The 57,671-nt window shown below is 33.7% G+C and carries 56 protein-coding genes (2 of these 56 cut by a window edge); 18 read left to right on the forward strand and 38 right to left on the reverse strand.

Translation table 11 applies throughout. From position 1 onward, the window contains the following. Positions 1 to 500, reverse strand: partial view of a DUF808 domain-containing protein gene (locus B0A67_RS13690; protein ID WP_072964005.1) — the 5' portion only. The gene continues 373 nt to the left of window position 1, outside the view; the window shows 500 of its 873 coding nt (coding positions 1-500); the start codon lies at positions 498 to 500; the stop codon falls past the left edge of the window. Positions 501 to 931: 431 nt separating this feature from the next. Next, a complete protein-coding gene (gene clpB / locus B0A67_RS13695) occupies positions 932 to 3,541 on the reverse strand; it encodes an ATP-dependent chaperone ClpB (RefSeq protein ID WP_072964003.1) in 2,610 nt (869 codons plus the stop codon). A gap of 208 nt (positions 3,542 to 3,749) precedes the next feature. Between clpB and ytxJ the strand changes: the two genes are divergently transcribed. Then, complete coding sequence (gene ytxJ, locus B0A67_RS13700) at positions 3,750 to 4,139, forward strand: bacillithiol system redox-active protein YtxJ (RefSeq protein WP_072964001.1); 390 nt, start codon at positions 3,750 to 3,752, stop codon at positions 4,137 to 4,139. An 89-nt stretch (positions 4,140 to 4,228) separates the two neighbouring features. On the opposite strand, the gene B0A67_RS13705 is transcribed toward ytxJ, so the two are convergent. Both B0A67_RS13705 and B0A67_RS13710 read right to left on the reverse strand, forming a co-directional pair. Continuing rightward, complete coding sequence (locus B0A67_RS13705) at positions 4,229 to 5,404, reverse strand: hypothetical protein (protein ID WP_072963999.1); 1,176 nt, start codon at positions 5,402 to 5,404, stop codon at positions 4,229 to 4,231. Beyond that, entirely contained in the window at positions 5,401 to 6,399 is a 999-nt protein-coding gene (locus B0A67_RS13710) for a DUF2157 domain-containing protein (protein WP_072963997.1), read from the reverse strand. The genes B0A67_RS13705 and B0A67_RS13710 overlap by 4 nt, the downstream gene beginning before the upstream one ends. 223 nt (positions 6,400 to 6,622) lie before the next feature. Here B0A67_RS13710 and B0A67_RS13715 point away from each other — a divergent pair, with 223 nt between their 5' ends. Then, on the forward strand, positions 6,623 to 7,684 hold the full coding sequence (locus B0A67_RS13715) for a pectate lyase family protein (protein WP_084074618.1): 1,062 nt from the start codon (positions 6,623 to 6,625) through the stop codon (positions 7,682 to 7,684). 76 nt (positions 7,685 to 7,760) lie between these two features. On the opposite strand, the gene argH is transcribed toward B0A67_RS13715, so the two are convergent. The 13 genes from argH to B0A67_RS13780 all read right to left on the reverse strand — a co-directional run bounded on the left by argH (position 7,761) and on the right by B0A67_RS13780 (position 22,717). After that, complete coding sequence (argH, locus tag B0A67_RS13720) at positions 7,761 to 9,041, reverse strand: argininosuccinate lyase (RefSeq protein WP_072963993.1); 1,281 nt, start codon at positions 9,039 to 9,041, stop codon at positions 7,761 to 7,763. Between the two features lie 258 nt (positions 9,042 to 9,299). Then, positions 9,300 to 10,370 carry a M20 family metallo-hydrolase gene (locus B0A67_RS13725; protein WP_072963991.1) on the reverse strand — a complete coding sequence of 357 codons (1,071 nt, stop codon included), beginning with the start codon at positions 10,368 to 10,370 and terminating at the stop codon, positions 9,300 to 9,302. Between the two features lie 206 nt (positions 10,371 to 10,576). Beyond that, the gene (gene argB, locus B0A67_RS13730; protein WP_072963989.1) at positions 10,577 to 11,353 is read right to left on the reverse strand and encodes an acetylglutamate kinase; all 777 of its coding nucleotides are present in this window, start codon (positions 11,351 to 11,353) and stop codon (positions 10,577 to 10,579) included. A 95-nt stretch (positions 11,354 to 11,448) separates the two neighbouring features. Next, the gene (locus B0A67_RS13735; protein ID WP_072963988.1) at positions 11,449 to 12,396 is read right to left on the reverse strand and encodes an N-acetylornithine carbamoyltransferase; all 948 of its coding nucleotides are present in this window, start codon (positions 12,394 to 12,396) and stop codon (positions 11,449 to 11,451) included. 82 nt (positions 12,397 to 12,478) lie between these two features. Then, positions 12,479 to 12,868 carry a GxxExxY protein gene (locus B0A67_RS13740; RefSeq protein ID WP_072963986.1) on the reverse strand — a complete coding sequence of 130 codons (390 nt, stop codon included), beginning with the start codon at positions 12,866 to 12,868 and terminating at the stop codon, positions 12,479 to 12,481. Between the two features lie 107 nt (positions 12,869 to 12,975). Further along, a complete protein-coding gene (proB, locus tag B0A67_RS13745) occupies positions 12,976 to 13,734 on the reverse strand; it encodes a glutamate 5-kinase (RefSeq protein WP_072964110.1) in 759 nt (252 codons plus the stop codon). Positions 13,735 to 13,891: 157 nt separating this feature from the next. Then, positions 13,892 to 15,085, reverse strand: coding sequence for a glutamate-5-semialdehyde dehydrogenase (locus B0A67_RS13750; RefSeq protein ID WP_072963984.1), 1,194 nt, complete (start codon positions 15,083 to 15,085; stop codon positions 13,892 to 13,894). 77 nt (positions 15,086 to 15,162) lie between these two features. Then, on the reverse strand, positions 15,163 to 16,302 hold the full coding sequence (locus B0A67_RS13755) for an aspartate aminotransferase family protein (RefSeq protein WP_072964108.1): 1,140 nt from the start codon (positions 16,300 to 16,302) through the stop codon (positions 15,163 to 15,165). A 160-nt stretch (positions 16,303 to 16,462) separates the two neighbouring features. Further along, positions 16,463 to 17,440, reverse strand: a complete 978-nt coding sequence (gene argC, locus B0A67_RS13760; RefSeq protein WP_072963982.1) for an N-acetyl-gamma-glutamyl-phosphate reductase — start codon at positions 17,438 to 17,440, stop codon at positions 16,463 to 16,465. Positions 17,441 to 17,547: 107 nt separating this feature from the next. After that, positions 17,548 to 17,967 carry a hypothetical protein gene (locus B0A67_RS13765; RefSeq protein ID WP_072963980.1) on the reverse strand — a complete coding sequence of 140 codons (420 nt, stop codon included), beginning with the start codon at positions 17,965 to 17,967 and terminating at the stop codon, positions 17,548 to 17,550. Positions 17,968 to 18,006: 39 nt separating this feature from the next. Then, positions 18,007 to 19,200 carry an argininosuccinate synthase gene (locus tag B0A67_RS13770; protein WP_072963978.1) on the reverse strand — a complete coding sequence of 398 codons (1,194 nt, stop codon included), beginning with the start codon at positions 19,198 to 19,200 and terminating at the stop codon, positions 18,007 to 18,009. 66 nt (positions 19,201 to 19,266) lie between these two features. Further along, a complete protein-coding gene (locus B0A67_RS13775; protein ID WP_072963976.1) occupies positions 19,267 to 19,908 on the reverse strand; it encodes a GNAT family N-acetyltransferase in 642 nt (213 codons plus the stop codon). Between the two features lie 538 nt (positions 19,909 to 20,446). Further along, positions 20,447 to 22,717, reverse strand: coding sequence for a M1 family metallopeptidase (locus tag B0A67_RS13780; RefSeq protein ID WP_072963974.1), 2,271 nt, complete (start codon positions 22,715 to 22,717; stop codon positions 20,447 to 20,449). Between the two features lie 185 nt (positions 22,718 to 22,902). On the opposite strand from B0A67_RS13780, the gene B0A67_RS13785 reads away from it, so the two are divergent. The 3 genes from B0A67_RS13785 (at position 22,903) to B0A67_RS13795 (ending at position 25,005) form a co-directional block, all read left to right on the forward strand. Next, complete coding sequence (locus B0A67_RS13785) at positions 22,903 to 23,754, forward strand: aldose 1-epimerase family protein (RefSeq protein ID WP_072963972.1); 852 nt, start codon at positions 22,903 to 22,905, stop codon at positions 23,752 to 23,754. A 10-nt stretch (positions 23,755 to 23,764) separates the two neighbouring features. After that, the gene (locus B0A67_RS13790; protein WP_072963970.1) at positions 23,765 to 24,316 is read left to right on the forward strand and encodes a GNAT family N-acetyltransferase; all 552 of its coding nucleotides are present in this window, start codon (positions 23,765 to 23,767) and stop codon (positions 24,314 to 24,316) included. Positions 24,317 to 24,450: 134 nt separating this feature from the next. Beyond that, positions 24,451 to 25,005 (forward strand): DUF3575 domain-containing protein, encoded by a 555-nt coding sequence (locus B0A67_RS13795; RefSeq protein ID WP_072963969.1) that lies wholly within the window; start codon positions 24,451 to 24,453, stop codon positions 25,003 to 25,005. Here B0A67_RS13795 and B0A67_RS13800 read toward each other — a convergent pair whose 3' ends face one another. Together B0A67_RS13800 and B0A67_RS13805 are read right to left on the reverse strand one after the other, a co-directional pair. Further along, complete coding sequence (locus B0A67_RS13800; RefSeq protein WP_072963967.1) at positions 25,006 to 25,233, reverse strand: VF530 family protein; 228 nt, start codon at positions 25,231 to 25,233, stop codon at positions 25,006 to 25,008. Positions 25,234 to 25,336: 103 nt separating this feature from the next. After that, complete coding sequence (locus B0A67_RS13805; RefSeq protein WP_072963965.1) at positions 25,337 to 25,963, reverse strand: outer membrane beta-barrel protein; 627 nt, start codon at positions 25,961 to 25,963, stop codon at positions 25,337 to 25,339. Positions 25,964 to 26,102: 139 nt separating this feature from the next. Here B0A67_RS13805 and smpB point away from each other — a divergent pair, with 139 nt between their 5' ends. The 3 genes from smpB (at position 26,103) to B0A67_RS13820 (ending at position 28,423) form a co-directional block, all read left to right on the forward strand. Continuing rightward, entirely contained in the window at positions 26,103 to 26,558 is a 456-nt protein-coding gene (smpB, locus tag B0A67_RS13810) for an SsrA-binding protein SmpB (RefSeq protein WP_072963963.1), read from the forward strand. Positions 26,559 to 26,634: 76 nt separating this feature from the next. Beyond that, positions 26,635 to 27,285, forward strand: coding sequence for a DUF4136 domain-containing protein (locus tag B0A67_RS13815; RefSeq protein WP_072963961.1), 651 nt, complete (start codon positions 26,635 to 26,637; stop codon positions 27,283 to 27,285). A gap of 88 nt (positions 27,286 to 27,373) precedes the next feature. Next, the gene (locus B0A67_RS13820; protein WP_072963959.1) at positions 27,374 to 28,423 is read left to right on the forward strand and encodes a Fic family protein; all 1,050 of its coding nucleotides are present in this window, start codon (positions 27,374 to 27,376) and stop codon (positions 28,421 to 28,423) included. A 23-nt stretch (positions 28,424 to 28,446) separates the two neighbouring features. On the opposite strand, the gene B0A67_RS13825 is transcribed toward B0A67_RS13820, so the two are convergent. Next, positions 28,447 to 29,088 carry a protein-L-isoaspartate(D-aspartate) O-methyltransferase gene (locus tag B0A67_RS13825; protein ID WP_041518722.1) on the reverse strand — a complete coding sequence of 214 codons (642 nt, stop codon included), beginning with the start codon at positions 29,086 to 29,088 and terminating at the stop codon, positions 28,447 to 28,449. 143 nt (positions 29,089 to 29,231) lie between these two features. On the opposite strand from B0A67_RS13825, the gene B0A67_RS13830 reads away from it, so the two are divergent. The 8 genes from B0A67_RS13830 to B0A67_RS13865 all read left to right on the forward strand — a co-directional run bounded on the left by B0A67_RS13830 (position 29,232) and on the right by B0A67_RS13865 (position 37,511). Then, positions 29,232 to 30,197 carry a Gfo/Idh/MocA family protein gene (locus tag B0A67_RS13830; protein WP_072963958.1) on the forward strand — a complete coding sequence of 322 codons (966 nt, stop codon included), beginning with the start codon at positions 29,232 to 29,234 and terminating at the stop codon, positions 30,195 to 30,197. 89 nt (positions 30,198 to 30,286) lie between these two features. Then, on the forward strand, positions 30,287 to 31,177 hold the full coding sequence (locus B0A67_RS13835) for a 3-hydroxyacyl-CoA dehydrogenase family protein (RefSeq protein WP_072963956.1): 891 nt from the start codon (positions 30,287 to 30,289) through the stop codon (positions 31,175 to 31,177). A 13-nt stretch (positions 31,178 to 31,190) separates the two neighbouring features. Further along, positions 31,191 to 31,850 carry a YggS family pyridoxal phosphate-dependent enzyme gene (locus B0A67_RS13840; RefSeq protein WP_072964106.1) on the forward strand — a complete coding sequence of 220 codons (660 nt, stop codon included), beginning with the start codon at positions 31,191 to 31,193 and terminating at the stop codon, positions 31,848 to 31,850. Between the two features lie 88 nt (positions 31,851 to 31,938). Beyond that, entirely contained in the window at positions 31,939 to 33,300 is a 1,362-nt protein-coding gene (locus B0A67_RS13845) for an exonuclease domain-containing protein (RefSeq protein WP_072963954.1), read from the forward strand. 30 nt (positions 33,301 to 33,330) lie between these two features. Continuing rightward, positions 33,331 to 34,170: an ion transporter gene (locus tag B0A67_RS13850; RefSeq protein WP_072963952.1), complete on the forward strand. Its 840-nt coding sequence runs from the start codon at positions 33,331 to 33,333 to the stop codon at positions 34,168 to 34,170. A 152-nt stretch (positions 34,171 to 34,322) separates the two neighbouring features. After that, the gene (gene miaA, locus B0A67_RS13855; protein ID WP_072963950.1) at positions 34,323 to 35,240 is read left to right on the forward strand and encodes a tRNA (adenosine(37)-N6)-dimethylallyltransferase MiaA; all 918 of its coding nucleotides are present in this window, start codon (positions 34,323 to 34,325) and stop codon (positions 35,238 to 35,240) included. 42 nt (positions 35,241 to 35,282) lie between these two features. Beyond that, complete coding sequence (locus B0A67_RS13860) at positions 35,283 to 36,674, forward strand: glycine-rich domain-containing protein (RefSeq protein ID WP_072963948.1); 1,392 nt, start codon at positions 35,283 to 35,285, stop codon at positions 36,672 to 36,674. Positions 36,675 to 36,764: 90 nt separating this feature from the next. Next, complete coding sequence (locus B0A67_RS13865) at positions 36,765 to 37,511, forward strand: acyl-[acyl-carrier-protein] thioesterase (protein WP_072963946.1); 747 nt, start codon at positions 36,765 to 36,767, stop codon at positions 37,509 to 37,511. Positions 37,512 to 37,642: 131 nt separating this feature from the next. Here B0A67_RS13865 and B0A67_RS13870 read toward each other — a convergent pair whose 3' ends face one another. The 16 genes from B0A67_RS13870 to B0A67_RS13945 form a co-directional block, all read right to left on the reverse strand. Then, positions 37,643 to 38,179: a hypothetical protein gene (locus B0A67_RS13870; protein WP_072963945.1), complete on the reverse strand. Its 537-nt coding sequence runs from the start codon at positions 38,177 to 38,179 to the stop codon at positions 37,643 to 37,645. Continuing rightward, positions 38,166 to 38,855: a peptide chain release factor H gene (gene prfH / locus B0A67_RS13875; protein WP_072963943.1), complete on the reverse strand. Its 690-nt coding sequence runs from the start codon at positions 38,853 to 38,855 to the stop codon at positions 38,166 to 38,168. The genes B0A67_RS13870 and prfH overlap by 14 nt, the downstream gene beginning before the upstream one ends. A 14-nt stretch (positions 38,856 to 38,869) precedes the next feature. Then, on the reverse strand, positions 38,870 to 40,261 hold the full coding sequence (locus B0A67_RS13880; RefSeq protein ID WP_072963941.1) for an RtcB family protein: 1,392 nt from the start codon (positions 40,259 to 40,261) through the stop codon (positions 38,870 to 38,872). Positions 40,262 to 40,264: 3 nt separating this feature from the next. After that, entirely contained in the window at positions 40,265 to 41,011 is a 747-nt protein-coding gene (locus B0A67_RS13885) for a hypothetical protein (RefSeq protein WP_072963939.1), read from the reverse strand. A gap of 661 nt (positions 41,012 to 41,672) precedes the next feature. After that, positions 41,673 to 42,389, reverse strand: coding sequence for a response regulator transcription factor (locus B0A67_RS13890; RefSeq protein ID WP_072963937.1), 717 nt, complete (start codon positions 42,387 to 42,389; stop codon positions 41,673 to 41,675). Between the two features lie 3 nt (positions 42,390 to 42,392). After that, positions 42,393 to 43,979, reverse strand: a complete 1,587-nt coding sequence (locus B0A67_RS13895) for a sensor histidine kinase (protein ID WP_072963935.1) — start codon at positions 43,977 to 43,979, stop codon at positions 42,393 to 42,395. Positions 43,980 to 44,038: 59 nt separating this feature from the next. Further along, positions 44,039 to 44,635 (reverse strand): dephospho-CoA kinase, encoded by a 597-nt coding sequence (gene coaE / locus B0A67_RS13900; RefSeq protein ID WP_072963934.1) that lies wholly within the window; start codon positions 44,633 to 44,635, stop codon positions 44,039 to 44,041. Position 44,636: 1 nt separating this feature from the next. After that, complete coding sequence (locus tag B0A67_RS13905; protein WP_072963932.1) at positions 44,637 to 45,635, reverse strand: glycosyltransferase; 999 nt, start codon at positions 45,633 to 45,635, stop codon at positions 44,637 to 44,639. Between the two features lie 126 nt (positions 45,636 to 45,761). Next, positions 45,762 to 46,952, reverse strand: a complete 1,191-nt coding sequence (gene fabV, locus B0A67_RS13910; protein WP_072963930.1) for an enoyl-ACP reductase FabV — start codon at positions 46,950 to 46,952, stop codon at positions 45,762 to 45,764. Between the two features lie 109 nt (positions 46,953 to 47,061). After that, positions 47,062 to 48,714, reverse strand: coding sequence for a DNA repair protein RecN (recN, locus tag B0A67_RS13915; protein ID WP_072963929.1), 1,653 nt, complete (start codon positions 48,712 to 48,714; stop codon positions 47,062 to 47,064). Between the two features lie 52 nt (positions 48,715 to 48,766). Then, positions 48,767 to 49,651 (reverse strand): type IX secretion system protein PorD, encoded by an 885-nt coding sequence (gene porD / locus B0A67_RS13920; RefSeq protein ID WP_072963927.1) that lies wholly within the window; start codon positions 49,649 to 49,651, stop codon positions 48,767 to 48,769. Positions 49,652 to 49,722: 71 nt separating this feature from the next. Continuing rightward, positions 49,723 to 50,937: a bifunctional phosphopantothenoylcysteine decarboxylase/phosphopantothenate--cysteine ligase CoaBC gene (gene coaBC, locus B0A67_RS13925; protein WP_072963925.1), complete on the reverse strand. Its 1,215-nt coding sequence runs from the start codon at positions 50,935 to 50,937 to the stop codon at positions 49,723 to 49,725. Positions 50,938 to 50,946: 9 nt separating this feature from the next. Continuing rightward, on the reverse strand, positions 50,947 to 51,264 hold the full coding sequence (locus B0A67_RS13930) for a DNA-directed RNA polymerase subunit omega (RefSeq protein ID WP_008463064.1): 318 nt from the start codon (positions 51,262 to 51,264) through the stop codon (positions 50,947 to 50,949). A gap of 9 nt (positions 51,265 to 51,273) precedes the next feature. After that, positions 51,274 to 52,068: an outer membrane protein assembly factor BamD gene (locus B0A67_RS13935; protein WP_072963923.1), complete on the reverse strand. Its 795-nt coding sequence runs from the start codon at positions 52,066 to 52,068 to the stop codon at positions 51,274 to 51,276. 136 nt (positions 52,069 to 52,204) lie between these two features. After that, positions 52,205 to 53,086: a 4-hydroxy-tetrahydrodipicolinate synthase gene (gene dapA, locus B0A67_RS13940; RefSeq protein WP_072963921.1), complete on the reverse strand. Its 882-nt coding sequence runs from the start codon at positions 53,084 to 53,086 to the stop codon at positions 52,205 to 52,207. A 16-nt stretch (positions 53,087 to 53,102) separates the two neighbouring features. After that, positions 53,103 to 53,615 (reverse strand): DUF6913 domain-containing protein, encoded by a 513-nt coding sequence (locus B0A67_RS13945; protein WP_072963919.1) that lies wholly within the window; start codon positions 53,613 to 53,615, stop codon positions 53,103 to 53,105. 47 nt (positions 53,616 to 53,662) lie between these two features. Between B0A67_RS13945 and B0A67_RS13950 the strand changes: the two genes are divergently transcribed. Further along, entirely contained in the window at positions 53,663 to 54,442 is a 780-nt protein-coding gene (locus tag B0A67_RS13950; RefSeq protein ID WP_072963918.1) for a 5'-nucleotidase C-terminal domain-containing protein, read from the forward strand. Positions 54,443 to 54,573: 131 nt separating this feature from the next. Next, on the forward strand, positions 54,574 to 55,485 hold the full coding sequence (locus tag B0A67_RS13955) for a bifunctional metallophosphatase/5'-nucleotidase (protein WP_072963916.1): 912 nt from the start codon (positions 54,574 to 54,576) through the stop codon (positions 55,483 to 55,485). Here the strand turns inward: B0A67_RS13955 and B0A67_RS13960 are convergent. Beyond that, positions 55,471 to 56,166, reverse strand: coding sequence for a lysoplasmalogenase family protein (locus tag B0A67_RS13960; RefSeq protein WP_072963914.1), 696 nt, complete (start codon positions 56,164 to 56,166; stop codon positions 55,471 to 55,473). The two genes, B0A67_RS13955 and B0A67_RS13960, sit on opposite strands and share 15 nt — an antisense overlap. Beyond that, positions 56,153 to 57,671 carry the 3' portion of an NAD-dependent DNA ligase LigA gene (gene ligA / locus B0A67_RS13965; protein ID WP_072963911.1) on the reverse strand. 488 nt of this gene lie beyond the right edge of the window, so only the last 1,519 of its 2,007 coding nucleotides appear in the window; its start codon lies off the right edge, out of view — the gene reads right to left on this strand; its stop codon occupies positions 56,153 to 56,155. The genes B0A67_RS13960 and ligA overlap by 14 nt, the downstream gene beginning before the upstream one ends.

The following is a 57,671-nucleotide window of genomic DNA, read 5'->3' on the forward strand; positions in this document are numbered from 1 at the left end:
TGCAAAAGTGGCTGTTCGATCACAGTTCCTAATGCAATAATTACGATCTCAACAGACAAAATAAAGTCGGTTAGGATAGCTGATTTCACTTTTCCCTTTTCGGCTTCAAGAATTTCTGCTTCTGTAAAAGTTTGTGAAGTTATTCCCTCTGACTCTTCGTGTTTGTGTGGAAATATAAATTCGTATATTTTTTCAGCTCCTTCGTAAGCTAGAAACAATCCGCCAAGTACTAAAATGACAATGATCGCAACTGGAAAAAAAGCACTTAGCAAAAAAGCTATTGGCAGAATGATCACTTTATTAAGAAGCGAACCTTTACTGATTGCCCACAATACCGGAAGTTCTCTTGATGAAGCAAATCCTGAAGCTTTTTCAGCATTTACAGCCAAATCATCGCCCAGAATCCCGGCTGTTTTTTTTGCTGCAATTTTACTCATTACTGCAACATCATCCATAATTGCTGCTATATCATCTAATAGTACGAAAAAACCTGATGCCATTATACTTTATTTGGTTTTAAAAACTACGTAATTAGCTGGCTTTGAGTATCCGACTTATTTTACGAGTTTAATTATTTATCTGCGCTAATCTAAGACTTTTTTGTTTACTTTTTTATCTAAAAATTAGCTGCATTGTCCCAAAAGCACCCAGATAATTATAAAAACGAAGATGGTTCCAAAACAACCTCCACCCAATTTTTTAGCTCCGTAACCTGCCAGTAATCCTCTAAAAATATTATTCATAGCTTTTCTTTTTAAACTGTTAATCAATTATTTAATATAAATTTACGAAAGTAAAGTTCCTATTTTAATCTTTGACTGTATTTATATTACTTTAAAAAAAAGTTTCATTATTTACGGGTTCATTATAGCTATAAACAAAAAAAACACCAGCGTTTCCACTGGTGTTTTCTTAAATACTAAAACCAAAATTATTCTTTAACAGGATTGTGGGTCTGGTTTCTGAAAACCAATTGCCCATCAAAGGCATCTAACAAAATGATACTGTCTGTAGTGATCTTTCCTGCCAAAATTTCTTTCGACAATTGATTCAGTACTTCTCTTTGTACCACACGTTTTACAGGTCTTGCCCCAAATTGAGGATCATAACCTTTGTCTGATAAATATTTGATCGCTTCTGGTGTTGCATCCATGGCAATGCCTTGTAGGGCCAGCATTTTTGTAACACTCTTAAGCTGTAAACTAACAATTTTAGAGATATTCTCAACTGTTAATGGCGTAAACATTACGATTTCGTCGATACGGTTTATAAATTCCGGACGAACTGTTTGTTTCAGCAATCCTAAAACTTCTGCTTTTGCAGCTTCTGTTGCCGCTTCGATACCTCCTTTTAAGTTCTCGAATTTCTCCTGAATAATCTGACTTCCCATATTGGATGTCATGATGATAATTGTATTTTTAAAATCAGCCAGACGACCTTTATTGTCCGTCAGACGACCTTCATCTAACACTTGCAATAAAATATTGAAAGTATCCGGATGCGCTTTTTCGATCTCGTCTAACAAGATTACAGAATACGGTTTTCTACGTACGGCTTCCGTCAGCTGACCTCCTTCATCATAACCTACATATCCTGGAGGCGCACCTACCAGACGACTCACACTGTGACGTTCCTGGTACTCACTCATGTCAATACGGGTCATCGCATTTTCATCATCAAAAAGATATTCAGCCAATGCTTTTGCCAGCTCGGTTTTACCAACTCCGGTTGTTCCTAAAAATAAGAATGTTCCAACTGGTTTTTTCATGTCCTGCAAACCTGCACGGCTTCTTCGAACGGCATCACTCACCGCTTCAATTGCTTCTTCCTGTCCTACCACACGTCTGTGCAATTCATCTTCCAGATGCAATAGTTTTTCTCTTTCTGTTTGCAGCATTTTCATTACCGGAATACCTGTCCATTTTGCAACAACTTCGGCAATATCTTCTCTGGTAACTTCTTCTTTAATCAAAGAATGCCCGGATTGGTATTCGTGTATTTGTTTTTGCAAAACTTCAAGACGTTCCTGCGCTTCTTTTATTTTTCCATAACGAATTTCGGCAACTTTTCCGTAATCACCATCACGTTCTGCACGATCAGCTTCATTCTTAAAGTTTTCAAGCTCTAATTTTACGGCCTGGATTCCGTCTACTACATCTTTTTCAGATTTCCATTTGGCGTAGATTTCATTTCGCTCTTCTTTCAGATTCGCGAGCTCCATTCCTAAAACTTTGAGCTTACTTTCTTCTTTCTCACGTTTTATGGCTTCAATCTCAATTTCTAACTGCATTATCTTTCTGTCCAAAACATCTAATTCTTCAGGTTTTGAATTGATTTCCATACGCAATTTGGAAGCAGCTTCATCCATTAAGTCAATCGCTTTATCCGGTAGAAAACGATTGGTAATATAACGTTGCGAAAGCTCGACAGCTGCAATGATTGCTTCGTCTTTTATCTGCACTTTATGATGTGTCTCATACTTTTCCTTGATTCCGCGTAAAATTGAAATTGCACTTTCAGTATCCGGCTCATCAATTATAATTTTTTGGAAACGGCGTTCAAGCGCTTTATCTTTTTCAAAATACTTTTGGTATTCATCCAGCGTTGTAGCTCCAATCGCTCTTAATTCTCCACGGGCCAATGCCGGTTTCAGGATATTGGCAGCATCCATGGCGCCTTCACCTCCACCTGCACCAACAAGTGTGTGAATCTCATCTATAAATAAAACGATATCACCTTCAGCAGCTGTAACCTCTTTTACAACCGATTTTAATCGTTCTTCGAATTCTCCTTTAAACTTTGCCCCCGCAATCAATGCCCCCATATCAAGCGAAAACACAATTTTATCCTTTAGGTTTTCCGGCACGTCGCCATTCACGATTCTTCGCGCCAAACCTTCGGCAATTGCAGTTTTACCTACTCCGGGTTCACCAATTAACATTGGGTTATTCTTAGTTCGTCGTGTTAAGATTTGCAAAACACGTCTAATTTCTTCATCTCGTCCGATAACAGGATCTAATTTTCCTGTACGTGCTAATTCGTTTAGGTTTTTAGCGTATTTATTTAATGAATTATAATTTTCTTCTGCAGAAGCCGATGTTACCCGTTCTCCTTTTCGAAGTTCTTCAATTGTAGCTTTAAGACCTTTTCCTGTAACTCCCTGATCTTTCAGAATCTGAGAAACTTTGCTTTTTGAATCGAAAATTGCCAAAATTAAATGTTCGATAGAAACATATTCATCGTTCATTTTTTCTGCAATAATCTCCGCTTCATTCAATGCTTTATTAGCGTCTCTGGAAAGAAGAATATCTCCTCCGGAAACTTTTGGAAAGCTTTGAATTGTACTGTCTAATATTTGTAAAAACAACGGAACATTCACATTTAGCTTTTTCAAAATAAAAGGAGCAACATTTTCATCTACTTCAAAAATAGCTTTAAAAATATGTTCGTTTTCTATTTGCTGCTGTCCGTTGCGTTGCGCCAGTTGCTGCGATAGCTGAATGGCTTCCTGCGACTTGGTTGTAAATTTATTTATGTTCATATGTATACGATTTATGGTTGATTATCAGTTATACTATTTGATACCATTAAAATTACGATTTATCAGGTTAAATTTTTAACTTTAAATGATATAACTTTGCTTCAGAACATTCAAATTATATTCCATACTAAAAAAACAGACAAAATGACATTAAAAGTTGCTATTTAACTCCTTTTTAACGTCAAAAAGTCATTAAACACGTCAAAATATGAGTTTTTTAAATTCAATCTTCGGAAATTCAGAGAATACAGACTCTTCAAAAAGCAATGTAAACTGGACCGAATTAACAGATGTAGCACAATTAATGGAAATTGCAGCTATCTCGAACGAAAAACCGGTTATCATTTTCAAACACAGTACAAGATGCAGCATTAGCCGAATGGCTTTGAAACAATTTGAACGTGAATTTGATTTAAATGATACTGTTGATGCTTATTTTCTGGATTTGATCGCCCATAGAGATATTTCAAACGAAATTGCAAGTACATTTAATGTATATCACGAATCTCCACAACTGATCTTAATCAGAAATGGAAAGGCCGTTTATGATGTTTCTCATAGTGATATTGATGCTGGCGCCTTAAAAGAGAAAATCTAGCGGTCTGGCACATAGATTTATGTAAAATGTGAGATGCAAACTAAATAAGTTTTCCTCTCACATTTTTATTTTTTACTATTAACAATTTGCTAAAAAGTTCCTTCTGAACCTCCGCCACTAAATCCTCCGCCGCCATAATTCATTGGAGAATCCGGCACTTTGGCTTCTGGTTTCATACCAAATGCTGAGGCCACAATTAAAGCTTCGGCATTTAAAATAGCATTCGAATTATTAATTCGGTCCGGTTTAAAGGTCAATCCCGTTTCATTATCTTTTAGTTTTCTAATCGAAAAGTAAGCTATTGCAAATAACACTAATCCGCCCAGGGTCAGTGCTACTTCTATTGGCAAAACCGAATGATAGTATCGGACGGTATAAATTGAAAAACCAATAGCCAAAAAACTAGCCCAAAGCATGATTCTGTCCTTTGTTTTTAGTGCCTGAACTAAATACAAAACGGGTACTATGAACGTAAAAGCATAAAAGAAATAAGCAAACGGGATGTCATTTCCAGGAAGTATTTCGCTTCCTAATAATTCAACTGAAAGCTCTCTTACTACCAAATAATTACAGGAAAGATAAAATAATACCAAACAGTAGCTATTGGCAAATAAAAGACCTTTATAGTAATAATTTTCTTTTAGATTATTTATTATTCTTTTCGTAAAAAAGTAAAATAGCGCCGACAATAACATGGCAGCAAATGGTATCAGCATTTCTCCGATGGAACCAAACTCAAACATTCCGTAAAACACAACTGCAGAAGCTGCTATACAAAAAACCAATAAAGACAGCAAATGCAAATACCTTCTGTACATTAAGAAAGAAGCCATCGCCACAAAAACTGCAATATTCAGTTCATAACCTTCTGTTGTTATAGCGATAGCAAATCCTGTGTTTAATAATGCTCCTAAAATAAAAGCATCATCTAAACCATGTTCGTAATATTTTTGATGTCCGAGAAATTCTGCACCGGCAAAACCAATAATTGCAAAAAGATAGCAGCAAATACTAAAAAAAGTACTTTCAGAATTAGAACCTGTCAATCCTATTAATGCAATTACACCACATATCGACAAATACAAAAATGCTCCCAGCAGAAAGAATCCTAATCGTACTAAAATATTACTTTGCCTTTTAAAGGCCGGCAATTCTTTTTTAATGAGTACTTTTTGCTCCTTACTGATAAATCCTGCTGCTTCTAAAGCATTAGCTTCTTCAACTAAAGCCAAATTGTTTAATAAATTTTTATCGTATACTATCATGCTGCAATTTCTTTATTGAAGGTTTTAATCAATTTTATAAACAGTACTATTGAACCTATAAAATATACAGGAAGAATTAAAATAAATAATTCCCATATAGAGGAGAAATCAAGAGTATCACAAAGCCTGAACAAGAATATATTCAGACCAATATAAGCGTATACAATCATAAAAACATACAATGAAATTGCTTTAGTTTCGTAACTTACTTTATAAAAATAAAAAGTAGAAGCAGTCAGAATAAAGGCGAAAACGACCCAGATACCGTAATAATTATTGATTAGATTACTTATTGCTGCAATACTTATTATATGCAGAGCAAATGTGAGATAGATAATCTTAAAATGTGTTTTTAACTGAATTCGTGAACTGTAAATCGTCCACAAGATCAACAAAACCCCTAGCATAACTGCTGAATAACTTAGACTTCGATCGTAATAAAAACTAACGTTATGCAACAAATCCTGTGGTGTCACCGAAAGTCCGATATAGGCTGCTAAACCAGTAATTGCGATCGTTAGTACGCTTTTATTATCGAAATAATAAGCGCAAAAGAAACTGACGACGGTTGGAATTAGAGTAGCCAATCCGTAATGGGTTCCAAAAGCTTCATATTGAAATTGCAAATATCCTATAAAAACACATGTTAGAATATTAGCCGCCAGCACCAGATATTCTAAAACGGGATGTTCAAATGTAGTTTCCTGTTTTTGAAATCCTTTTGATTTTTTAAAACAGAAATAAAAACTAACCACAATCACAATTAATAACAACGAAAGGATCGCAATATGACCAATACTGTCAATATTATTATAAATTAAAACTCCAATTCCGGAAGTAAATAATAAAACAGACAAATAAAGAAATAACTTCAACTCTGCATTTAGCGAGAAAATATTCAAATTGCGATAAGAGGTTATTTCCTCATATTGATTGCCGGTTATCAGATTTCTTTCCAGCAGTGCTTTAGTAGCCTGATCATCAAATTTATTCATATTTATATCTATAAACGTACCAATCAAAAATAGTCTTTTTTTGTTGTAATAGAACCTTAACAGTAAAAATAAACTTACTAAACTATTTTTTGATTTTTCTTTAATCAGCTGTCATTATAATATTTTTGAAAAAAAATTGTTTATAAACATTATTAAACTAAATTCGTGTAATCGATTACATTTAAACTATCTCAACAAAAAACCACAAAATTGACTAATCAAAATGAAAAAAAACATCTTTTTGCTCTTTCTGGTACTGAGCATATCTAATCTTTTTGCACAAAATTATTATATGCCATCTCCTGAAGGTTTTGGAGCAGCAACTACCGGAGGCGGAAATGCATCTCCTGTTACGGTAACATCTTACAACGATTTAGCAGCAAAAATAAAGTCACCTGCGCCTGAAGTGATTTTAGTATCAGGAACAATCATAATACCAAGCGGTCAGCCAATCCAGCAAGTAGTTTCGAATAAATCTATAATTGGACTGCCCGGAGCAAAATTGATCAATGAAAATCAATCGAATCCCGGAGCCGGAATTTTGTATTTAAAGTCCGGTTCTGATAATGTTATCATCAGAAATCTTGTTTTTGTTGGCCCTGGTTCTTACGACATTGATGGTCAGGATAATTTGACGGCAGACTGTACCAATCTTTGGGTTGATCATTGCGAATTTCAGGATGGTCAGGATGGAAATTTCGATAATAAAGGAAAAACAGATAATGTAACCATATCATGGTGCAAATTTACTTATCTAAAAGCACCCAAATCAGGTGGATCAGGCGGAGCTGACGATCATAGTTTTAGCAATTTAATTGGTTCCGGCAAAAATGATTTTCCTGCTGATGGACATTATAGTATCACTTTTAAAAATTGTTATTGGGCAAATGGCTGCAAACAAAGAATGCCGCGCGCCAGAAATGCAGAAATACATATCCTGAATTGCTATTATAATACATCAGAATCAGGTTCTTTGGCTATTGGTTTGGGCGGAGGAGCAAAAAATGCAACTTGTTATGTTGAAGGAACTGATTTTGCAAAAGTAGATAAGGTTTTTAAAGAATACATCAGTACAGACGGCGGAACAGTTGGAATCGTGTTTGATCATTGCCGTAAAGGTCCAATGGATTTTGGTACGCCTGTAAAAAAACCGGATTATAACTACACCACTATTCCGCTTGGAAAAGTCGAAGAATATGTAGCGAATACATCTTGTGGCGCAGGAGCAACACTTCAGGTTAGTGCTACCGGAATTATATCCAGTAGCTGCAGCAACAAAAGCTAATTAACTCTTTTCTTTGCATAAAAAAACCGATTTGTATTTTGTACAAATCGGTTTTGTTTTTTTGATGTAAACCCTTTTAAAAAGCAGCTTGCATTTTGTCTTTTATCGCATTTAAACACAAGTTATTGATACTTCCCTCGTGTGTATGTTTTGTTTCTTTTGGAGATTGATAAGTACCTGCTTCCAATTGTTCTGCAACAGCTTTATAAGCATCTCTAAAAGGCATTCCGGCAACCACCATTTCGTTTAAGGTATCTACCGTAAAAAGGTAATCGTATTTTTTATCTTTTAAAATATTGTCTTTTACTGTAATGTCTTTTACTGAGAAAATCGCAATATCCAAACACGCTTTTAAGTTTTGAAGCGCAGGAAACAAACCTTCTTTTAAGAGCTGTAAATCTCTGTGATAACCACTTGGAAGATTATTCGTGATTAAAGTAATTTCGTAAGGAAGTGCCTGAATCTTATTGCATTTTCCTCTGATTAATTCGAATACATCAGGATTTTTCTTGTGCGGCATAATGCTTGATCCAGTAGTAAGATGCGCAGGCAAACTGATGAAATCAAAGTTTTGACTCATATACAGACAAACGTCCATAGCAAATTTTGAAACGGTTGCTGCAACACTGCTCATTGCAAATGCTACTGTTTTTTCTGCTTTTCCACGGCTCATTTGGGCCGCAACAGCGTTGAATTTTAAGGTTTCGAAACCTAGTTCCTCTGTGGTAAAAGTTCTGTTGATCGGGAACGAGCTTCCGTAACCTGCGGCAGAACCTAACGGGTTTTGATCTACAATTTTTAAAGCGGCGTTTAACATCGTTATATCATCAATTAAGCTTTCTGCATAAGCAGAAAACCACATCCCGAATGACGATGGCATTGCAATTTGCAAATGTGTATAACCCGGCAATAAAACATTCTGGTGTTTCTCTGCCGACTCCATCAACAAGTTAAAAAGCGTTTTTACCTGCTCTTTTAATGCTTTTAATTCGTCTTTTAAATACAAATGAACATCTACTAAAACCTGATCGTTACGGGAACGCGCTGTATGGATTTTCTTTCCGGCATCGCCAAGTTTTACAGTCAATAAGTATTCTATTTTTGAATGTACATCTTCAAAACTGTCTTCGATTTCGAAATTACCTTTTGCAACGTCAGCAATAATTTCGTTTAAAGCATCAACTAAAGAAGTGGTTTCTTCCTGAGTTAATAAACCAATCTGCCCAAGCATTTTAGCATGTGCAATTGAGCCTAAAGCATCATATTTTGCGAGAACCAAATCAAGTTCACGATCGTTTCCTACTGTAAAATGTTCGATTTGTTTGTCTGTTGGTATTCCTTTTTCCCAAAGTTTCATAACTTAGATTGTTAGACTGCTTAGATTGTTAGACTGTTAGACTGCTTAGATTTTTAGACTCCTTAGATTCTAGATTGCTTTTTTGTCTTTTATTTTCTAATTTATTCTAAATGTTGTCGTTTATACTCTTGGTTTTTCTAGCCCCGATAGTAGTGGAAATCCTTTTCTTTTTTTTCTTTAAAAAAAGAAAAGATTGCAACGGATAGCGGGAAATAGCTCCTAATCCTTCGACTTTGCTCAGGATGACAAGGATTATAATTATAATTTAAAAAAATCGGTTAGTATTTTGACATACAAATCGATTCCTTCTTCGATTTCGTTGGTGAAAATAAATTCGTCTGCTGAATGCGAACGCAATGTCTCTCCAGGCCCTAGTTTTAATGACTGGCAGCTTAAAACCGATTGATCTGAAAGTGTTGGCGAGCCATAAGTTGTTCTTCCTAAAGCGATTCCGGCTTGTACTAAACCGTGAGCAACCGGAATAGATGATGCATTTAGATGCATGGATCTTGGTGTTACTTCGGCATTTACACTGGCTTTTACTACTTCAAGTATTTCGGTATTTGAATAACAATCGTTTACACGAATATCTACTACCAAATCACATTCTGATGGCACTACATTATGTTGTTTTCCAGCATTAATCTGTGTTACAGTCATTTTTACGGGACCTAAAACATCTGATATTTTATCGAATTTATAGTTTTTAAACCATTCCATTACCGGAATTGATTTATAAAGAGAATTATCCTCGTTCTGGTGTGCGGCATGGCTTGCAGTTCCTTTTACTTTTACGTCAAGAACCAATAAACCTTTCTCAGCCACGGCCAATTGCATTAGAGTGGGTTCGCCAACAATTGCACAATCTAACTCCGGTAAATGCTTTAAAACACTGTTCAAGCCATTTTTACCGCTGCTTTCTTCTTCTGCCGAAGCTACAATTACAAGATTATGTGATAAATTTTGATTCTCATAAAAATGAACAAATGTCGCCAATAACGAAACCAGGCATCCTCCGGCATCATTGCTTCCTAAACCGAATAGTTTGCCGTCTTTTTCGATAGCTTGAAACGGATCGTTAGTATAAGCCTGATTGGGTTTTACGGTATCGTGATGTGAATTCAGTAAAAGTGTTGGTTTGTTTTCGTCGAAATATTTATTGAAAGCCCACACATTATTATTTTCTCTTTTGAAAGGAATTTCATTCTGATTGAACCAATTTTCTATCAAAAGGGCTGTTTGATCTTCTTCGCTTGAAAATGAAGGGGTTTCAATCAGTCTTTTCAACAGGGCTATGGCTTCTTTGGTAAGCGTTTGTATATTTTTCATTTCTTTTTAGGTACTGAGGTGCTAAGATTCTGAGGTTCTAAGTTTTTTCAAGCTTTGTAAAATTGCCATGTTAATCTTAGCCAGAAATTTTATTTGCGCAAATTTCTTAAATTAATATTTAAAAGCACTGTGCAATTCTATTTTTTTGCCACAGATTAAAGGATTTTCACTGATTTTTTTAATCCTTTAAGCTGTGGCATTATCTTTTATAATGTAATCGTCGTATGTAAAACATCTGGAGTTTGAAGCATTTTGTGATGCCCGATTTTGATTTTCTGAACACCTCTTGATAAACTGTTGAAACAATTATCCAATTTGGGAATCATTCCGGAATGGATTACTTTTTCTGCTTTCAGTTTGTTGTAAAGTTCTTCATTGATTGCTGTAATTACAGAAGAATCATCTTCTGAATCTTGCAAAACACCTTGTTTTTCAAAACAATATGTTAGCGTAACATCAAAAACTTCAGACAATGCAATTGATAATTCACTTGCAATGGTATCAGCATTTGTGTTTAATAATTGTCCGTTTTTGTCGTGTGTGATGGCGCAGAAAACGGGAACTATTCCGGCTTCAAGTAAAGTTGCCAATAACTTTGTATTAACCTGCTTCACATCGCCTACAAAACCATAATCAATTGTAGGATGATTTCTTTTTGTCGACTGAATCAAATTTCCGTCAGCACCTGAAAATCCCATTGCATTATTGTTTTTGGCTTGTAATTGTGCCACAACATCTTTATTGATTTGTCCTGCATAAATCATTACGACAACATCAAGCATTGGAGCGTCAGTGATTCTACGGCCGTCGATCATTTGCGGAACCAAACCAATACTTTGAGCCATTTTTGTAGCCGATTTTCCACCTCCGTGAACCAATACTTTATAGCCTTCAATTTTAGAAAAATCGGTTAAGAATTGTTCTAACTCGGTTGGGTTGTCGATGATGTTTCCACCTATTTTTATTACTGAAACTTTTTTCATGAGGTTCAAAGGTTCAAAGGAACAAAGGGACAAAGTTTAGATTCAGTTTGTAATAACCTCTGAACCTTTGCAACTTTGAGCCTAAGCAACTTTATTTATAACTTTTTCAAAATCTTTTGTAAAACTAATTGCGCTGAATACGTTCTGTTATTCGCTTGCTGAATTACAATTGAGTTCTCGCTATCAATAACCTCATCAGATACAATTACGTTACGACGAACTGGTAAGCAGTGCATGAACTTCCCGTTGTTAGTCAATGCCATTTTTTCGGCTGTTACCGTCCAGTTTGGATCTATGTTAGTTACTTTTCCGTAATCGTTGAAATTACTCCAGTTTTTTACGTAAACAAAATCAGCATTTTCGAAAGCTTTGTTTTGATCGTATTCTATTTTGCAGTCTTTTGTTATTTCAGGGCTCAATTCATATCCTTCAGGATGTGTGATTACAAAATCCATGTCTTTTTGCATTTGCATCATTTCTACAAATGAATTGGCAACAGCTTGTGGCAACGCTTTTGGGTGTGGTGCCCACGAAAGTACTACTTTTGGTTTGTGTTTCGTTTTGTACTCTTCCATCGTAATGGCATCTGCTAAAGATTGCATTGGATGACGAACGGCACTTTCCATATTTACGATTGGCACAGTTGCATGTTTCAAAAATCCCGAAATTACTGTTTCAGCATAATCTTTTTCTTTGTCTACCAAACCTGCAAAAGCACGAATAGCAATAATATCAAAGTATTGAGACACTACTTCTGCAGCTTCTTTAATGTGCTCTGAAGCTCCGGAATTCATAACGGCTCCGTCTTCAAACTCTAATGTCCAGCCTTCATTGGTAAAATTCATTACCATCACATTCATTCCTAAGTTTAGAGCTGCCTTTTGAGTACTCAAACGCGTTCTTAAACTTGGGTTAAAGAATAACATTCCTAAGGTTTTATTTTTCCCTAAGTCTTGATTTTTAAGTGGGTTCTTTTTGATTTTTAACGCACTTTTTACCCATTTTGATAATGAGTCGATATCTTGTATTGAAATATAATTCATGTTTTTTTGTTTTTATTCTTGCTTAGTTTAGACGCTGATTAAACTGATTCGCTTCGCGAAAACGCGGATTTACACGGATTTTTTATATTCTTATTTTTCTGCAATTCTCCAATATTTTCCGTTTAAATTCTGGTTTTGTTCCAAAATTAAAAAGCAAACCTACTTCACAATTTGTTCCTTTTAAATAATTTAAAATTTGATTTTCAAAGGCTGGAACTATACAATCTGCTGCCTTTAATTCTAATATAATTAAATCTTCCACAATCAGGTCGGCATAATATTGACCAACCTCAATTCCTTTATAATAAACTTCTATCTTTTTTTGAGCTTCAACTTTAAAACCTTTATTCTTTAACTCTAAATACATTGAATTCTGATAAACTCTTTCTAGGAAACCATGTCCTAATTCATTATAAACTTCAAAAAAAGTTTTAATAATAACATCGGATAACCCTTGATGCAATAATTTCATTTTTTTTTATTTTTGAACGAAATATACTACTTAAAAAGTAAATTCAAATATAAAATCCGTTTTTATCTGCGTTTTTGCGAAGCGAATCCGTCTCATCCGCGTCATAATCACACTATTTTTGTAAATGAAATTTCGTTCTGCAAAGCCTTTAGAATAAAATTATCGTTTAATCCGTTTACAATCCAGGTCTCAATATTGGCGGCTTTTGCAATTCCGGCGGCTTCAATTTTAGACTGCATTCCACCTGTTCCGTGTGAGGATTTTGAATCTCCGATTTCTTTTTCCAAAGTCTTTAAATCATTGACTAATTTTATCGTTTCCGGAATTTCATCATGAATGGAATCTTTGGTGTAAATTCCGTTTGTATTGGTAGCAATAATCAGAATGTCGACATTTAAAAGAACCGCCGTTAAGGCCGCTAATTTATCATTGTCTCCAAAGCGAATCTCATCTGTGGCAACGGTATCATTTTCATTAATAATCGGAATGTAATTATTCTCGACCAAAACGTTTATCGTATTGACAATATTTACTTTCGACTGGTCTTTTTCAAAATCAGAGTACGATAATAAACACTGCGAAGTCAATAATCCCAAATCGCTAAAATTCTCATGAAAAATCCGCATTAAATGAGGTTGCCCAATTGATGCCAAAGCTTGTTTTAACGCAATTTCTTTTCCCTTGCTTTCGAGTTTTACAAATTGTTTGGCAGCTGCAATAGCGCCTGAACTCACAATTACGAATTCGTAATCTTTGTTGAGAGCCGCGATTTGCATACCAATATCTTCAATCTTTCCCCGCGAAATATGATTGGTTTCTTTGGTTAATGTATTACTTCCTATTTTTAATAAAATCCTTTTTTTCATTGTTACTGTTTTTGCCACGAAGACGCTAAGGCGCTAAGTTTTTTTTAACCGCAAAGGGTGCAAAGTTTTTTTTATATTGTAAACGTTTATAAACGCTAAGTTCGCAAAGCTTTGTCTACAGTTAAATTCTAATTATGTAATTGACAAATTATCTCAATTACCTAATTTGTCCTTCTCCGTAAACATACCATTTATTCGTGACAAGATGCTGTAAACCTATTGGACCGCGTTGATGTAATTTATCTGTACTTATGGCTAATTCTCCTCCCAGACCAAATTGCCCTCCATCAGTAAAACGTGTTGAGGCATTTTGATAGACTGCAGCGGTATCAACGGCATCCATAAATTCCTGCGCTGCTTTATCGTCTCTGGTAATAATTACCGCAGAATGTCCTCCGCAGTATTTATTGATTTTCCCGATCGCATTTTCTTCAGAATCTATGGTTCCAATTACGATTTTGTAATCCAGAAACTCTTCGTACCAGATATCTTCGTTTTGAAGTGTCTCTGTATCTTCAAAGTTTCTCAAAGATTCATCAACGATTACTTCTACATTAAATTCTTTTAATTCTTCGATTAAAATTGCAGCGAAACCTTCAAAATTTGGCAGCTTAGAATCTATTAAAACTTTATCAACGGCATTACAAGCTGAGATTTTAGATGTCTTGGCGTTCAAAATTACTTTTAAAGCCAAATCAGTATCTGCATCTTTATGAACGTAAACAAAATTATTTCCACGTCCGCTTACGATAACAGGACAAGTGGCGTGTTGTTTGACAAACCCGATTAACTTTTCGCCTCCTCTTGGAACAATTAAATCTACTTTTTGAGTTGGTTTTTCTAAAAAAGCCTGAGTTTCTGTACGATTGAAATTCAAATACTCCACCCAATTCTTAGAAACTCCATTTTCTTCTAAAGCCTGATGCCATAAATCAACAATTTTCAAATTAGATCTTAAAGATTCCTTTCCTCCTTTTAATAAAATCTTATTTCCGGACTTAAAAGCAATTCCTCCTGCTTCAATTGTAACATCAGGACGGGATTCATAAATAATTAAGATTGTTCCAAAAGCTGCCGTTTTATTAATGACTTTTATCCCATTATCATGAGTAAAATGAAAACGCTCTACTCCAACAGGATCTTCCTGAGAAGCCAATTGGTTTAACGATAAAATCATCTCGTCGACTTTTTTATCATCTACTTTTAAGCGCTCTTCCATTGCTAAATCTGAGCCATCATAAGCGAGTAAATCCTCTTGATTGCTCAGAATTATTTGACTCCGCTCCTGCCCGACCAGTTTTGCCATGGAGCGCAAAACCAGATTGCGTTTTTCAATTGATAATGGGTTCATTTTTTTGGTTTAATTGGTTAATCGTTAATTCGTTTAATCAGTTAAATGATTAAACGAATTAATAGTATATGGTAAACTTAATTTTTAAGTTCTTCTAAACTTTCTTTTAAAGCTTTGACAAAAGTATCTATATCTGATTTTTTAACGGTTAATGGCGGCAAAATTCTTAACAGATTCTTGTTGTTGGCGCTTCCTGTAAAAATGTGTTTTTCAATAATTAGTTTTTTTCTTAAAGCAGCAACATCAAAATCAAATTCAACACCAAGCATTAATCCTTTTCCTTTTACTTGTTTGATTCCCGGAACTTCTTTAATTTTTTCTAAGAAATATTCATAAACTTCATTCACATTCTTTTGTAAATCAAGTTTTTCAATTATATCTAAAACGGCAATTCCTGCTGCACAAGACAAATGGCTTCCGCCAAAAGTAGTTCCTAATAATCCGAAACTTGCTTCAAATTTTGGTGAAATCAAAATGGCTCCAACTGGAAAACCATTCCCCATTCCTTTTGCAACTGAAATAATATCAGCGTTGATTCCGTGATGTTGAAAAGCAAAAAACTTTCCGCTTCTTCCGTATCCAGATTGTACTTCGTCTAAAATCAAAACAACATCATGTTTTTTACATGCTTTTTCTAAAGCCTGGAAAAATTCTGTCGTTCCCTGATCTAAACCTCCAACCCCCTGAATTCCTTCGATAATTACAGCTGTAACATCTCCTTTAGCCAATTCAGCTTCAACCAGTTCGATTTGGTTTAAAGGTAAAAAAGTAACAACTTGCTGTGCATTAATTGGCGCTACGATTTTTTTATTATCTGTAACGGCAACAGCAGCAGAAGTTCTTCCGTGGAAAGAATTATCAAAAGCTACAACTCTTGATTTTCCGTTATGGAAAGAAGCCAATTTTAAAGCATTTTCATTCGCTTCAGCTCCGGAACTGCATAAAAACAATTCGTAATCTTCTAATCCTGAAAGTTTACCTAATTTCTGAGCCAACTCTACCTGCAAAGGATTCTGAATAGCATTCGAATAAAATCCTAAATGGTCTAACTGATTTTTTAATTTGGCTACATAATCAGGTTGCGTATGGCCAATTGAAATCACACCATGTCCGCTATATAAGTCTAAATATTCTACTCCATTATTGTCTGTAATTGTGCAATCTACTGCTTTTACAGGAGTGATATCGTAAAGTGGGTATACGTTAAATAAATTCATGTCTATTTTGTTTTTTTGTTTCATGTTTCATGTTTCAAGTTTCGCACAGAACGTGAAAACTTGCACTAAAACTTGAAACTATTGTTAAGCTTCCTGTTTCTTGTTTCAAGTTGCGTACAGAACGTAAAACCTGAAACTTTAAACCTGAAACAAATTTTTTCTAAAATCCGCTTGGTTTCAAATGTAAACCGGTAGTTTCTTCTAATCCGAACATTAAATTCATGTTTTGAATCGCTTGTCCTGAAGCACCTTTGGTTAAGTTATCAATGATTGATGTGATTAAAACCCGGTTTCCTTTTTTCAATAAACTGATGATACATTTGTTGGTTTGAACGACTTGTTTCATATTGATATTTGTCGTTGTAACCGTCACAAAAGGCTCGTTTTTATAGAAATCCTGAAATTTAACAACTAAATCTTCTAAACTTTCGTCAGAATCAGTATATAAAGTCGCGAAAATTCCTCTTGTAAAATCTCCTCTATTCGGAACAAAGATCAATTCATCTGAATAATCTGCCTGTAATTGATTCACACTTTGGTTGATTTCTCCCAAATGCTGATGTTCAAAAGCTTTGTAATGCGACATATTATTGTTTCTCCAACTAAAATGAGAAGTTTCAGCAAGACTTACGCCAGCACCTGTGCTTCCGGTTGTGGCATTAATATGAACGTCATTTTTAAGCAGATTATTTTTAGCCAATGGCAATAAAGCCAATTGAATTGCTGTAGCAAAACATCCCGGATTTGCAATAAAATTTGCTTTTTTGATGTCTGACTTATTCAACTCAGGCAAACCGTAAACGAATTCTTTTCCTTCGAAAACAGCGTCTTTAGTCAATCTGAAATCATTTCCTAAATCGATGATTTTAGTATGGCTTGCAAATTTATTTTCCTCAAGAAACGAAATAGATTTTCCGTGACCCAGACATAAAAAAACAACATTTACATTCGGATTTACAACATCAGTAAAATTCATTTCGATATCTCCCATCAAATCATGATGTGCCACATGAAGCGGTTTACCTGCATTTGTTGTACTGTAAACAAAATCGATGTTTACATTGGGATGATACATTAATATTCTGATCAATTCTCCGGCCGTGTAGCCCGAACCACCAATTATTCCGATATTAATCATAATTTTTATTTTTTTAGATATATTGTTAAATCGAATTCGATTTTTAATATATTTTGTGTTTTTAGATTAAACAATCTTAAAAAGTTGTTTAATCTCCTAGTTTTTTTTTAATCAATAGCAAAAACAAATTCTGCGGATATAAACTTTATGTAATATGTCTTTATCTGCTCAGGACTTAATGATTGTGTGTCATGTGCAGATTCAACATTATAAACTTCTGTATAAGTAGAATTTGCACCAATTTCAATATATGGAGAAACAGAAACTCTTTTAATAGGAGTTAATATCAATCCGTTATAATTGGCAGTTACGCTTGATGTTCCTTTTACAGCAACATCATTGGGGTTAGTATATTTTATTTCATAATGTAATCGAGATGAATTATTACCTGTGTCAGCTGTAAATTCAAATAACAAAACTTCATACGTAACCGGTTTTAAAGTTTCCTTTTCCGGCGTATCGCTATCACTTGAACAACCAAGAAATATTAGAAACATTGGAAGTAAAAAAAATACTTTTGTTTTCATAAAAATTAAGCTTTATTTTTTTGAATAAATCATCAGAAATTAATCATGATCTAAATGATTTACAGATGAAAATATATTTTGGGCATTTCCTAAAATCTTGATAAATCCTTTAGCATCATCAGATGTCCAGGCGTTGTTCATTTCTCCATATTGACCAAAACCTGTATTCATTAAATCATTATCTGATTCAATTCCGTCAAGCGAGAAATGATATGGTTTTAGAGAAACGGTTACAACACCATTTACTGTTTTTTGCGTGTCTTGCAAGAATGTTTCGATATTTCTCATAACCGGATCTAAAAACTGACCTTCATGAAACAACATCCCGTACCAGTTTCCTAATTGTTCTTTCCAGTATTGCTGCCATTTACCAAGTGTATGTTTCTCTAATAAATGGTGTGCTTTGATGATAATTAAAGGTGCAGCAGCTTCAAAACCAACTCTTCCTTTAATACCAATAATAGTATCACCTACGTGAATATCTCTACCGATTGCAAAAGCGTTTGCCAATTTTTCAAGAGCAACAATATTATTAGAAGGTTTATCTGTTTTACCGTTTATCCCAACCAATTCTCCTTGTTCAAAATGCAAAGTCACTTTTTCTTCGTCTTCTTTCTGCAATTGCGAAGGATAAGCTTCACTTGGTAACGGTTGGTTTGAAGTTAAAGTTTCTTTTCCTCCAACACTTGTTCCCCAAAGTCCTTTATTGATTGAGTATTGTGCTTTTTCCCAAGAATAGTGAACTCCGTTTTTAGACAAATAATCAACTTCTTCTTGTCTTGATAATTTTAAATCTCTAATTGGAGTGATGATTTCAATTTCCGGAGCAATGGTTTGAAAAATCAAATCAAAACGAATTTGGTCATTTCCTGCACCTGTACTTCCGTGTGCGATGGCGCTTGCTCCTACTTTTTTAGCATATTTAATGGCTTCAATTGCCTGAAAAACACGCTCTGCACTTACTGATAATGGGTAAGTATTGTTTTTTAATACGTTTCCAAAAATCAAATATTTTATCGCTTTATCATAATATTTGTCTACGATAGTCAGGTTAGCGTGTTGTGCACTTCCTAATTCGTAAGCTCTTTTTTCGATAGCAGATAATTCTTCTGCATCAAATCCTCCTGTATCTACTAGTACGGTATGAACTTCGTATCCTTTTTCATTTTTTAAATATTTCAAACAATACGAGGTATCTAATCCTCCACTATAAGCTAATACAACTTTTTTCATTTTTTATAATTTAGGCTAATACTTTCGTATGTAGCAAGTTTGAGATTTCTTTTTTGATTTGAATTCTTAAGATAAAAAGCCGAAAGACAATATTTTACTTAAGAATAAAGCTTGCTTTATTTTTTTTAATCTACTTAAAACAGCCTCATTAAAAGGATGTCTTGGCGGATCTTTTTGTTTTTCTTTTGGATCATACAACATTCCTGTACAAAGACACATTTTGTTTTCTTTGCTTTTGAGGATTTCATAATTCGTACAGGTTTTGCAACCTGACCAAAAACTTGGATCAGTAGTAAGTTCAGAGAATGGTACTGGTTTATAACCTAAATCAGAATTGATCTTCATTACGGCCAAACCGGTTGTGATTCCAAATATTTTAGCGTCCGGATATCTTTTTAGGGAATAATCAAAAACTTTTGATTTGATTTTTTTCGCCAAACCTAAACTTCTGTAATCCGGATGAACGATTAAGCCGGAATGGGCCACGAATTTTCCGTGCTGCCAACTTTCGATATAACAAAAACCTGCAAATTTTCCGTCTGCCAAAGCAATCATCGCATCACCGTTCGACATTTTTTTCTGAATGTATTCAGGAGTTCTTTTAGCAATCCCTGTACCTCTTAACAAGGCAGAGGATTCTATTGTATCGCAAATTTCCTGTGCGAATTTGAAGTGTTCTTCCTGAGTAACAACAATAGAGATTTTCATTTCAATAGTTGAAGTTAGAGTTAAAAATTAAAACGTATTGTTTAGTTTGAAATTCAGAAATCGATCCGACAAAAATAGACATAATAGAAGTAACATCCTCAAAATCAAAAACTTGATTTAGAAAATTCAAAAAACTATGTATACTTTTAGGATATGTTTGTCCAATGGACAAATTGTGTGATTTCAAAATGAAAAATGAATATAAATAAATACGCGGCGAAAAACTCTGTGAATACTATAGAGATAGTATCCGTACTTCGGGAGAAGTTACAGGTGAGTTTGTCCGTGACAAAGAAGTTATATGTAAACTTATTTTATTCATCGATGCAAAAGTACACTATTTTTTAATTCTAAAAACAAAAAAATTAAATTCTAACATTTTTTTAATGAAATGTTGTTTTTTTTTAAAGGTGCTAAGATTCTGAGCTGCTAAGGTGCTGAGTTTTTTTACAATCAAAAACTTGAAACATGAAACAAAACAAAAAACCCGATAGTTATTACTAACTATCGGGTTTTAAAAACTTTATATTTTATAATCTTACTTTTTTGTAAATGGAATTGTTTCTCCGTTACCTAAAATAACCATGTCGAAACCTGTTTTAGCTTCATTAAACTTAAACTTTAATCCGGCACTTTTAGACTCAAAAGTATCTTTTTCGTTTTCTACAGGAACTACAGTAAACTTAGGAAAGTTTGTAATTTCTACATTTAATGTGCTGTTCTTTTCAGTAAAATCAATTTTCAAAGGCGCTCTTGAGGTAGAATAAGTCCCTAAATAACCATCTAAAATTACATCCTTCTCTATTTTACCGTTTCCCGCTTTCCAGACATTATTTGCTTCATTATTATCCGGAAAAACATGATCAGGATCAAGTGTAACACTTTCAATTTCTTCAGTAGAATTATATTTGAAAGACCATACAGTATTGCGTTGCCAAACTTCTACAGGAATATTGACCCTTGTCACCTTCCCGCTTTTTGTTTTGACATCTGCAACAATTGGCATTGGCATCTTGTCGAAATTTTCAACGGTAATTACAACTCCTTTTGACGGATCATTTTTTACGTACTTAATTGAATTAATACCCTGATCAAAACGCCAGTTGTTTACGAACCAGCTTCTCCAAAACCAACTTAAATCTTCGCCTGCAACGTTTTCCATCGATCTGAAAAAGTCATCCGGTTGCGGATGTTTATAAGCCCAGCGTTCTATATAAGTACGGAAAGCAGTATCAAAACGCTCTTTTCCTAATATTTGCTCTCTCAAAATTATCAAAGCTGAACTTGGTTTAAAATAACACAACATACCAATATTTGCTTCTTTCATATTATCAGGAGAACTCATTACAGTTTCTAAATCAGTTCTTGTAAATGACTCAGCTCCTTTATGTAAATCTGTTGGCGCTTCTACATATTCTCCTTTATTAAATGCGGCTGTACTTAGCGAATTAATAAAAGTATTGAAACCTTCATCCATCCACCCAAACAATCTTTCATTCGATCCTACAATCATAGGAAACCAAATATGGCCAAATTCATGATCTGTAACTCCCCACAAATCTTGTCCTTTAGATTCCCATCCACAAAAAACAATTCCGGGATACTCCATTCCGCCTTCATTTCCTGCCACGTTTGTAGCGGCCGGATAAGGATATTCGAACCATGTTTTAGAATAATGTTCTATAGCTGCTTTTACATATTCAGTAGAACGTCCGTAAGCACCTTGTCCGGCACTTTCTACCGGATAAGCAGATAAAGCCAATGCTTTTTTACCACTTGGTAAATTAATCTTTGCTCCGTCTAAGATAAAAGCCGGTGAAGATGCCCACGAAAAATCACGTGCATTTTTGATCTGGTAATGCCATGTTTTCTCTCCAGAAGCAGCTGTATTTGCAGTTGCAGCAACTTCTTCAGCAGAACGAATCATAACCGTTTTATCACTTAAAGATGCTTCTTTATAACGCTTAAATACATCTGCCGGCAACACTTCTGCCCCATTTAGCAATTCACCTGAACCTACCACATAATGATTAGCCGGTACCGTAAGTTTTACATCAAAGTTTCCGTATTCCAGATAAAATTCAGAAGCTCCCAAATATGGATGCGTATTCCAGCCTCTTACATCGTCATACACACACATACGGGGATACCATTGTGCTATGGTGAAAATTTTGCCGTTTTTAGTTTCTAACACTCCCATTCTGTCTGATCCTTCAAAAGGAGCTGTGAATGCAAATTCGATTTTGATTTTTACAGCTCCTCCTTTTGATGCTAATTCTTCGGGAAGAAATATTTGCATTCTGGTATCCGTAATCACATATTTTGCTTCTACTTCAGTTTTTTTCTTTCCAACAGAAATCACTTTAACTGATTTGATTTTATTCCCTCCGTCAAAAACCTGTCCCTGGGCGCCATTACGACTTCCCGTTAAAGGCACGATAGCATTTCCTCTTGAATCTTCCTTAAATAAGTTTTGATCTACATTCAGCCAGACAAATGACATTTTATCCGGACTGTTGTTGGTATAGGTTATTTCATCTGTACCAATGATTTCATTTGTAGTAGCATTTAACCTTGCCGTTATCTGATAATCGGCTCTGTTTTGCCAATATTCAACTCCGGGCTGACCACTTGCAGAACGGGTTGGAGTTCCATTTTTTGTGTAAAAATGAGGCCCAAAGGCATCATGATAATTATAATTATTAACAGGATTTACTGCTGTTGCTGTAGGCGTTTGTTGTGCCCAAACAGAAGAAATCCCAACAAATAAAGCCATGGTTAATAAGGCTTTGAAGGATTGTATTTTCATATTTTTTAGCTGTTTATGTAGCAAATTAATGAAAAAAAAAGCTATTTACAGAGAAAAGAAGAATCATAAATTGAATTTTAGCAAAATTTTATCAAAAAAATAATTTGAAGGTTTTTCTTAAAAACTAAAATTTATAAAATATATTTACATCAATATAAAATTCATTCACTTCAACTTTACATAATTTGAACACAACTATCTCAAATCCAACAATAAACGCTTCTATTAAACATTCCGGAGCTGAATTATTTTCATTAAAAAACAATCAAAACAAAGAATATATCTGGGAAGGGAATCCTGATTTCTGGGGAAAGCATTCTCCAATTCTTTTTCCTATTATAGGCACTTTAAAAAACAATACCTATACAATCAACGAAAAAGAATATCAATTGCCAAGACATGGATTTGCTCGTGATATGGATTTTCAATTAGTTGACAAGACTGAAAACAGTGCTGTTTTCTCTCTAAAATCAGATGCTGAAACGTTGAAAAAATACCCTTTTGAATTTGAATTACAACTTATTTATACTCTTAAAGAAACTTCTTTAGACATCGAATATAAAGTAATTAATAAAAATCAAACTAAGATGCCTTTTTCAATTGGAGCTCATCCTGCAATAGCTTTAGCTGAGAATTTCGAAAATTATGCTATAGAATTTGAAAAAGAAGAAGTTTTAAAATATTACATTTTAGAGCATGATTTAATTTCCAACAAAACGGAAGTTTTAGAAACTTCTGACAATCTGATTCCTTTGAATTACCAATTATTCGAAAATGATGCATTGATATTTAAATCTTTAGAATCGAATTCCCTGACTATCCTTGAAAACTCTAAACCTTATATTAAAGTTGATTTTGAAGATTTTCCGAGTTTAGGGATCTGGACAAAAGAAAAAGCGCCATTTGTTTGTATTGAACCTTGGCTGGGTTATTCAGATACATCCGAAAATTCAGGAGATTTATTCGAAAAAGAAGGAATTTTAGTTCTGGATGCCAACCAAACCTTTCATTCAAAGTTTAGTATAACACTATTATAATTAAAAAAAAATGTTAGAATTTAATTTTACCCCATTTCCGGAAATAGAAACAGAACGCTTGCTTTTAAGAAGAATCACTAAGGAAGATGTAAATGAAGTTTTCGAATTGCGTTCGAATCCTGAAACTATGAAATACATTCCGCGACCATTGGTTAAAAATGCTAAAGATGCTCTTGAACATATTGCGATGATCGAAGATAAAATAGTAACAAACATTGGAATCAATTGGGGAATAACCCTAAAAGGGAATCCGAGACTATTGGGTATTATTGGATATTACAGAATGCAGCCAGAAAATTATCGTGCCGAAATTGGATATATCTTATTACCTGAATTTCACGGAAAAGGAATTATTCCCGAAGCTGTAAATCGATTGATTACTTATGGCTTTAAAGATTTGAAATTGCATTCGATTGAAGCCGTAATTGATCCTGAAAATTATGCTTCTGAAAAAGTGCTCCAAAAGTGCGGATTTGTTAAAGAAGCTCATTTAAAAGAAAACGAATTTTACGAAGGCCGCTTTTTAGACAGCGTAATCTACTCATTATTAGAACCTAAGTAATCAACACAAATTATTCAAAAAAAACATCCTTGTTAAATTAAAGTATTTTCATAATAGTAATTAATGGTTTACGTTATATTTGCACGCGAAATAAGCAACGAAGCCTTATTTTTTCCCCGCAAAATAACTATTTTATGAAAAAATTCTTAATTCTGACAGTTCTTTTCTTTTCGATTCAGTCCCAAAGTCAAACTTTTATTAAATTTAATGCCGCAACAGCTTTAGTTGGCGTTCCAAATATTGGTATTGAGACCAGCATTGGAGAAAAATTAACTTTTAGCGTTGATGTAATGGCTTCTTTTTGGGAATCTTTTGATGGTCACAGTCCAATGAAATTTTACACATTAACTCCAGAAGTTCGTTATCATTTTAAAGAAAAATACAACGGCTTTTATTTAGGTGGTCATGCCGGTCCAGATGTTTACGAACTACAAAAATGGAATTACTGGGATACCAACAAATATGAGCACGGATTTGGATATAGATTAGGTATCACAGCCGGATACAACATCAAATTAAACGATAAATTTTTACTTGACATTTTTGCAGGAGCTGGCTGGCATCAAGGATTTTATCACGGATATTATAACGACGGAACTCCCGGCAGATACGAAAAAGCACCAAACTGGAACAAAAGCGGCGAATGGCTTCCTTACCGTGGCGGTGTTATGATTTCTTATAAATTGTAATTACTTCGTAAATTTAGGCAAAGATTTTACGTATAAATCTTCAACTTTTTTTCGAGCCCAATCGGTTTTTCTTAAAAAAGTCAAACTTGATTTCACACTTGGATTTGAAGTAAAACATTTTACAGGAATCAATTCTGCCAATGTATCAAAACCATAATGATCTACCAGTGCTTCTACTATTTTTTGAAGTGTGATTCCATGTAACGGATCTGTTGATTGATTTTGCATCTTATAAATTTAATGATAATACTAAAAAAGACTGTACTCTAAAAAGTACAGTCTTTTTTTTTACAAAATTAGCAAATTGAAATTTAAATCAATCTACATATATTTAGAATATAAATTTAAATCCAACAGCAAGTGGAGTGGTTAAATTTGAACCTCCTACAAGATAAGCAGAATCAACATTTGCCATATGCGCCAATCCAAAATTAGTAACAGTCGTTTTATCCCCGGTTTTTGGATCAATTGTAGTCGATGTAAAATTCGCTAAATCATAAGAAAACTCTACTGAGAAATTTTTAGTTACAAAATAATCAAAACCTCCTGATACAGACAGACCAAACTGACTTATTTTTGTATCACTTTCTTTTTCTTTACCTGTGATAACCGGCAAAGCAGCTTGTCCGAAGAAATAAAGAGAACCTGCAACATTCCAATATTTTCTTGCCAATGGCTGAATTACGAATAAATCTGTTTTTCCGGATGTAGTTGAGCCTAGATCAGATTTCATATTAATATAACCCAATCCAGCACCAATAGCAACCGATGGAGTTATAAAAGTTCCCACAATTGGTATTACGGATAAATTTGTGTTTTTGGCATCTCCTGTTTTAGTTTGTTGATAACCAAATTGCGACGTTACAAACCAAGCACCTTTTAAACCTTGACTAGCATCTTGTGCTTTTGCAGTTAACCCAATTAACGCAATACTAACGAATGTTAAAATTTTTTTCATTTTTGATTTTAATTATAAATTATTTAACAAAAATATAGGTAAGCTTTTTCTGTAGAAATGATATAAATCATAGATTAAAAAAAAACTTTAATTATCTTTGATTGCGTCAAAGTTTTTCAATTTTGTTTACATTTGCATTATGTTAAAAACAGTCAATATACTTAATAAAAGAGCTCGATTTGATTATGAGATAATCGATACTTATACTGCCGGAATTGTTTTATCCGGTACAGAAATCAAATCTATCCGATTAGGGAAAGCAAATATTACCGAAAGTTTTTGTGAATTTAACAATCTCGAACTTTTTGCTATTAATACATATATCGAAGAATATATGTTTGGAAATCAATTCAATCACAAATCAAGAAGTGAACGAAAATTACTTTTAAATAAAAAAGAACTAAAAAGTCTTCATAAAAGTGTTCAGGCAAAAGGACTTACAATTGTACCTTTAAAATTATTTACTAATGAAAAAGGACTTGCAAAACTGCAAATAGGACTTTGTAAAGGAAAGAAAACCTACGACAAACGAGAATCCCTTAAAGAACAGGATACAAAACGTGATTTAGACAGAATAAAAAAAGCTTACAATTAAAGTTATTTTTAACAACAAGAACCATTTGTTAATCTTTTATACGTATTTTTATTACAATATTTAAAAACCTTGTAATATGAAGAAATACTTAACTTTATTTATCATCGCTTTGACACTTGCAAGCTGTGGCAGCAATACTGCAATAGTTAATAGCTGGAGAGATCCAAAAATAACAGTCGCCCAGGAAAATTTCAAAAAAGTTTTAGTTGTTGCGTTATTAAAAGACGAAGCATCCAGAAGAGTCACCGAAAACAGAATTGCAGCCAGCAATCCAATCTTCAAAACTTCTTATGAATACTTAAACGAAACGACTAAAAACCTCACGCAGGAACAAAAATTAAAAATACTACAAGACGAAGATTTTGATGGCGTTATTACTTTACGTCTGGTAAGTACCGAAAAAGAAACCACCTATGTTCCGGGAAGTTATACAGGCATGTATTACGGAGGTTTTGATGGCTTATATAGTGGCGTTTACGGGTATGGTTTTGGAAACTGGTACGGAATGTATTCGCCTTACTTTTATGATCCGGGATACTATCAGGAAACCACGTCGTATATGGTCGAAACAAACGTTTTTTCATTAAAAGAAAATAAACTAATCTGGACAGGAACTACAAAATCTGATTATGTGACAGATTTAGGATCAACTGTAGACGCAATCATGCAAGCTGTCGTTGACGAAATGAGAAAAGACGGCTCGCTTCCTCCAAAAAGCAAAATATAATTTATAAAGCAATATATTTTTTTTAAATATTGCTTTTTTTTACAAAAAATGACTAAATTTGTCAAGACATTTTAATTCATAACCAATAATGAAAACACTTCTTAAAAATGCCCGAGAGCAAAAAGGTTTAAAAACTCGTGAAGTGGCACAAATTCTTGGCATTGATCAAGCTTTAATAAGCAAATTTGAATCAGGAACACGAAGACCAACCAAAGATCAGATTTCGAAACTTTCTCAACTTTTAGAGATAGACTACGAAACTTTAATGATTGCGTGGCTTAAAGAAAAAATTCTTTACGAAATTGGCGATGATGAGTTTGCCTTAAAAGCATTGATGGTTGCGGAACAGGAAATTAAATACAATAAAACTGTTTCAAAATTAAAAATCTCCAGTACTCTCGAAAATCTTCTGAAAGAAATCGATCTTCTAAAAGCAAAATTAGATAACTATCGTCAGTTTGACAGTTTTAGAATTACTCAGGCGTTAGAATTAGAATATACCTTTGAAAGTAATCGAATTGAAGGAAATACAATGACACTTCGCGAAACAGATATGGTTATCAACGAAGGCCTGACTATTTCAGGAAAAAGTATGCGTGAGCACTTGGAAGCCATTAATCATCAGGAAGCGATTGGATTTATTAAGGATTTAATGCAAAGAAACGTTTCCTTAAACGAACGCGACCTATTATCAATTCACAATTTAATTCTACGGGGTATAATTCCTGAAGATGCGGGTCGCTATCGAAAAGTACAAGTGATGATAAAAGGAAGCAGCCATATGCCACCCCAACCTTTTATGGTTGCCAAAGAAATGGAGGATTATTTTATCTGGTATGAAATCAATAAAAACAAATTACATCCCATTATTCTGGCTGCCGAAATGCACGAGAGGCTAGTAACAATTCATCCTTTTATTGATGGAAACGGGCGAACTTCCCGTTTGGTCATGAATTTAATTTTATTGCAAAAAGGATATATAATTGCCAACATAAAAGGAGATTATGATAGTCGTATGCAATATTATCAAAGTTTAGAAACCGCTCAGACCAAAAATAATAAAGAAGATTTTTTACTCTTTGTCGCTCAAATCGAAAAAGAAAATCTGGAACGTTATATTGGTATTATCGCACAATAAAAAAGCCCATTACTGGGCTTTTTCTAGTTTTTATCTTCTAATAAAGGAACAAATCGAAATTCTCCAAACTCATGTTTCTCAAATTGCGTTTCATTTTTACGAATCAATAATGTCATAATCTGAACGTCTTCTCCTAACGGAATAACCAGTCTTCCTCCTATCTTTAATTGTGCCATTAAAGGCTGAGGAATAAAAGGTGCACCTGCCGTAACAATGATACTGTCAAACGGCGCATAACTTGGCAAACCTTTATATCCATCGCCAAAAGACAGATGCTTAGGACGAATATTTAATTTAGGAAACAAGTTTGAGGTGGTTTTAAACAATTCATTTTGCCTTTCGACACTAAAAACTTTAGCACCCAGCATACACAATACAGCTGTTTGATAACCTGAACCGGTACCAATTTCCAGAATTTTATGCTCCTTTTTTACTTCTAATAATTGTGATTGAAAAGCAACGGTGTACGGCTGTGATATTGTTTGACCAGCTCCTATAGGAAAAGCCTTATCCTGATAAGCATAATCTTCAAAACTGGAATTCAAAAAAAGGTGTCTTGGGATTTTTTTTATCGCATCCAAAACTGCTCTGTCGGTAATTCCTTTTTGTTCTAAAGTGCTTACTAATTGATTACGAAGTCCTTGATGTTTGGCAGTGTCTTTCAAAATAGGTAGGTTTAATTTTTGCAAAAATAAGAAAGTAAATAGGAAATCAAATATTGATTTTTAATTATTAAATCGCTAAATCTTTATTGCATTCACTTTTACTTTCAACAAATAAATTATATTTTTGTTTAAAATACATTCTCATGTTAAAAGTAGGAGTTTTAGGTGCTGGTCATCTTGGTAAAATACATTTACGCTTATTACAACAATCTGACCAATACGAATTAGTTGGATTTTACGACGAAAATCAAGAAAATGCCGAACGAATATCAAAAGAATTTGGCTATAAAAACTTCAGTACTATTGCAAAATTAATCCACGCTGTGGATGTCATCGATATTGTCACTCCAACACTTTCTCACTATAAATGTGCTAAGGTAGCCATAAAATCAGGAAAACATATCTTTATAGAAAAACCAATTGCCAATACCGTTGAAGAAGCCGAAGAAATTATTGCTTTGGCCAAAGAATACAACGTAAAAGGTCAGGTGGGTCATGTTGAGCGCTTTAATCCTGCGTTTATTGCAACTAAAAACATGATCGAAAATCCAATGTTTATAGAAACACATCGTTTAGCAGAGTTTAATCCGCGTGGTACAGATGTTCCGGTAGTGCTGGATTTAATGATTCATGATATTGATGCAATTTTGAGTGTTGTTCACTCAAAAGTAAAAGACATTCATGCCAGTGGAGTTTCGGTAATCAGTGATACTCCTGATATTGCAAACGCCAGAATTGAATTCGAAAACGGATGTGTTGCCAATTTAACGGCAAGTAGGATTTCGATGAAAAACATGCGCAAAACGCGCTTCTTTCAAAAAGATGCTTACATTTCAGTTGACTTTTTAGAGAAAAAATGTGAAGTAGTCCGTATGAAAGATGCACCGGAAATTCCGGGAGATTTTGATATGATCCTTCAAAATGCCGAAGGCATAAAAAAACAAATCTATTTTACCAATCCTGATGTAGAGCAAAACAATGCCATTCTCGACGAATTAGAATCATTCGCAAATGCGATAAAAACAGATACAACTCCAGTTGTAACGCTTGAGCAAGCAACTGATGCCTTAAGAGTAGCATATCAAATCATTGATTGTTTCCAAAAATAATTGAAGCTTTTTAAAATAAAATTAGCCACGAATTCACGAATCAATTGGTGAATTCGTGGCTAAATCATAAATATAATATCTAAGATAAAATGAAAACTATAGCTGTAATTGGTGCAGGAACAATGGGTAACGGAATTGCTCATACATTTGCACAAAGTGGTTTTACTGTAAAACTAATTGACGTTTCTGAGAAATCATTAGACAAAGGAATGGCAACTATTGCCTCAAACTTAGACCGAATGTTGTCTAAAGGAACCATAACCCAGGAAGATGTTGCTAAAACTATCACTAATATTATTACGTATACTGATATTAAAGATGGCGTTGTTGGCGTTGATTTAGTGGTTGAAGCTGCTACAGAAAATGTAGAGTTAAAACTAAACATCTTCAAACAATTAAACGAAGCTTGTTCTCATAATACTATTTTAGCAACCAATACTTCTTCGATTTCAATAACACAAATTGGAGCCGTAGTGGCACATCCTGAACGCGTCATAGGGATGCATTTTATGAATCCGGTGCCAATTATGAAATTGGTCGAAATTATTCGCGGTTACAATACCAGCGATGAAGTAACTAAAATCATCATGGATTTATCTGAAAAATTAGGAAAAACTCCTGTTGAAGTAAACGATTATCCCGGTTTTGTGGCAAACAGAATTTTAATGCCTATGCTAAACGAAGCCATCGAAACGTTATATAATAAAGTTGCCGGAGTTTACGAGATTGATACCGTAATGAAATTAGGAATGGGACATCCAATGGGACCACTTCAACTAGCTGATTTTATTGGACTTGACGTTTGCCTTGCGATTTTAAATGTAATGTACGAAGGATTCAAAAATCCTAAATATGCTCCGTGCCCTTTATTAGTAAATATGGTTAGAGCCGGAAAATTAGGAGTAAAATCCGGTGAAGGTTTTTATGATTATAGTGAAAGTAAAAAAGCAGAGAAAATCTCTAAGCAATTTATTTCATAAAAAAAGAAATACCATGTCGATACAATCGAATTTAAATACAATCAAAGCAACTTTACCGGAACATGTAACTCTGGTTGCTGTTTCTAAAACTAAACCTGTTTCAGATTTAATGCAGGCATATGAATCTGGTCAACGCATTTTTGGAGAAAACAAAATCCAGGAAATGGTTGATAAGTACGAAGAAATGCCAAAAGACATTCAATGGCACATGATTGGTCACGTGCAGTCTAACAAAGTGAAGTTTATGGCTCCTTTTGTGAGCCTGATTCACGGTGTTGACAGTTTGAAGTTATTGCAGGAAATCAATAAACAAGCATTAAAAAACAACAGAATTATCGATTGTTTGCTTCAAATATATATTGCTGAAGAAGAATCTAAATTTGGTTTAGACGAAAATGAATTAAATGAATTATTATTTTCACCAGAATTCAAAGAAATGAAAAATATTCGTATCTTAGGATTAATGGGAATGGCAACATTTACAGAAGATAAAAACCAGATTAAAAAAGAATTTACACATTTAAAATCTATTTTTGATTCCATTAAAAAGATAAAAACTGAAAACTGCGATCTGAAAACTATTTCAATGGGAATGTCAGGCGATTACCAACTTGCGATAGAATGCGGAAGTACAATGGTTAGAATTGGAAGCAGCATTTTTGGAGGTCGTTGATTTTTCAAAAACCACATATCCATAAGACGCACTGCGGTGCGCACCTACAAGCAAACTGAATACTAAAAACTGAGACTGAATACTGAATTTGTACGCAATACTAGACATAGAAACCACTGGAGGCCAGTTTAACGAAGAAGGAATTACTGAAATCGCCATTTATAAATTTGATGGCCACGAAGTAGTCGACCAATTCATTAGCCTTGTTAATCCTGAAATTCCGATTCAGCCTTTTGTGGTAAAATTAACAGGAATCAATAATGCTATGTTACGTTCTGCTCCAAAATTTTTTGAAGTAGCAAAACGAATTATCGAAATCACTTCTGATTGTATTATTGTCGCTCACAACGCCTCTTTCGATTATAGAATTCTTCGCACCGAATTCAGACGTTTGGGTTATGATTTCGAAGCCAGAACACTTTGTACGGTTGAACTGGCTAAAAAATTAATCCCGGAACAGCCCTCTTATAGTTTAGGAAAATTGGTTCGTGCCCTCGGAATTCCAATGGCAGACAGGCATCGCGCAAGTGGAGACGCAATGGCAACAACCAAGTTGTTCAAAATGCTTTTAGAAAAAGACTTAGAAAAAACCATCGTAAAAGATTTTATAAAACTGGAAGTTGAAAAAGGAATTGCTCCAAAATTCCTCGATCTTTTATCTCAGATGCCTACAAAAACTGGCGTTTACTATATTTATAATGAAGGAGGAACACTGATTTATATTGGTAAAAGCCAAAATATAAAAAAAAGAGTCAATCAGCATTTTACAGGAATTACAACTAAAAGTAAAAAAATTCAAGCTGAAGTTTTCACCATTACTTATGATGAAACCGGAAGCGAATTAATCGCACTATTGAAAGAAAGCGAAGAAATAAAGATAAACAGGCCAAGATATAACCGTTCTGGACGAAAAACGATTTTTCAATATGCTTTATATGCTGAAAAAGACGCCAATGGCTACATCAACCTGAAACTCGAAAAAGCAGATGGCCGTAAAAAAGAAATCACATCGTTTGCTACTTTACAAGAAGGTAAAAATGTACTTTTCAAATTCACTGCGAAGTACCATTTATGCCAAAAGTTAACAGGACTATATCAAACAAAAAAAGAGTGTTTTCAATATAAAATAAAAGAATGTGATGGCGCCTGCATTGGAGAAATTACTCCTGAAGTCTACAATGCCAGAGTGCAACAATTTATATCTGAGAATAGTTTTGACAATAAAAGCATGATTCTCATTGACAGAGGAAGAAATGTGAACGAAAGAAGCGCAATATTGATCGAAAACGGAATTTATCAGGGATACGCCTTTTATGATTTAAACTATCAGGTTACCAATATTGATATTTTAAAAAATATTTTAATCCCAATGCAACACAACCGCGATGTTAAAAATATTATTCAAAATTACATCCGCAAAAGCAAATCCCTTAAAACACTTCATTTTTAACAATCCAAAACTTTCATTATCTTCGCCGAGATGAAAAAAATAAAATCAAAATACGAGCTTTTTAGACAAAAGACCCAAATCATCCTTTATGGTACGAATACCATACTGGGACGTCTGTTTGATTTGGTACTTTTAGGCCTTATTTTATTGAGTGTACTTTTAGTCATGATGGATACCGTAGAAGGTATTAATCTTAAATACCACTCCTATCTTGTGATTTGCGAATGGGTGATCACCGTTTTCTTTACTATCGAATATATCTTACGTATTATTTCGATACAAAAACCTGTAAAATATGTTTTCAGTTTTTACGGAATTATCGATCTAATGGCGATATTACCTATGTATTTATCGATATTTTTCCCCGCAACAAATGTTCTTACAATCGTTAGAGTCCTGCGTTTCTTCAGATTGTTTAAAATTTTACATATTCCGCAAATTTCGCAACAATCAATCCAGCTTAAGGAAGCTATGGAAGCCAGCAAAGAAAAAATTATGGTTTTCATCTATTTCGTTCTTATCAGTGCCGTGATTATTGGTTCCTTGATGTACGTTGTCGAAGGCAAGGAAAGCGGTTTTACAAGTATTCCTATGGGAATTTATTGGGCTATCGTAACCCTTACTACCGTTGGTTATGGCGATATTTCACCCGCATCTCCCCTAGGTCAGTTTTTAGCCTCACTGGTGATGATTATGGGTTACGGGATCATTGCTGTCCCAACAGGGATCGTTACTGCAGAATTTGCCAAAAGCAGTTTACGCGGTAATTCCGTCAGCTCAAAAAAAGCATGCAAAAACTGCAATGCACAAATGCATTTTGATAGTGCAAAATATTGCCATGAATGTGGAACTGAATTATCTAATAATTAATTTTAAGGAGCTATTCCAGCTGTACATTACAACTCCTCCTTATCTTTGTTGTTTTTTAAAAGTATAAAAGGAGCTTCTAAAGTCGCTCATTTATCCTAAAAAAACTAACCAATATAAGTCCGGGGTTTTCACTTCCATCTGGGCTAAAAAATATGAAACACTTAATTACCATCGTCGGACCAACAGCTATAGGCAAAACTGCCCTGAGTATCGCTTTGGCTCAACATTTTAAATGCGAAATAATATCTTGCGACAGCCGTCAGTTTTTTAAAGAAATGACAATTGGTACAGCCGTTCCTAATCCAGACGAATTAAAGGCTGCAACACATCATTTCATTCAGAATAAATCTATTTTCGAAAATTATACTGTTGGAGATTACGAAAAAGAAGCACTTTATAAATTAGAAGAATTGTTTCAAAACAATGATTTTGTAATTCTAATTGGTGGTTCAGGATTGTATGTCGATGCTATTTTAAAGGGATTCGATGAATTTCCTGAAATAGATCCCGAAATCCGTTCTGAAATAAATGCCAATTATGAAAAGCTTGGAATAGAATATCTACAGGAGCAACTAAAAAGTTTAGATCCGGATTATTATCAAAAGATAACATTAGAAAACCCTCAAACACTTCAGAATCCACAAAGAATGATGCGTTTCACAGAAGTTTGCATCGGAACTCACAAACCATATTCTTCTTTTTTAAATCAAAAGAAAAATAACAGAAATTTCACTCCAGTTTTGATTGGCTTAGAAGCTGACAGACAAATTATTTACGACAGAATTAATCAGCGAGTTGATATTATGATACAGCAAGGTTTGCTTGAAGAAGCACAATTACTATATCCTAATAAATCGTTAAATGCGCTTCAAACTGTCGGTTATAGAGAATTATTTAGTTATTTTGACGGAGATTTCTCACTTCCTTTTGCTATTGAAGAAATTAAGAAAAATACCAGACGTTTCTCAAAAAGACAACTTACCTGGTTCAAAAGGAATGAAGTTACAAAATGGTTTGACTATGCAAATGATCGAAAAACAATTATAGATTATATTGAAAAATCTTTGTGATAAATAATTTTAAATATATACTACTTCCTGCAAACTAAAAATATGGATAACGTACTTTGGAATACGATTCTGCAATTTGATTTTGATGATTCATCAAGTGAATTTGGTTTTTCATTAAGGCTTGCACAAGAAAACTTCTGGACAAAAAACTTTACTAAAAAAGCCATTTTAGAATATAAAAAATTCATGTACCTGGCATCCATTTCTGAGTCAATGGTTTCTCCATCTGAAACAGTTGATACCGTATGGCACCTGCATTTAATTTTTACTCAATCTTATCAGCGATTTTGCAAATTACTTGGTAAACAAATTCAGCACGTTCCATCTACGCATAACAGAGAAGATTTTCAAAGATTCAGAAAAGCAAAAGAGCAGACTAATATTCTATACGAATCGACTTTTGGCACTCAACCCAAAGATATCTGGGAGTTTGACGGAATGTATGAAAGTTTGAATTTAGATAAAGCAAAAATAAAATTGAGATCATTTATCAGTAATGGCCTGATGGTATTTCTGCCATTAACATTCCCATTTTATTATCTTTTAAAACCAATTTATATTACCATTGATAATCCCTATTTCCTCATTGGTTTTATCATTTTATCTCTCCTTACATTTAAAATACTGGATATCTACAATAAAGTAAAACTTCGACAAATTGCCCGTAAATTTGATCCAAATTCATTTATTTACGACCTTGAGCCTTATGAATTAATTTATCTTAAAACTCAAAAAATATCTAATGTAATTAATGGTGTGGTAAATGAATTGATTGACAATAAAACAGTTGAAATACAACCTTATAACATTATTAATCTTACCGAAAACAAAACCACTTTAACGGATGAACAAATTGAGATAACGAAATCTTTGACTGAATTTGGAAAAAGCGTTTACTCAACGCTAGTTGCCCGCATGAAAAGAAAACCCGTTTTTATAAATATACCAAACTGCATGGATGCATTTGAAAAATATTTTATTAAATCTAAAAAATTCAATAAATTGTTTTATCTCAACTTTGTTATTCTTGCGCTACTTTTTATGTTTGGATATATCCGCTTTATGACAGGCTTTGCCAGAAATAAACCAGTGGGACTCATTATATTTGTTCTTATAGTCTTTATCATTTCTGCCATCTTTTTTCTATACAGGTTAACAAGACTTATTAGTATTGATACCATAACAAATCTATATAAAAAAGAAATTTTACCTGCCAGACAAATCGAAAATAACTGGCAATGGAATTATTTTCTATTTAGTACTGCAGTAATAGCTCCGGCATTTATACCACTAATAGCGGAAGTAAACAGAAGTAATAATTATGAAGGCTCTTCCGGAAGTTCTTGTGGAACTTCTTCTGACTCTTCATCAGGAAGTTCCTGCGGAAGTTCTTGTGGCAGCTCCTGTGGTGGCTGTGGTGGCGGTGGAGATTAAAACAAAATCTTCTAAAGTAAGATCAATCGATACTCTATATTCTATTCTTCGAAAAAAAACAAAATAAAATCAATAATCTAAAATTCAAAAATGCCTATATCACCAAATTTCACTTCAGTTTTAAGCAAAGACTGGGAAATCAATTTTACGCAATGCACACCAAATGGCTTTTTAAAATATACAGACTTATGTAATATTTTACAATTAACAGCTGCTGCACATTCAGAAGTTGGCGGCATTAGTTTTTTTGATATGCAGGAATTCCATCAAGCCTGGGTTTTAAGCCGTATGCGTGTAGAAGTTAGCGCTTTACCAAAATGGCAGGATGTTGTAACAGTAAAAACATGGATTAACAGCTTAGAAAATTCCCGTTCAGTGCGTGCGCTCGAAATGTATGTAAATGGAAAAAAAATAGTCGGCTGCGAAACGTATTGGGCCGTTTTTAATACACAGTCGCGTCGTCCGGAACCTCTGGCTTTACCATTCGAACATTTCGAATTATTCCCTGAAAAGAGAGCGACAACTGAAGGATTTTCAAAAATCAATATCAATCACGAAAAAGAAGCCGTTTTCGAAAAGACAGTTTATTTATCTGATTTAGACATTGTTAATCACGTAAACAATGTCAAATATCTGGAATGGTGTTTAGATCATGTAGATGAAAAACGAATTATGAAACAAGAAGTAAAAAGTTTCGAAATGAATTTCATGAAAGAGCTTTCGTTAAAAGATACTGTAGTCATTCACGAAAGTGAAGATGATAATCATACAACGGCAACATTCAGTATTACAAAAGGGGAGAAAACCTGCTTTGCTTTAGAATTACACTGGAAATAAATTGCCCACAGATTTAACGAATAAAACTGATTACTGCAGATTTTAAATTTAAAATTCGCGGCTCATATTTTCAACTAATAAAAAAACGATGCAGTTCTAATTGAACTGCATCGTTTTTTTTATTATCAGGATCACTTTAATTTCTTTTTAGAATTTTTGTTAGATTTCTTTGGCTTCTTTTTATTTTTCAATAAATCAATTTTACTTTTTATTCTTTTTTCTACTTCCGTAATATCCGATTCAAAAGCAAATTGCAGTGTATACAGTTTTGCGTTTTTAATTGCGGTCAACGCTTCTTTAAATCGAAGTTGTGCTTCAAAAAGGATTGCTTTCTTTAGGTAGATTTCAGATTTGTTTATTCCTTTTATGGTCAAAGCAAAATCAATTAACTTTTGAGCTTCATCGTAATCTTCATTCAGAATCAAAGTTTGAATATAATGCGGATATACCTCAAGTGCATGAATGTTTATAGTAAGTGCTTCCTGAAAATAGGATTTTGCCTCTTCATAATTCCATAATTGTTCTGTCTGAATTCTCCCGTACAAACACAAAACCATTGTGTTTTTTGCATCATAAGAAAAAGCATAATCTAAAGATTCAATCGTTTCTTCAAGTGAATACGGATAGTTGTCTAATGCCTGAAAAAGGTATTTATCAATTGTTTTCATTTCGTAAATCTGTTTTTAATTGCTGACGGGTTCCTTTATAGCTTTTCTCTACTTTGTTCTTTTTAAAGTCAGATCCTGTAAAAACTCTCACGGGGTTTCCACGCTGAATATTCAACTGGTTTTCCCATTGTTTCCCAACATGATTTTTAAGCTGCTGCAAAATTTCGTCTTCTAATTTTTTTAATAATCTTTCTGTTGCCAGTTTTTTATTTTGGTGCTGTGATCGGCTGTCCATAGCGACAACTGCGATTCCTGTTGGGATATGTGTTGCCCTAATAGCCGAACTTACTTTATTGACATGTTGTCCGCCGGCACCGGAACTTCGCATAGCCTGATAGTGAATATCATTTTCTGAAATTGACGCATTTTTCTGTGACTCAATCTCAAAAACACCAATAAACCAGTTTTTACGTTTGTGCATTTTCCTAAACTGACTTTGACCAATCCATTGAATGGTTCCTGTCCAGGAATTCACAAATGTTGCGGCATTCTTTCCTTTTACAGCAATTGTTGCTGTTTCCACCGTTCCATTTTCCTGACCCGTTTCTCTTTGAAGTAAAGTAGTTACAAAGCCTTGCTCCTGCGCTTCATCCAAAACTTTTTTAAGCACCTGGGCAACCACCCAAGTGCATTCTGCAGGACCGCGACCCGCTGTTATTTGAATTATTTTTTCCATTTATTAATTGCTCTTTATCGGTCCATTCGAACAATCTTTGGAGTAAAAGTTCCCAGAACTTCGACCAAATCTGTTTGATTTCCCATTACTTTTGTAATGTCTTTATACGCCATTGGCGCTTCATCAATATTTCCGCCAATTAAGGTTACATCATTGGTTTTTAATACTTTTTTGATTTCACTCTGAGTGAAAGTTGCTTTGCATTTTGCTCTTGAAAACAAACGTCCCGCTCCATGTGAAGCAGAATTTAAACTTTCTGCATTTCCTTTTCCTTTCACAATATATCCCGGAGCTGTCATAGATCCCGGAATAATCCCTAATTGACCTTCTGCAGCTGGGGTTGCGCCTTTTCTATGCACAATACACTCTTTTCCGTTTACCATTTCTTTCCAGGCAAAATTGTGGTGATTCTCTATTGTTACCACTACTCTTTTCCCTATTGCTTTTGCTATTCTTCTATGAATATCATCGTGACATGCTTTTGCATATTCTCCGGCTAAATTCATCGCCAGCCAATATTCCTGACCGTCATGCGTGTTTAAATCTAACCAGGCTAAATGCTGCACATTTTTAGGCAACGGACATTGTTTTGTTGCCAAATAGGTATAATGTTTCGCAATGTTAGCCCCTAAACCACGAGATCCGCTATGCGATAAAACGGCAAAATACTCTCCTACGCCCAGCTTCCATTCATTTTCAGGATTGTCAATTTTTGCGATACCAAATTCTACAAAATGGTTTCCTCCACCTGAGCTTCCCAGTTGTTTGTAAGCTTTCGGCAAAAGATTTTTTAATAAAGGAATATCCTGAAATTCGCTTTTGTAAAAAACATCATGATCTGCTTTTACAGCATGTGTTTCATTCATTCCGAATTTGGTATTGTCTTTTAAAATCGCCTGTAACTGATGTTCTTTTCCTTTGAAATGTGAAGCTGGTAAATCGAAAATCGACAAACTCATCCTGCAGCCAATATCAACGCCAACTCCATAAGGAATAACCGCGTTGTCTGTTGCTAAAACGCCACCAATTGGCAATCCGTAACCTGAATGCGCGTCTGGCATTAAGGCTCCTGCAACCGAAATTGGCAACTTCAAAGCATCATACAATTGAAATTTAGCCCGTTCATCAATTTCGTTTTCGCCAAATACGGTAAAAGGAGCTCTTGTTGTTTTCAACTGGTGCATTCTTACCTGAACTGGTTTTATCAATCCCTCTGCGACTTTTCCCCAGGTTCCGTGTCCTTCAAATTTTTCAGGATAAAGCAAAACCTCTTTGGCTTCTGTTAGAACAGATTCTTTTTTCTCTCTTTTTCTATATCTGTTTATTTGCCCTAAGGCTATGTTTATTGAATTATTTTTTGGAAAGCCTAATTTAATAAGGTCTTTTCCTGATAATTTATTTCCCATGATTTATATCATTTCGTCTACATATTGTTGGTACAATACATGCAGACTTTTATTTTTAATTGGGCTTATCTCTCTTGGATTTTCATTTTGATAATATTTCCAACGGTAAGAAAAACCTTTTACTAATTTGTTTATTTTATATCTTAAATTAAGATTAGTAATATAATTGTCAAGAACCTGAATTTCACTTTCTAAATCTGCATCAACCATCTTGGTATGTGTTATCATGTATGGTTTAATGCGAAACACATAACGCCATGGCTCATTAAAAACATAATGAATCTTATAGCGTTTACAATTAGGACACCATCGTTCCCTTTTATAAAAATGCATTTTCTCTTTCTCAGTCAATGACAATTTTGGACTTCTCCATTCTGATTCAGAAAACTCTTTTACTGTTTGAAGCTTTTCGACATATACATGTTTTCTTTTCCTCTTTTTCTTTTTCTTAAAAGATTTTTCAGGAGAATGCTGCCATGTATTGATCTTTTCCAACAATGTCCTGTAAAAGGAAGCTTCATTAGATCTTACTATATCTTCTCTTAGTACAAAACTGCGTTCCCAACCTTTTTGATAAGGTGTTGCTAAAGGAACCAATGGTAAATTTTGTCTTTTTTTCCAGAGTTCTACTTCAAGCTTTCTGATTTGAATTAATTGTTTTTCAAAATCTTCTTTTACTAATCTTTTCTTTGTTCTTTTATTTTTAAAGCGAGAGCACAAAGCATACTCTTCTGCTGTATAATTTTCCATTAAAAAATTATAGCGTATCAAGTTAATAGCCAAACGGGCTACGGCATTTTATCCCTGCGGATAAATAATAAAATCGATTACTCGGGAAAATTTGAAGTGTCTAGAATAAAAAAAGCCCGAAACTAAATGTCTTCGGGCTTTTTTTATCTATATAAAATGAATTTCTAAGATTGAAATAAGCCACGAAGAAGCGCTGCACCAAATTTATTTGATGTGAAGCTTTGAGATGTTGATTTAAGTACAAACATTTTTCTTCGTTATTAAAGGGTTATTATTTTTTTCGTTTGCAAATATTCAGAATACTTTTTTGATTTTCCAAATTATTTTAAAGAAAATTCACATCAAAAATCATTACTATATTTTTTGAATCGTAAAAAAAACACCTTATCTATTTGAAAACTAAAGCTCTAGCCCTGATGAAAGCGGTATCCTTTTTCTTGCTTCTTTAGCAAGAAAAAGATATAGCGAACAGCAGGAAATAGCTCCTAATCACTAAAATTCCAAATATTTTAAATTAAAAATTTCAATTTTTCGTAATATTTGTCGTTTCGACGGAGGAACAATCACAAGATTGAGTATAACTGTAATTGCAAAAAGTATAACCATAAAAAAAGCCCTGATTTCTCAGGGCTTGATGCTTTTTGTTTTTGTGAATTTTGTTTTATTCTGCAACTTTGCTTTTAACAACTAATCTGAAACCTTCTCCGTGAATGTTAAGGATTTCAACATCTTCGTCTGCTTTTAAGTATTTTCTAAGTTTAGCGATGTAAACGTCCATACTTCTTGAAGTAAAGTAGTTATCATCTCTCCAGATTTTTGTTAATGCTAATTCTCTTGGCATTAAATCATTTTCATGTAGAATTAACATTTTAAGCAATTCATTTTCTTTTGGAGATAATTTTATTGGTTCGTCATTTTCGAACGTTAAAAATCTAAGTTTAGAATTCAGGTGAAATTTACCAATGTTAAATTCAAACTGAACTTGTTCTGCCTTTGTATCCGCAGATTTTCTTTGAATAATAGCTTTGATTTTCATCAATAAAACTTCTGAATCAAAAGGTTTATTCAAGTAATCATCAGCACCTGCTTTGTATCCTTTTAAGACATCTTCTTTCATCGATTTTGCCGTTAAGAAGATAATTGGCACTTCGCTATTTTTTTCTCTGATTTCTTTGGCTAAAGTATAACCATCTTTATAAGGCATCATTACATCAAGAATACATAAATCATATACATCTTTCTTGAATTTCTCGAAACCTTCCATACCGTTTTTAGCTAAAGTAACTTCAAAGTCATTTAACATTAGATAATCTTTAAGAACTGCCCCAAAATTAAGGTCATCTTCTACTAAAAGTATTCTTTTGTTATTATTTTCCATATTTTAATTTATTAATGGTATTTTTATTATAAAGGTGCTACCTTTTCCTTTTTCGCTTTCAACATATACTTGACCATTGTGATCCTCTACTATTCTTTTTACATAAGCCAGACCTAAACCGTGTCCTTTTACATTATGTAAATCTCCGGTATGTTCTCTGTAAAATTTCTCAAAAACTCTTTTTTGAGCTACTTTACTCATTCCAAGACCATTATCTTTTACTTTTATCAGAATCATGTCTTTCACATTTTCTGTAAAAATTTCAATTTCAGGAATATCAGGTGAATATTTTATGGCATTTTCTAAAATATTAACCAATACGTTTGTAAAATGCACTTCGTTGATCAGACACGTTGTTCTTGCGGCATTAAAATGTTTTACAACTGTTCCTTGTCTGTCTTCTAAAATTAAATTTACATGTTCAATTGCATCATCAATGATATCATGAATTGCAGTTGGTTCTTTTGTAATATCTAATTCTCTTTTTTCTAATTTAGAAATTCGAAGAACGTTTTCGACCTGAGCATGCATTCTTTTATTCTCATCCCTGATCATTTGCAGATATCGAAAAACTTTCTCTTTATCTTCTATAATTTTGGGATTCTTTATTGCATCCAATGCTAAATTTATGGTTGCAATTGGAGTCTTAAACTCATGCGTCATATTGTTTATAAAATCTGTTTTGATTTCAGAAATATGCTTTTGACGCAATAATTGGTTCAGTGCACTTGTATAGGCAACTATTATAATTAATGTAAAAATTATTGATAGTATTGTAATACTCAACAATTCAGACAATAAGAATTTCTTTTTATGAGGAAAAGTAATGAACAGTTCGTATTTACTATTTCCTTCATTATCTGTATAAATTGGTATATGATAACTGGCATCTTTGTCATAATGAAACCCATCCGACTTCACTTTGGTTGCAAGACCGCTGTTAAGAACACCAAATTCAAATTTGGTATTTACACCATATTCTTCTAATTCCTTCTTGAGAAGTTTTTGAAGTTTATCTTTTGTAATTCGTCCTTCTATAGGAGTTAATGAGGCAATATCCTTATATTGAATTTGCTGCTGAACTTTATTAAGGATATCTAAACTGCCTGATTTTTCAATTTTAAGATCCGGAATAATACTTTGACCCAAGCTATTATTATCAATTCCGTTATTATTATTATAAACTTCAGTTACTCTTTTTGAACTAAAATTTTTAAATCTCTCGCTGCTGAATTTTTTATTGAATAGTGATCCGTTTATATCGTAATCTTCTGATGTAAGTGTGTTAGAATATACAATAGTCTTATTGGTTTTTGTATTTCTCTGAACATAAAAAACTTCTAACAGATCTTCTTTTTTGGGAGTTTTGCCTGTACTGTCTTTTATACGGTTGTATTTATCATAAAAACTATATTCTTCTTGTTGTTCTAATTTATCAGCAACATTACCAATCACTTGTGTAACGTGATATTTAAACTGTTCGTCGTTATTTTTAAACGAAGAATTGAACCAATATACCTGTACCAGAATAATCCCTATTAAGGACAAACTCATCAGTAAAACAAGTATTCTAAAAAATAATTTATTCATCGAAACAAAATTAATATTTTAACAATATACTAAATAATACATTAACCAAATATTAACATTTAAGACTGATTTTGTTTTATATTTAAAATTTTAAGAATTTTAACAACTTCTTCTTTAGCAATTTTAAGATTACTGTTATTAATTACAAAATTGCTTAAAGAAATGCGTTTTTCATCATTCCATTGCATTTTCATCCTGCTTAAAACTTGTTCACGTGTGGTATTATCGCGCTTCACGACTCTTTCGATTCTAACTTCTTCGGGAGCCGTAACTGTTATGATTACATCGCATTCTTTATAACGACCGCTTTCGAACAAAATTGCGGCTTCATAAACTACATAACTGCACTTTTTATTTTCGTTCAGCCATAACTCAAAATCTTGCTTTACGGCTGGATGCACTATGGCATTTAGTTGTGATAATTTATCGGCATCATTAAAAACAATTTCAGCCAGTTTTGCCCTGTTCAAAATTTCATTTTCAAAAAGAAAATCTCCAAAAGCCGTTTTTATCTGTTTTATGATACTTGCTGACTGCATTACTTTTTTAGCTTCGTCATCAGCAATATATACCGGAACGCCCATTGCTGCAAAATAATTTGCAATGGTAGTTTTACCGCTTCCTATTCCGCCTGTTAAGCCAATAACTTTAGTCATATTACACTTTAAAAAACATACGAGGAAAAGCCTCTTGTGGTTTTTTCTTTAAAACAATTACTTTTATGAAGGACTTTAAAAATCCTGTTCCATATCCGTAAAACTGTTTCCATACTGCAATTACTGACAAGTATCCAATCTTAATACTTTTATTTTGAATAGTTGCTGTAAGAAAAATTATAACGAAATATACAAAATATAATTGTAATAAAAGGTCAAAATTGAAAATTAATAGTAAAAAAGCTAATAATAGACCTAATATAAAAACGGAAGGAAAAAAGAAGGTTAATTTATTATGTTCGGGATACCAGCTATTTAAAATTGGTCTCGCAATTCCGAATTTATTTACCTGAACTGAAAATTTTTCCCAATCGATTCTGCGTTTGTGATACACATACGCTTCCGGGAATAATCTGGTTTCAAATCCTAAATTCCATAAACGAATGGACAAATCCGGATCTTCTCCTGGATGTATGTTTCCAAATCCTTTTGATGCTTCAAATGCTTTTTTTGAAATCCCCATATTAAAACTTCTGGGCTGAAACTTATTAATTTTCTCAGAACCACCACGAATTCCTCCGGTAGTAAGAAAAGAGGTCATTGCAAAGTTAATAGCCTTCTGGATATCAGAAAAACTATCTAACGCTTTATCCGGCCCTCCAAAACAATCCACATAACCTGCGTTTAATGCTTTACGAACTTCGGTTAAATAATTTGGCGGAATAATACAATCCGAATCAAAAATGATGAAATAATCACCACGTGCTTTCTGCATTCCAAAATTTCTTGAATCTCCAGGTCCTGAATTTTCTTTAAAATAATAGGAAATATTCAATTTTCCCTGATAAGTCATTACAACATCTTTACAAGGAATTGAAGATCCGTCTTCGACAAGAACAATTTCGAAAGCTTCATTATAATCAGATTTTGATAAACTTTCTAAAAGTTCATCAACTTCATCCGGACGATTATACACGGGTATAATTAAAGAAAAAATCATAACGGGATATGCGGTATTAGAGTGGCAATTTTTAAATTTCAAAATTTTAACAAAGATATGTTATATTCATAAAAAAACCACCAACTTTTGGTTGATGGTTTTTTCATTTTATTATAATTTCTTTATCTATTTGATACTTTCTATTTCAACAACTTCATTTGTATCTGCTTTGTAATCTACTCCTTCAAATTCAAATCCAAAAAGATTTAAGAAATCGTTTCTGTATCCTGCTAAATCTCCAATTGCAGGTAACGTTTCAGTTGTAGCTTCTAACCAAAGTTCAGCTACTTTTGCCTGAACATCTTCACGCATTTCCCAATCGTCGATTCTGATTCTTCCTTTTTCGTCTACAGGAACATCTGAACCTGAATATAATCTCTCTTTAAACAAACGCTGGATTTGCTCAATACAGCCTTCATGAATTCCTTGTTCTTTCATTATTTTATATAAAAGAGAAATATACAAAGGAATAACGGGAATTGCAGAACTTGCTTGTGTAACCAATGCTTTGTTTACAGAAACATATGCTTTTCCTCCTATTGATTTTAAACTGTCAGTGATTGAAAATGCTGTAGCTTCTAAATCATCTTTTGCACGACCAATTGTACCTTTACGGTAAACTGCTTCTGTCAATGATGGCCCGATATAAGAATACGCCACTGTTGTAGCACCATCTGCCAATAAATTTTCAGCTTTTAAGGCATCGATCCACATTGTCCAGTCTTCACCTCCCATTACTGCAATAGTATTGGCGATATCTTCTTCATTTGCCGGAGCAATAGAAACTTCTGTTACGTTTCCTGTATGAAAATCTACTGTTTTATTGGTAAAAGTCTGTCCGATTGGTTTTAAAACTGAACGGTGCAAAACTCCTGTAACCGGATGTTGACGAACCGGTGATGCCAAACTGTAAATAATAAGATCAACCTGACCTAAATCAGCTTTGATTAAATCTAAAGTTTGTCTTTTTATTTCATTAGAAAAAGCATCTCCGTTGATACTTTTCGCATATAAACCTGCTTTGTGGGCTTCTGTTTCAAATGCAGCAGAATTATACCAACCTGGTGAAGCTGTTTTACCTTCAACCGGTGGTTTTTCAAAAAACACTCCAATAGTTGCAGCATCAGATCCAAAAGCACTTGTAATTCTTGAAGCTAATCCAAAACCTGTTGAAGCACCAATAACTAATACTTTTTTCGCACCGTCAATTGGTCCTTTTGATTTTATATATTCTATTTGATTTTTAACATTTTGCTCACTGCCTTTTGGATGTGCAGTCAAGCAAATAAATCCTCTCATTCTAGGTTCTATAATCATATTTTTATTGTTTATGCGTTGATTGGGTTAATTTCTATCGCTACGATAAATGACTAACTTATTTACGTTTGTTTAATTAGCTTTAAGTTGACAAATATAAATCATTTCTTTAGTTCAACAAGGCTTTAGCATGATTTAAAGCCGAATCTGAAACAACTGCTCCTGATAACATCTGAGCAATTTCTATAACTCTTTCGTCCTGAGACAGAAGCTTTAATTCTGATTGGGTATCGTCATCTACAGTAGATTTGAAAACTTTAAAATGCGAATCTCCTTTGGCGGCAATTTGCGGTAAATGCGTAATGGCAAAAATTTGCATTGCACCACTCATTTCTTTCATGATTTCTCCCATTCTAATGGCAATTTCTCCGGAAACTCCGGTATCAATTTCATCAAAAATCAAAGTTGGCAATTTTGAATATTGCGCTAAAATTGCTTTTACAGCCAGCATAATTCGAGACATCTCTCCTCCTGACGCTACTTTTTTCAATAATCCAAAGTCGGTTCCTTTATTGGCGGAGAATAAAAATTGTAATTCGTCTTTTCCGTTTTGAAAATACGTTTCTGATGGCAAAAGCTCCATATTAAAACGAACATTTGGCATTCCTAAAGTTTCCAAAATTGAAATTAATTTCTGAGACAGAACAGGAATTGCATTTTTTCTATTTTGATGGATTGTTGCTGAAAAAGCATCCAATTCAATTGTTTTTTGATCTATTGCTTTTGATAACAAAGCGATTTCTTCTTCGATATTGTCAAGTTCTAATAATGTATTGCCTAAATTCGCCTGAATTTCGATCAATTCATCCACAGTGCTTACCTGATGTTTCTTCTGTAAATTATAAATCAATTGCAGTTTTTGACTCACAAATTCTAATTGCACCGGATCATTCAATAATTTTTCAGAAGCATTTTGCAATTCTTTAGAAACATCATCAAATTCAATCGCAAGGCTTGTAATTCTTTCGAATATACTTTGATATTCAGGAGAGAAAAGTGCAATTTTCTGTATTGAAGTTTTGATCTCATTCAGATTATGAAAAACTCCAAATTGTTCTTCGTTAGCAATTACAAGAGATTTATCAATCGCTTCTTTTATTGTTTCAACGTTATTTAGCTTTTCGTAATCCGCTTCTAATTCTTCCTGTTCTCCTGATTTTAGTTTAGCACTTACCAATTCATTCAATAAAAAGGTATTGTACTCTTGCTCTTTTCCGGAATCACTTTGTTTTTTCAGCAAGGCATTGAGCTTAGATTTATCTGCTTTGTATGCTTTCAGTACTTTTTGATACGATTGAATAGTATCAAAATTATTTGCGATGGCATCAATTATTTTAAACTGAACGCCTTCATCAGAAAGTTCCTGGGTTTGTTGTTGTGAATGAATATCAATCAAAAACAAACTTAAATCCTGTAATTCCTGAAGATTTACGGGACTGTCATTAATAAAAGCACGAGATTTTCCTGAAGGCAAAATTTCTCTTCTAATAATAGTGTCGTCTTCATAATCAAGATCGTTTGTTTCGAAAAATTCTTTCAGGTTGTATTTAGAGATTTCAAAATGCGCTTCAATAATACATTTTTCCTCTTTGTTTTTTAATGAAGTTAAATCGGCTCTTTTTCCTAAAACTAAACCGATTGCACCTAATATAATAGATTTACCCGCACCTGTTTCACCTGTAATTATAGAAAAACCTTTTGAAAAATCGATTGTGAGTTTTTCAATCAGGGCATAGTTTTTAATCGACAAGGACGTTATCATAAGGGAATTGTGTAAGTATAAAAATTAGTAAAGAAAGTAAACTGAAAATCAATTAAAATTTAATCTGTGACCATTTAGTAGCATTCAAAGGGGAGACTTTATTTAACATATCTGTCAAATCACCCACCGGAATACTTGGCCCTCCTGAGAATATAGAAACGATTTCGTCTGATTTTGCATCGAAGAATACTCTTGTCAAAAAGGCGTTTGGTTTAACTGAATTTAATCTTCCGAGAATCATTATTGCAGCTTTGACTTTTTCTTTTGACGCTTTCAGATCGAGACTCATGCCATCTAAACCTCTGTGATATTCAAACATTGTCTGACGTATATCGCTATACATTGGCGAAGTCATATCATTTATCAAATAATAACGGTTCTGCACTCCATCAGACTGGCTCCAGCCTTTAGATCCTCCTTGTTGTGCAACACTGGCAATGTTCTGAGCGGTTTCAAGATACGGATTTCCTCCTGTCATCTGAAAGGTATCTGCATCCATAGCTAAAATTAAATAACTGTAAAAAGAAATTACAGAAACTAAATTCGAATCGTATGTACTTGGATTAAACAACAAAGGTTCGTATTCTGTATATCTGAAATTAAAATCTTTATCATTATAATTTAATACAGGGGACGAATATGTCGAATTGAAAATCAATCGTGAGGATTGTACCTGGATGGTTCCCGTGAACTGATCTGAATTATTGGATGACAATGTAATATACATCGAACAATTGATTCTTTCGTTTTGTTTCAGCACTGAACCGGTCCAGTCTGTTTTGTTTACAAATTCAGATAGTGAGGTTTGAAGTGTTTTAAAAACTTGCTGATTGGGATTAGACAGCCTTTCAGTATTAATGGTTACTGTGCAATTTAGCTGTTGTGCCTGTGCAAAGCCAAAAAATAAAAATACTAAAAGAGTAACTATTTTATTCATACGAAAGATAATATTTGATTTAGCGGGCAATAGACTTTACTATCGTTGCTTTTAGTTTTTATCCTAAATCATTATGATTTCGAAAAATGCAAAATCACTTTCTCTAAAATATCAACTGCAACAGATTCTTTTGCTTTTAATTCCATTGGTTCAATTTTAAAATTTCGATCAATAAAAGTTACTTTATTAGTTTCTTTTTTAAAACCGGCCCCTTCATCTTGTAAGGAATTTAAAACAATCAAATCTAAGTTTTTTTTCTGAATTTTCAACTTAGCATTTTCAATTTCATTTTCAGTCTCTAAAGCGAATCCAATTAAAAATTGATTCTTTTTGATTGTTCCTAATGATGCTAAAATATCTTTTGTTTTTTCGAGCTCTATCGAAAACTCTTCTGATGCTTTTTTAATCTTTTGCAAAGCGACTACTTTAGGCCGGTAATCTGCCACGGCTGCTGCTGCAATAGCAACATCTACGTCATTAAAATACAAATGACAGGCATCATACATGTCCTGGGCCGAAATGACATCAATTACCTCAATCAAAGCATTCTTCGCTTTATAATGAGTTGGTCCGGAAACTAAAATAACCTGCGCTCCTAAATTAGCAGCCTGATTGGCAATATCAAAACCCATTTTTCCCGAGGAATGATTACCAATAAAACGCACAGGATCTATCGCTTCGTATGTTGGTCCGGCAGTAATTAATATTTTTTTTCCTTTTAGCGGCAATTTACTTTCAAGATCCGCTTCAAGAAAAGCAATAATATTTTCGGGTTCTGCCATTCGGCCTTCGCCGGACAAACCGCTTGCTAATTCTCCATTTTCAGCAGGAATCATTACATTTCCAAATTGTTTTAAAGCAACAAAATTAGATAACGTTGAGGGATGTTTATACATATCCAAATCCATTGCCGGAGCGAAATAAACAGGACATTTAGCCGATAAATAAGTAGCAATTAAAAGATTATCACAGTTTCCTGTCGCCATCTTAGACAGCGTATTGGCTGTCGCAGGAGCAATTATCATTAAATCAGCCCAAAGCGCCAGTTCAACATGATTGTTCCAGACAGCATCTTCATCATCCTGATTAAAGAAATTAGAATGTACAGGATTTTTTGATAACGTAGATAACGTAAGTGGAGTTACAAAATCCTTAGAAGCAGGTGTCATTACCACTTGGATATGTGCACCTGCTTTTATAAAGAGTCGTACTAATGAGGCTGTTTTATACGCTGCAATTCCGCCAGAAACTCCCAGCAAAATTTTCTTCCCGTTTAAAACTGACATTATACTATATTATTTATTTGAACTTCTGTGGTAAGTTTTACCGTCTAACCATTCCTGCACTGCTAAAGCGTGTGGTTTAGGCAATTTTTCGTAAAATTTAGAAACTTCAATTTGTTCTTTATTTTCAAAAACTTCTTCAAGACTGTCATTATAAGTCGCAAATTCTTCTAATTTCTCAGTTAATTCTTTTTTAATTTCAGAATTAATTTGATTTGCTCTTTTAGCCATAATGGTAATTGCTTCATACACATTTCCTGTTGGCTCTTCAATAACTGTTTTATTGTAAGTTATTGTATTTACAGGAGCATTCGTCTTTTTTAAATCCATGACTTTATTTTATTTAGTAAATTTTTGTAAATCTGTCTCAACTCTGGCATTCATTTCATCTGCCTCTTTCTTATACTTGGTAGCGCTATTGAACTTAATTAAGTTAGCGTAAGCCACTTTTGCAACATTTAAACGTTCCTGCATTTTTGAAGGAACACTGTTTATTGCTAATTTATATGCTGAATCATACTTGTAAAACAGGGCATCTTCTTTAAAAGGTGTTCCCGGAAAATCAGCTATAAAGTTATCAAATGCAATCAATGCTGATTTATAATCTGATATTGTATTATATCCTTTTGCATTTTCGTATGCTTTTTTCTCTAGCTTACCGTTTAAAACTTTTACTGCTTCATTAGCCTGAGCGATGTATTCTGAGTTTGGATAATTGTCTATAAATGCCTGGAATTTCTCTAAAGCTTTTAATGTATCTGTTTGGTCTAAACTATAAACCGGCGCTAATTTTGAATAACTGTAAGCTCCTAAAAAAGCAGCTTCCTGTACCTTTTCACTACGCGGATACCCAGAAACAAAACTTTCGAACTGATAACCTGCAAGATAATACTGTTTTGATTTATAGTAAGATTGTGAAAACATATAAAAAAGTTTCTCTGCCTGTGGCTTTCCTCTGTAAGAAGGGGCTAATTGTTCAAAAAGACGTATGGCTTTCGAATATTTTCCAGCTTCATACATTTTGGTTGCCACTTCAAATTTCGCTGCAACGTCTTCATTTTTCAATGCTTTTTGATATTCACTACAAGAACAAAAAAGGACAACAACAATTAATAGAGATACTATTTTTTTCATTTTCTTACTTTTATTATGATTTCTTAGACAATTATGCCAAAGCAAAATCACACCGAAGTTCCGGTGGCAAATTTAGTTATTAATTTAGCTACTACAAAATATTTTTTGGTATATTAAAATACCGGCAATCTCACTTCTATTTTATGCTGTTTTTTACAAATTCATTCAATCTGTTTGCCAATAAATCATCTACGCTTACTAACGGTAAACGCACTGTGTTGTCAGCAATACCAAGGGCTTGAAAAACTTGTTTGATTCCGGCAGGATTCCCCTGCTCAAAAATCATATCAATACAATCGGATAAAAAGTATTGGGTTTTAAACGCTTCATTTACCTTTTTATTCAATCCTAAACGAATCATTTCTGAAAATTCTTTCGGAAAACCTTGTCCAATTACCGAAATTACACCCGCTCCGCCTGCTAAAACAATTGGCAATGCGATCATATCATCTCCTGAAATTACAAGAAAATCTTTTGGTGCATTTTTAATCAATTGCATCGCTTGTACAACATCTCCTGCCGCTTCTTTTATTGCTACAACATTATCAAAATCATTTGCCAGACGAATTACGGTAGATGGCAACATATTGCTTGATGTTCTTCCGGGAACGTTATATAAAATTACCGGAATCGGAGAAGCTTCAGCTATGGCTTTAAAATGCTGGTAGATTCCTTCTTGTGTTGGTTTATTATAATAAGGAGAAACAGAAAGAATGGCTTCGAATGCTGAAAAATCCCTGGTTTTTAATTCCTCAATGATTTGCATCGTATTATTTCCTCCAACTCCAAGAACTAAAGGCAATCTTCCTTTATTGGTATCGATTACAGTAGTGATAACCAATTCTTTTTCAGCTTGCGTAAGGGTTGCATTTTCTGCTGTTGTACCCATAACTACAAGATACTCTACTCCTCCGTCTATCGAAAAATTAACGATACGTTGTAAAGCTTCTATATCTACTGAAAGGTCTTTTTTGAATGGAGTGACTAGCGCAACGCCTGTTCCTATTAATGATTGCATATTCTAATTTATATTTTTATTTTATACTCTTTAAATACTTAAACAATTCAGTAACGAAAAGTTTATAATTGGTTATAGCGGTGTTGATCATCCATCGATTTAAATCCTTATCTACGGCTGCAAATCCCACTTTAAACTTCGCTTTTGACTTATTAGTTACCGCCATCAAAATACCTGTTTCGATGTTGTAATAACTTATCAGAAGGTCAAATTCTGTTGCTATAAATTCATTGAGAAAAACTGCTGTAATCTCTCCGTTCCAATTGATATGTTTTTTACCAAAAGTAGGAATCAAATAGCTTTCTTTTTCTTTAAATTTACTTCTATACCCAACAATCTTTATGTTCGCAGGTGCTATCCCCTGCTGAACAAGCTCGTTTACAATTTCTTTTGAATAGCGAAAATCGCTCTCATCAATCAGTAAACCAATTGTTTGTATATTACTGGTAAAGACTTCTTTTTTAACATTACTCAGGTCATTTTTTAATGATTTTTTTACAAAAAATTCCTTTATATAATTTAAAAACATAGTACTTTTGCCAGATTACAAAATTAATTATTTAAGTCGCATTTAAGATGGTAAAACTAAAAAAGTATAACGGATTTTTAAAACTTTTTGTTATATTCTTAACACTTTTTTTTATAACTTCCTGCAGTCAGAAAAACTATAATCTGACGAAGATAGAAGGAAAACAACTTCCAATCACAGAGAAAGAGGCAGAAACTCCTGCAATGGAAAATTTTATCAAACCTTATCGTGACCATATTAATAAGGATTTAGACAGCATTCTGGCTTATTGTCCTGAAAATCTTGATAAAAGCACCGGGAAATGGCAAACCAGCATTGGAAATCTATTGGCTGATGTTTGTATAGAAAGGGGTAATATTGTTTTTAAAGCCCGTGAGAAGAAAAGCATTGATTTGTGTTTTTTAAATCATGGTGGAATTCGTGCTATTTTACCTAAAGGTAATGTTACAACGAGAACTGCTTACGAAATCATGCCTTTTGAAAATAATCTGGTTGTCATTGCATTAAAGGGGCAACAAATCCTGGAAATGACTTCGTATATTATTAAGGAGAAAAAACCACATCCTTTATCTGGAATGACTTTTACTATTGCAAAAGACAATACTGCCAAAAATATTTTAATTCAGGGAAAACCTCTTGATGTGAATAAGGTTTATTATGTGGCTACTAATGATTATCTGGCGAATGGCGGTGACAGTATGACTTTTTTCGCTAAAGGTGTTGAGAAGTTTGATTTGAATTATAAACTTCGAAATGTACTGATTGATTATTTTAAATCAGTTGATACGATTCCGGTAGCAAAAGATATCAGAATTACTGAAGAATAATCACAATTACAAAAAAAAGTCCGCCACGAATTACACAAATTTACAGGAATTAAAAAAAAAATAATTCATGAAAATTCCCGGCAAAAAAATCGCTAACAAATACAATATCGTTTCCGCAAAAAATATATAAAATGAAAAGAAGAGAATTTATCGAAAAAACAGCTGCAAGTACTGCCTTATTAAGTTTAGGTTTGTCATTAAGCAGTTTTGAAACTAACGATATTAAACACTTAACGATTCTACATACTAACGATGTTCACAGCCACATCGATCCTTTTCCTGCTGATGATCCGCGTAACCCAAATAAAGGTGGCGTATCGCGCAGGGCAGCACTTATAGAAACGATTCGTCAGGAAAATCCAAATGTTCTTTTATTAGATGCCGGAGATATCTTTCAGGGAACGCCTTACTTTAATTATTATGGTGGTGAACTTGAGTTCAAGTTGATGAGCATGATGAAGTATGATGCATCGACTATTGGAAATCATGATTTTGACAATGGTCTTGACGGGTTATATGCTCAAATGCCTCACGCAAGTTTTGAATTTATCTGTTCTAATTATGACTTTAAAAATACGGTCATGAACGGTCTTGTAAAACCGTATAAAATCTTTAACAAAAATGGTATTAAGGTTGGTGTTTTTGGTTTAGGCATTGAACTTGCAGGGTTGGTAGACAAACAAAATTATAAGGAAACGGTTTATAATGATCCTGTAGAAATTGCTCAGGACATGACGCAATTGCTTAAAAAAGAGGAAAAATGTGATTTAGTTATTTGTCTTTCGCACATAGGATACAAGTACAAAGATGATGCTTCTAAAATTTGCGATTTAAAATTAGCAGAGCTGACTCAGGATATTGACTTAATTATTGGCGGACACACACATACTTTTCTGGACAAACCAACTGTTGTAAAAAATAAAGCGGGACAGGATGTATTGGTGAATCAGGTGGGCTGTTACGGGATAAATTTAGGAAGAATAGATTTCTATTTTGATAAAGATAAAGCGCACAGCAACCAAGGAAGATCAATTGTTGTGTAACAACTTTTTATGAATTTTGGCTTTTTCGAGAAAGTATTCTACCATAAAGAAATAAGCCAAAATTTGTGTTACATCACGAATTATGACGAGGACTACAGAGTAGGAAAAGTATTCATTGAAAATATAGAATATATCCGAAAAGATGTAACTTATGGCCATTAATGACATTATCAATGTTATATGTGTTCCTTTTGTTATATAGTTTACAAATGATAAATAGCTCAAAATACTTAGAACTATTCCGTAAAAAGTATATAATGCGCTAAATTTTTTCATGTTATCAAACTGCAGGCTTAAGACGGATATTAATAGGTATACTATAAATATTACTACTATAGCAACAGGTAAAATATCTTTTCGCTGCAGTTTTATCTTCTCATGCTCCTGTACAAAGAGTTTTATAATCAGAAGATATACAATCAAAAAGCACACAACACCGCCAAACTCAGAAATTTCGATGTCCATCAGATCAAAAACCTGACCTGTAAAACAGAAGAAAAAAATTATACTTTCTGTTTTTCCGATTTTAAATTCACTGCTTATCAAAAAATAAATAAAGATTGCGGGCAGCACAATTGCTTTGGCATATAGTCCAAAAAAATCCTGCTCCGTCCAATCAAAAATGATAGTACAAAACAGGGCTAAAAAGAATAAAATCAAAGACGGTTTATTCGCTTTCATTTATTTTGTTTATAAAATCTTCTTCTGACAAGATAGGGATATTTAGTTTATTGGCCTTTTCTAATTTTGCAGGTCCCATATTATCCCCGGCCACTACAAAATCAGTTTTTGCCGAAATTGAGCTTCCTACTTTACCTCCGTTATCTTCGATGGTTCTCTTTAGTTCATCTCTTGAAAACTGGCTAAAAACACCTGATACTACAAATGTTTTTCCAATGAATTTTTCTGTAGCGTTTGGATTAATTTTTTCTACAATTTCGAACTGAACACCATAACTTTTTAATCGCTGAATGATTTTTTGATTCTCTTCATTTTCAAAGAATTCAATGACGCTTTTAGCAATTCGTTCTCCAATTTCATCTACCAGAATCAGATCCATCAAAGAGGCCTGGCTCAGTGCATCGATATTTTTATAATGTTTGGCTAATTTCTTAGCGACTGTTTCTCCAACAAAACGGATTCCGAGTGCAAAAAGAACGCTTTCGAACGGAATTTCTTTAGATTTTTCGACACCATTTACTAAGTTTTCAGCAGATTTTTTTGCCATTCTTTCCAAATGTAAAATGTCTTCTACTTTTAACTCATATAAATCAGCATAATTATGCACTAAGCCGTTCTTAAAAAGCAAGGCAACTGTTTCGCCGCCCAGACCTTCGATATCCATTGCTTTTCTGGAAATATAATGCTGAATTCTACCTATAATTTGCGGAGGACATCCATAAAAATTAGGACAGTAATGATTTGCTTCTCCTTCATTTCTTTTCAACTCGGTTTCACAAACCGGACAATGTGTGATGTATTGTGTTGGTTCTGAATTTTCCGGACGTTTCTCCAGATCCACAGCAATTATCTTTGGAATAATTTCTCCTCCTTTTTCAACAAAAACAATATCGTTTATTCTGATATCTAATTTTTCGATTTGGTCTGCATTGTGCAAAGATGCTCTTTTTACAATGGTTCCTGCCAATTGCACAGGTGCCAGATTTGCAACGGGCGTTATTGCTCCGGTACGGCCAACCTGATAGGTAATAGAATTTAGTTTGGTCGAAACTTGTTCTGACTTGAATTTATATGCTATTGCCCAACGTGGCGATTTTGCTGTATAACCTAATTCTTCCTGATGCTGAATACTGTTTACTTTTACAACTACTCCATCTGTTTCATATGGCAAGTTATGACGGTGAATATCCCAATAATCGATGAAGTCAAAAACTTCCTGCATATTATTGACTAATTTCGCTTCAGAAGGTACTTTAAATCCCCATTTTCTGGCAGATTCCAAGCCTTCAAACTGAGATGAAAACGGCAAATTATTTCCGGCGACAAAATACAATAAACATTCCAAAGGGCGTTTTGCAACCTCAGCACTGTCTTGTAATTTTAAACTTCCGGAGGCTGTATTTCTCGGGTTTGAATAAGGCGTTTCTCCAATTTCGATCAATTCCTGATTCATTTTTTCGAAACCTGCAAAAGGTAAAATAATTTCACCACGAATATCAAATCGC

This window comes from Flavobacterium aquidurense (genome assembly GCF_002217195.1).
Taxonomy (GTDB): Bacteria; Bacteroidota; Bacteroidia; order Flavobacteriales; family Flavobacteriaceae; genus Flavobacterium; species Flavobacterium frigidimaris.

Excerpts from the sequence above, each read along its gene's own strand:
- clpB (WP_072964003.1), bottom strand. The coding sequence starts at position 3,541 with ATGAACATAAATAAATTTACAACCAAGTCGCAGGAAGCCATTCAGCTA.
- ytxJ (WP_072964001.1), top strand. The coding sequence starts at position 3,750 with ATGAGTTTTTTAAATTCAATCTTCGGAAATTCAGAGAATACAGACTCT.
- B0A67_RS13705 (WP_072963999.1), bottom strand. The coding sequence starts at position 5,404 with ATGATAGTATACGATAAAAATTTATTAAACAATTTGGCTTTAGTTGAA.
- B0A67_RS13710 (WP_072963997.1), bottom strand. The coding sequence starts at position 6,399 with ATGAATAAATTTGATGATCAGGCTACTAAAGCACTGCTGGAAAGAAAT.
- B0A67_RS13715 (WP_084074618.1), top strand. The coding sequence starts at position 6,623 with ATGAAAAAAAACATCTTTTTGCTCTTTCTGGTACTGAGCATATCTAAT.
- argH (WP_072963993.1), bottom strand. The coding sequence starts at position 9,041 with ATGAAACTTTGGGAAAAAGGAATACCAACAGACAAACAAATCGAACAT.
- B0A67_RS13725 (WP_072963991.1), bottom strand. The coding sequence starts at position 10,370 with ATGAAAAATATACAAACGCTTACCAAAGAAGCCATAGCCCTGTTGAAA.
- argB (WP_072963989.1), bottom strand. The coding sequence starts at position 11,353 with ATGAAAAAAGTTTCAGTAATAAAAATAGGTGGAAACATCATCGACAAC.
- B0A67_RS13735 (WP_072963988.1), bottom strand. The coding sequence starts at position 12,396 with ATGAATTATATTTCAATACAAGATATCGACTCATTATCAAAATGGGTA.
- B0A67_RS13740 (WP_072963986.1), bottom strand. The coding sequence starts at position 12,868 with ATGAAATTATTGCATCAAGGGTTATCCGATGTTATTATTAAAACTTTT.
- proB (WP_072964110.1), bottom strand. The coding sequence starts at position 13,734 with ATGAAAAAAAGGATTTTATTAAAAATAGGAAGTAATACATTAACCAAA.
- B0A67_RS13750 (WP_072963984.1), bottom strand. The coding sequence starts at position 15,085 with ATGAACCCATTATCAATTGAAAAACGCAATCTGGTTTTGCGCTCCATG.
- B0A67_RS13755 (WP_072964108.1), bottom strand. The coding sequence starts at position 16,302 with ATGAATTTATTTAACGTATACCCACTTTACGATATCACTCCTGTAAAA.
- argC (WP_072963982.1), bottom strand. The coding sequence starts at position 17,440 with ATGATTAATATCGGAATAATTGGTGGTTCGGGCTACACGGCCGGAGAA.
- B0A67_RS13765 (WP_072963980.1), bottom strand. The coding sequence starts at position 17,967 with ATGAAAACAAAAGTATTTTTTTTACTTCCAATGTTTCTAATATTTCTT.
- B0A67_RS13770 (WP_072963978.1), bottom strand. The coding sequence starts at position 19,200 with ATGAAAAAAGTTGTATTAGCTTATAGTGGAGGATTAGATACCTCGTAT.
- B0A67_RS13775 (WP_072963976.1), bottom strand. The coding sequence starts at position 19,908 with ATGAAAATCTCTATTGTTGTTACTCAGGAAGAACACTTCAAATTCGCA.
- B0A67_RS13780 (WP_072963974.1), bottom strand. The coding sequence starts at position 22,717 with ATGAAAATACAATCCTTCAAAGCCTTATTAACCATGGCTTTATTTGTT.
- B0A67_RS13790 (WP_072963970.1), top strand. The coding sequence starts at position 23,765 with ATGTTAGAATTTAATTTTACCCCATTTCCGGAAATAGAAACAGAACGC.
- B0A67_RS13795 (WP_072963969.1), top strand. The coding sequence starts at position 24,451 with ATGAAAAAATTCTTAATTCTGACAGTTCTTTTCTTTTCGATTCAGTCC.
- B0A67_RS13800 (WP_072963967.1), bottom strand. The coding sequence starts at position 25,233 with ATGCAAAATCAATCAACAGATCCGTTACATGGAATCACACTTCAAAAA.
- B0A67_RS13805 (WP_072963965.1), bottom strand. The coding sequence starts at position 25,963 with ATGAAAAAAATTTTAACATTCGTTAGTATTGCGTTAATTGGGTTAACT.
- smpB (WP_072963963.1), top strand. The coding sequence starts at position 26,103 with ATGTTAAAAACAGTCAATATACTTAATAAAAGAGCTCGATTTGATTAT.
- B0A67_RS13815 (WP_072963961.1), top strand. The coding sequence starts at position 26,635 with ATGAAGAAATACTTAACTTTATTTATCATCGCTTTGACACTTGCAAGC.
- B0A67_RS13820 (WP_072963959.1), top strand. The coding sequence starts at position 27,374 with ATGAAAACACTTCTTAAAAATGCCCGAGAGCAAAAAGGTTTAAAAACT.
- B0A67_RS13830 (WP_072963958.1), top strand. The coding sequence starts at position 29,232 with ATGTTAAAAGTAGGAGTTTTAGGTGCTGGTCATCTTGGTAAAATACAT.
- B0A67_RS13835 (WP_072963956.1), top strand. The coding sequence starts at position 30,287 with ATGAAAACTATAGCTGTAATTGGTGCAGGAACAATGGGTAACGGAATT.
- B0A67_RS13840 (WP_072964106.1), top strand. The coding sequence starts at position 31,191 with ATGTCGATACAATCGAATTTAAATACAATCAAAGCAACTTTACCGGAA.
- B0A67_RS13850 (WP_072963952.1), top strand. The coding sequence starts at position 33,331 with ATGAAAAAAATAAAATCAAAATACGAGCTTTTTAGACAAAAGACCCAA.
- miaA (WP_072963950.1), top strand. The coding sequence starts at position 34,323 with ATGAAACACTTAATTACCATCGTCGGACCAACAGCTATAGGCAAAACT.
- B0A67_RS13860 (WP_072963948.1), top strand. The coding sequence starts at position 35,283 with ATGGATAACGTACTTTGGAATACGATTCTGCAATTTGATTTTGATGAT.
- B0A67_RS13865 (WP_072963946.1), top strand. The coding sequence starts at position 36,765 with ATGCCTATATCACCAAATTTCACTTCAGTTTTAAGCAAAGACTGGGAA.
- B0A67_RS13870 (WP_072963945.1), bottom strand. The coding sequence starts at position 38,179 with ATGAAAACAATTGATAAATACCTTTTTCAGGCATTAGACAACTATCCG.
- prfH (WP_072963943.1), bottom strand. The coding sequence starts at position 38,855 with ATGGAAAAAATAATTCAAATAACAGCGGGTCGCGGTCCTGCAGAATGC.
- B0A67_RS13880 (WP_072963941.1), bottom strand. The coding sequence starts at position 40,261 with ATGGGAAATAAATTATCAGGAAAAGACCTTATTAAATTAGGCTTTCCA.
- B0A67_RS13885 (WP_072963939.1), bottom strand. The coding sequence starts at position 41,011 with ATGGAAAATTATACAGCAGAAGAGTATGCTTTGTGCTCTCGCTTTAAA.
- B0A67_RS13890 (WP_072963937.1), bottom strand. The coding sequence starts at position 42,389 with ATGGAAAATAATAACAAAAGAATACTTTTAGTAGAAGATGACCTTAAT.
- B0A67_RS13895 (WP_072963935.1), bottom strand. The coding sequence starts at position 43,979 with ATGAATAAATTATTTTTTAGAATACTTGTTTTACTGATGAGTTTGTCC.
- coaE (WP_072963934.1), bottom strand. The coding sequence starts at position 44,635 with ATGACTAAAGTTATTGGCTTAACAGGCGGAATAGGAAGCGGTAAAACT.
- B0A67_RS13905 (WP_072963932.1), bottom strand. The coding sequence starts at position 45,635 with ATGATTTTTTCTTTAATTATACCCGTGTATAATCGTCCGGATGAAGTT.
- fabV (WP_072963930.1), bottom strand. The coding sequence starts at position 46,952 with ATGATTATAGAACCTAGAATGAGAGGATTTATTTGCTTGACTGCACAT.
- recN (WP_072963929.1), bottom strand. The coding sequence starts at position 48,714 with ATGATAACGTCCTTGTCGATTAAAAACTATGCCCTGATTGAAAAACTC.
- porD (WP_072963927.1), bottom strand. The coding sequence starts at position 49,651 with ATGAATAAAATAGTTACTCTTTTAGTATTTTTATTTTTTGGCTTTGCA.
- coaBC (WP_072963925.1), bottom strand. The coding sequence starts at position 50,937 with ATGTCAGTTTTAAACGGGAAGAAAATTTTGCTGGGAGTTTCTGGCGGA.
- B0A67_RS13930 (WP_008463064.1), bottom strand. The coding sequence starts at position 51,264 with ATGGATTTAAAAAAGACGAATGCTCCTGTAAATACAATAACTTACAAT.
- B0A67_RS13935 (WP_072963923.1), bottom strand. The coding sequence starts at position 52,068 with ATGAAAAAAATAGTATCTCTATTAATTGTTGTTGTCCTTTTTTGTTCT.
- dapA (WP_072963921.1), bottom strand. The coding sequence starts at position 53,086 with ATGCAATCATTAATAGGAACAGGCGTTGCGCTAGTCACTCCATTCAAA.
- B0A67_RS13945 (WP_072963919.1), bottom strand. The coding sequence starts at position 53,615 with ATGTTTTTAAATTATATAAAGGAATTTTTTGTAAAAAAATCATTAAAA.
- B0A67_RS13950 (WP_072963918.1), top strand. The coding sequence starts at position 53,663 with ATGGTAAAACTAAAAAAGTATAACGGATTTTTAAAACTTTTTGTTATA.
- B0A67_RS13955 (WP_072963916.1), top strand. The coding sequence starts at position 54,574 with ATGAAAAGAAGAGAATTTATCGAAAAAACAGCTGCAAGTACTGCCTTA.
- B0A67_RS13960 (WP_072963914.1), bottom strand. The coding sequence starts at position 56,166 with ATGAAAGCGAATAAACCGTCTTTGATTTTATTCTTTTTAGCCCTGTTT.